38 protein-coding genes, 1 tRNA gene and 1 riboswitch are annotated in these 46398 nt (G+C 67.5%); of the genes, 25 read left to right on the top strand and 14 right to left on the bottom strand.

The window, feature by feature from the left end; genetic code table 11:
• The first annotated feature begins 49 nt into the window (after nucleotides 1-49).
• From HOV91_RS24870 to HOV91_RS24855, 4 genes are all read left to right on the top strand, one after another.
• The gene (locus HOV91_RS24870) at nucleotides 50-1261 is read left to right on the top strand and encodes a DNA polymerase III subunit delta' (RefSeq protein ID WP_174187820.1); all 1212 of its coding nucleotides are present in this window, start codon (nucleotides 50-52) and stop codon (nucleotides 1259-1261) included.
• Between the two features lie 56 nt (nucleotides 1262-1317).
• Nucleotides 1318-1393: transfer RNA gene (locus HOV91_RS24865), tRNA-Thr, on the top strand.
• Nucleotides 1394-1915: 522 nt separating this feature from the next.
• Nucleotides 1916-2077, top strand: coding sequence for a hypothetical protein (locus HOV91_RS24860; protein ID WP_174187819.1), 162 nt, complete (start codon nucleotides 1916-1918; stop codon nucleotides 2075-2077).
• Between the two features lie 160 nt (nucleotides 2078-2237).
• The gene (locus tag HOV91_RS24855) at nucleotides 2238-2486 is read left to right on the top strand and encodes a hypothetical protein (RefSeq protein WP_174187818.1); all 249 of its coding nucleotides are present in this window, start codon (nucleotides 2238-2240) and stop codon (nucleotides 2484-2486) included.
• Between the two features lie 191 nt (nucleotides 2487-2677).
• Here HOV91_RS24855 and HOV91_RS24850 read toward each other — a convergent pair whose 3' ends face one another.
• Together HOV91_RS24850 and HOV91_RS24845 are read right to left on the bottom strand one after the other, a co-directional pair.
• The gene (locus HOV91_RS24850) at nucleotides 2678-4393 is read right to left on the bottom strand and encodes an nSTAND1 domain-containing NTPase (protein ID WP_174187817.1); all 1716 of its coding nucleotides are present in this window, start codon (nucleotides 4391-4393) and stop codon (nucleotides 2678-2680) included.
• A 162-nt stretch (nucleotides 4394-4555) separates the two neighbouring features.
• The gene (locus tag HOV91_RS24845; protein WP_174187816.1) at nucleotides 4556-5878 is read right to left on the bottom strand and encodes a cytochrome P450; all 1323 of its coding nucleotides are present in this window, start codon (nucleotides 5876-5878) and stop codon (nucleotides 4556-4558) included.
• Nucleotides 5879-6634: 756 nt separating this feature from the next.
• On the opposite strand from HOV91_RS24845, the gene HOV91_RS24840 reads away from it, so the two are divergent.
• Nucleotides 6635-7636, top strand: a complete 1002-nt coding sequence (locus HOV91_RS24840; protein WP_174187815.1) for a ParB/RepB/Spo0J family partition protein — start codon at nucleotides 6635-6637, stop codon at nucleotides 7634-7636.
• Nucleotides 7633-8607, top strand: coding sequence for an NAD-dependent epimerase/dehydratase family protein (locus HOV91_RS24835; protein WP_312884756.1), 975 nt, complete (start codon nucleotides 7633-7635; stop codon nucleotides 8605-8607). Before HOV91_RS24840 ends, HOV91_RS24835 begins: the two co-directional genes overlap by 4 nt.
• 92 nt (nucleotides 8608-8699) lie before the next feature.
• Here the strand turns inward: HOV91_RS24835 and HOV91_RS24830 are convergent, their stop codons facing one another.
• Entirely contained in the window at nucleotides 8700-10235 is a 1536-nt protein-coding gene (locus HOV91_RS24830; protein WP_174187814.1) for a condensation domain-containing protein, read from the bottom strand.
• 121 nt (nucleotides 10236-10356) lie between these two features.
• Here HOV91_RS24830 and HOV91_RS24825 point away from each other — a divergent pair, with 121 nt between their 5' ends.
• The gene (locus HOV91_RS24825) at nucleotides 10357-12162 is read left to right on the top strand and encodes an ATP-binding cassette domain-containing protein (RefSeq protein WP_174187813.1); all 1806 of its coding nucleotides are present in this window, start codon (nucleotides 10357-10359) and stop codon (nucleotides 12160-12162) included.
• The gene (locus tag HOV91_RS24820; protein WP_174187812.1) at nucleotides 12159-13961 is read left to right on the top strand and encodes an ATP-binding cassette domain-containing protein; all 1803 of its coding nucleotides are present in this window, start codon (nucleotides 12159-12161) and stop codon (nucleotides 13959-13961) included. Before HOV91_RS24825 ends, HOV91_RS24820 begins: the two co-directional genes overlap by 4 nt.
• Before the next feature lie 21 nt (nucleotides 13962-13982).
• On the opposite strand, the gene HOV91_RS24815 is transcribed toward HOV91_RS24820, so the two are convergent.
• The 6 genes from HOV91_RS24815 to HOV91_RS24790 are packed head-to-tail and all read right to left on the bottom strand — an operon-like array spanning nucleotide 13983 to nucleotide 20668.
• Entirely contained in the window at nucleotides 13983-14975 is a 993-nt protein-coding gene (locus tag HOV91_RS24815; RefSeq protein WP_217441114.1) for a small ribosomal subunit Rsm22 family protein, read from the bottom strand.
• A 60-nt stretch (nucleotides 14976-15035) separates the two neighbouring features.
• Nucleotides 15036-15749 carry an aminoglycoside phosphotransferase/kinase family protein gene (locus tag HOV91_RS24810; protein ID WP_174187810.1) on the bottom strand — a complete coding sequence of 238 codons (714 nt, stop codon included), beginning with the start codon at nucleotides 15747-15749 and terminating at the stop codon, nucleotides 15036-15038.
• Entirely contained in the window at nucleotides 15746-16492 is a 747-nt protein-coding gene (locus HOV91_RS24805; RefSeq protein WP_174187809.1) for a phytanoyl-CoA dioxygenase family protein, read from the bottom strand. The genes HOV91_RS24810 and HOV91_RS24805 overlap by 4 nt, the downstream gene beginning before the upstream one ends.
• A 2-nt stretch (nucleotides 16493-16494) precedes the next feature.
• Nucleotides 16495-18123: a carbamoyltransferase C-terminal domain-containing protein gene (locus tag HOV91_RS24800; RefSeq protein ID WP_174187808.1), complete on the bottom strand. Its 1629-nt coding sequence runs from the start codon at nucleotides 18121-18123 to the stop codon at nucleotides 16495-16497.
• Nucleotides 18124-18161: 38 nt separating this feature from the next.
• Nucleotides 18162-19259, bottom strand: a complete 1098-nt coding sequence (locus tag HOV91_RS24795; protein ID WP_174187807.1) for a TauD/TfdA family dioxygenase — start codon at nucleotides 19257-19259, stop codon at nucleotides 18162-18164.
• Nucleotides 19256-20668: a glycosyltransferase family protein gene (locus tag HOV91_RS24790; RefSeq protein WP_174187806.1), complete on the bottom strand. Its 1413-nt coding sequence runs from the start codon at nucleotides 20666-20668 to the stop codon at nucleotides 19256-19258. The genes HOV91_RS24795 and HOV91_RS24790 overlap by 4 nt, the downstream gene beginning before the upstream one ends.
• Nucleotides 20669-21100: 432 nt before the next feature.
• Between HOV91_RS24790 and HOV91_RS24785 the strand changes: the two genes are divergently transcribed.
• The 13 genes from HOV91_RS24785 (at nucleotide 21101) to HOV91_RS24725 (ending at nucleotide 35355) form a co-directional block, all read left to right on the top strand.
• Nucleotides 21101-22558, top strand: a complete 1458-nt coding sequence (locus HOV91_RS24785) for a GMC oxidoreductase (protein ID WP_174187805.1) — start codon at nucleotides 21101-21103, stop codon at nucleotides 22556-22558.
• Nucleotides 22555-23784 (top strand): glycosyltransferase family protein, encoded by a 1230-nt coding sequence (locus tag HOV91_RS24780; RefSeq protein ID WP_174187804.1) that lies wholly within the window; start codon nucleotides 22555-22557, stop codon nucleotides 23782-23784. Before HOV91_RS24785 ends, HOV91_RS24780 begins: the two co-directional genes overlap by 4 nt.
• A gap of 1 nt (nucleotide 23785) precedes the next feature.
• Entirely contained in the window at nucleotides 23786-24937 is a 1152-nt protein-coding gene (locus tag HOV91_RS24775; RefSeq protein ID WP_174187803.1) for a DegT/DnrJ/EryC1/StrS family aminotransferase, read from the top strand.
• Nucleotides 24934-25518, top strand: a complete 585-nt coding sequence (locus HOV91_RS24770) for an HD domain-containing protein (RefSeq protein ID WP_174187802.1) — start codon at nucleotides 24934-24936, stop codon at nucleotides 25516-25518. Before HOV91_RS24775 ends, HOV91_RS24770 begins: the two co-directional genes overlap by 4 nt.
• Nucleotides 25515-26963 carry an AMP-binding protein gene (locus HOV91_RS24765; protein WP_174187801.1) on the top strand — a complete coding sequence of 483 codons (1449 nt, stop codon included), beginning with the start codon at nucleotides 25515-25517 and terminating at the stop codon, nucleotides 26961-26963. Before HOV91_RS24770 ends, HOV91_RS24765 begins: the two co-directional genes overlap by 4 nt.
• Nucleotides 26960-27508 carry a phosphopantetheine-binding protein gene (locus HOV91_RS24760; RefSeq protein WP_174187800.1) on the top strand — a complete coding sequence of 183 codons (549 nt, stop codon included), beginning with the start codon at nucleotides 26960-26962 and terminating at the stop codon, nucleotides 27506-27508. The genes HOV91_RS24765 and HOV91_RS24760 overlap by 4 nt, the downstream gene beginning before the upstream one ends.
• A 6-nt stretch (nucleotides 27509-27514) precedes the next feature.
• Complete coding sequence (locus HOV91_RS24755) at nucleotides 27515-28939, top strand: AMP-binding protein (RefSeq protein ID WP_174187799.1); 1425 nt, start codon at nucleotides 27515-27517, stop codon at nucleotides 28937-28939.
• Nucleotides 28936-29916 (top strand): TauD/TfdA family dioxygenase, encoded by a 981-nt coding sequence (locus tag HOV91_RS24750; protein ID WP_174187798.1) that lies wholly within the window; start codon nucleotides 28936-28938, stop codon nucleotides 29914-29916. Before HOV91_RS24755 ends, HOV91_RS24750 begins: the two co-directional genes overlap by 4 nt.
• Nucleotides 29916-30887: a glycosyltransferase family 2 protein gene (locus HOV91_RS24745; RefSeq protein WP_174187797.1), complete on the top strand. Its 972-nt coding sequence runs from the start codon at nucleotides 29916-29918 to the stop codon at nucleotides 30885-30887. Before HOV91_RS24750 ends, HOV91_RS24745 begins: the two co-directional genes overlap by 1 nt.
• An 8-nt stretch (nucleotides 30888-30895) precedes the next feature.
• A complete protein-coding gene (wecB, locus tag HOV91_RS24740; protein WP_174187796.1) occupies nucleotides 30896-32017 on the top strand; it encodes a non-hydrolyzing UDP-N-acetylglucosamine 2-epimerase in 1122 nt (373 codons plus the stop codon).
• A 37-nt stretch (nucleotides 32018-32054) separates the two neighbouring features.
• Nucleotides 32055-33416, top strand: a complete 1362-nt coding sequence (locus tag HOV91_RS24735; RefSeq protein WP_174187795.1) for a condensation domain-containing protein — start codon at nucleotides 32055-32057, stop codon at nucleotides 33414-33416.
• A gap of 111 nt (nucleotides 33417-33527) precedes the next feature.
• Nucleotides 33528-33764, top strand: coding sequence for a hypothetical protein (locus tag HOV91_RS24730; RefSeq protein WP_174187794.1), 237 nt, complete (start codon nucleotides 33528-33530; stop codon nucleotides 33762-33764).
• A 256-nt stretch (nucleotides 33765-34020) separates the two neighbouring features.
• Nucleotides 34021-35355 carry a UDP-glucose dehydrogenase family protein gene (locus HOV91_RS24725; RefSeq protein ID WP_174187793.1) on the top strand — a complete coding sequence of 445 codons (1335 nt, stop codon included), beginning with the start codon at nucleotides 34021-34023 and terminating at the stop codon, nucleotides 35353-35355.
• A gap of 27 nt (nucleotides 35356-35382) precedes the next feature.
• On the opposite strand, the gene HOV91_RS24720 is transcribed toward HOV91_RS24725, so the two are convergent.
• The 3 genes from HOV91_RS24720 to HOV91_RS24710 all read right to left on the bottom strand — a co-directional run bounded on the left by HOV91_RS24720 (nucleotide 35383) and on the right by HOV91_RS24710 (nucleotide 37852).
• Nucleotides 35383-35805 carry a PPOX class F420-dependent oxidoreductase gene (locus HOV91_RS24720; protein WP_174187792.1) on the bottom strand — a complete coding sequence of 141 codons (423 nt, stop codon included), beginning with the start codon at nucleotides 35803-35805 and terminating at the stop codon, nucleotides 35383-35385.
• Between the two features lie 139 nt (nucleotides 35806-35944).
• Nucleotides 35945-36346 carry a hypothetical protein gene (locus HOV91_RS24715; protein ID WP_174187791.1) on the bottom strand — a complete coding sequence of 134 codons (402 nt, stop codon included), beginning with the start codon at nucleotides 36344-36346 and terminating at the stop codon, nucleotides 35945-35947.
• 453 nt (nucleotides 36347-36799) lie between these two features.
• Nucleotides 36800-37852 (bottom strand): alpha/beta fold hydrolase, encoded by a 1053-nt coding sequence (locus HOV91_RS24710; RefSeq protein ID WP_174187790.1) that lies wholly within the window; start codon nucleotides 37850-37852, stop codon nucleotides 36800-36802.
• A gap of 191 nt (nucleotides 37853-38043) precedes the next feature.
• Between HOV91_RS24710 and HOV91_RS24705 the strand changes: the two genes are divergently transcribed.
• From HOV91_RS24705 to HOV91_RS24695, 3 genes are read left to right on the top strand one after another with little or no spacing between them, the layout of a single operon-like run.
• Complete coding sequence (locus tag HOV91_RS24705; protein ID WP_174187789.1) at nucleotides 38044-38415, top strand: glyoxalase superfamily protein; 372 nt, start codon at nucleotides 38044-38046, stop codon at nucleotides 38413-38415.
• Between the two features lie 49 nt (nucleotides 38416-38464).
• Nucleotides 38465-38923, top strand: a complete 459-nt coding sequence (locus HOV91_RS40025; protein ID WP_174187788.1) for a DUF2752 domain-containing protein — start codon at nucleotides 38465-38467, stop codon at nucleotides 38921-38923.
• 27 nt (nucleotides 38924-38950) lie between these two features.
• Nucleotides 38951-39136, top strand: coding sequence for a hypothetical protein (locus HOV91_RS24695; protein WP_174187787.1), 186 nt, complete (start codon nucleotides 38951-38953; stop codon nucleotides 39134-39136).
• Here the strand turns inward: HOV91_RS24695 and HOV91_RS24690 are convergent, their stop codons facing one another.
• Together HOV91_RS24690 and HOV91_RS24685 are read right to left on the bottom strand one after the other, a co-directional pair.
• A complete protein-coding gene (locus HOV91_RS24690) occupies nucleotides 39137-40483 on the bottom strand; it encodes a M1 family metallopeptidase (RefSeq protein ID WP_174187786.1) in 1347 nt (448 codons plus the stop codon). It abuts the gene before it with no gap.
• The gene (locus tag HOV91_RS24685) at nucleotides 40483-44394 is read right to left on the bottom strand and encodes a Pls/PosA family non-ribosomal peptide synthetase (protein ID WP_217441113.1); all 3912 of its coding nucleotides are present in this window, start codon (nucleotides 44392-44394) and stop codon (nucleotides 40483-40485) included. The genes HOV91_RS24690 and HOV91_RS24685 overlap by 1 nt, the downstream gene beginning before the upstream one ends.
• A 577-nt stretch (nucleotides 44395-44971) precedes the next feature.
• Nucleotides 44972-45085, top strand: a riboswitch (SAM riboswitch).
• A gap of 51 nt (nucleotides 45086-45136) precedes the next feature.
• On the opposite strand from HOV91_RS24685, the gene HOV91_RS24680 reads away from it, so the two are divergent.
• A partial coding sequence (locus HOV91_RS24680) for an aminotransferase class V-fold PLP-dependent enzyme (RefSeq protein ID WP_312884757.1) occupies nucleotides 45137-46398 on the top strand: 1262 nt, incomplete at its 3' end.

The raw sequence follows: 46398 nt of genomic DNA, 5'->3' as shown, positions 1-46398 counted from the left end.
GTCCGAGACCGGCCGGGGTCTGTCGGTGGGGGCGGCTAGGGTGTACGGCGTGGCGGGTGTCTTCGATCGGTTGGTCGGCCAGGAGGCGGTCGAGTCCGAGCTGATTGCCGCCGCCGTCGCGGCGCGCGGAGGCCGGGTCGACGGCGCGATGACGCATTCGTGGTTGTTCACGGGGCCGCCGGGGTCGGGCAGATCCGTTGCGGCGCTGTGCTTCGCGGCGGCGTTGCAGTGCACCGACTCCGAGACACCCGGGTGCGGCAGATGCCACGCCTGCACCACGACCATGGCGGGCACGCATGGCGACGTTCGCCGGGTGGTGCCCGAGGGGCTGAGCATCAGCACCAAGGAGATGCGCGAGATCGTCCAGGTGGCCTCGCGCAGGCCGAGTACGGGGCGCTGGCAGGTGGTGGTCATCGAGGATGCCGACCGGTTGACCGAGGCGGCAGGCAACGTGCTGCTCAAGGTGGTCGAGGAGCCGCCGGACCGGACGGTGTTCCTGCTCTGCGCGCCCTCGGTGGATCCGGAGGACATCTCGATCACGCTGCGCTCCCGCTGTCGGCATGTGCACCTGGTGACGCCTTCGGTACCCGCCATCGCGCGGGTCCTGCGAGAACGCGACAAACTCGACGAGAAGACCGCGAACTGGGCCGCCTCGATCAGCGGCGGGCACGTCGGCCGAGCCCGCAGGCTCGCCACCGACGAGGAGGCGCGAGCCCGCCGCCGGCGCGCACTGGCGTTGGTCACGGCGTCCGGAAAACCCGGCGCGGCCTACGCCGCCGCCGACGAGCTGGTCCGCGCGGCCGACGACGAGGCCAAGCAGATGAGCGCGGCCCGCGACGAACGTGAGCGCGAAGAACTGGCCACGGCGATGGGCGCGGGCGGCACCGGCAAGGGCGCGGCGAGCGCCACCCGCGGCTCGGCGGGCGTCCTCAAGGATCTGGAGCGACGGCAGAAATCACGCGCGACCCGCACCGGCCGCGACGCACTCGATCGCGCCCTGATCGACGTGGCAGGCGTCTACCGGGACGCGCTGGCCGTCCGCTTCGGCGCCACCCGCCTCGGCTCCGGCGTCGCGCTCACCCACCCGGACCTGTCCGACGAGATCCACGACTTGGCCGAGCGGGTGCGCCCCGAGGGCCTGCTGCAATCCATCGAGGCCGTCCTCGCCTGCCGCGAAGCCCTCGACCTGAACGTCAAACCCCGTTTCGCCCTCGCCGCCATGGCGGCCGCCCTCATCGCGGCCCGCGCCCAATCGCCGTGACCACCCGTTTTCGCGATCCGGCCGCGAGACGATAGACTCGCTTGGCCGAAAGGCACGCCGCCTTAGCTCAGTCGGTAGAGCGCTTCACTCGTAATGAAAAGGTCAGGAGTTCGATTCTCCTAGGCGGCTCCAACAAAGGCCCCTGACGTGGTTGTTCACGTCGGGGGCCTCTTCGTTTGAACCGCCAGTTCGGTGGGTGTGGTCACGATCCGCCGAACCGCTCTCGCCGCACTCGCTGTCGCATTGACCGGCTGTGCCCCGACCACGGACCCCACACCACGGCCGACAATGACACGGCCGCCCGTATCGGTAGCGGCTCAGGCGCCGCTCATAACGGCTGCGCCCGTCACCGTGCCCGGTATGCCGACCGGCACCGGCCGAGGCGTAGCGACGATCTCAGCCACTTTCACGGACTCCGCCGACACGCTGGCCGATACGTCCGCAGTCACGGCTTCTGGCGGTGTGGTGTATGTCGGGGCGAGCATCATGCAGGGACGTGCGAGGTATCGAGCGCTGACGTGTGACTCGGGTTCGGAGCGGTCGTCGTGACGGCGGCTGACGACCGAGGTCACGGCTTCTTACAGATTCGGCAGACGTCAGCGCTGGATCTCTTACGGTCCTTCCACCCGATCGAAGGGCCCCGGGATCGTGACCATGAAGGTCACCACCGCCGTAACGCTCACCACCCGCCAGATTGCCGAGGCGCTGGGCGCCGACCCGAAGACGCTGCGGCTGTTCCTCTGCGCGTCGGCCGCTACACAGCGGTCGGGTCCAGCAAGCGATACGAAGTCTCGGCGAAGGATGCCGACCCGATGAAGACCGGTTCACGAAGTGGACAAGGAGCGCGCAGCGGCCAAAGCGGAGGCGGCCACACCCCCGCCGAGTAATCCGCCCAATCTCCCGGCCCTGTCGGGTGTGCTAGCTATGCGGGACGATGGGGGACGTGCAACCTCCCGCGCCCGGACCCGTTTTCGATGTGATCGCCGTGCTGAACGGCGTGGTGGACCTGCGGTCCTATCCGCGCCGGAACCTGGTCCTGAGTTCGCCGCAGACCGGCGGTTTCATGTTCGGCTCGGCAGGCTACCAGCGCGCGATCTTCGAGCCGGTCGTTCACCTGGTCAATGGCATCGAGCTGCTCGAATCTCAGGGCTGGGAGCTGGTCAGCGTGGTCGAACGGAACATTCAAAATGTCTACTACACCTTGGCATTCATGCGTCGGGCCTGACGTAGGCCGGTTCGATGGCAGACTGCGCTGAATAGGGCTTTCCGGAGGTGAACACTTCTCCCGCCCGGCGGCAGCGCCCGACGGTCGGGTGCTCCCACCTGCTCGGTGGGCCCCGATCGGCATGGTTCGTGCTGTTGCCGCCGGGTGTGCGGGCGCTTGCCGCCGCAGCTGAGGAGCCGAGATCAGAGCGGTTACGCGGTCATGGACGAGTGCGTGTTGTGGAGCTCGAAGGTGGCGGCCGCTGCGGGGCCGTCGTTTCGGGCACTACTTCGGAGGTAGGCGACGATGGTCGCGGCGGGATCTCGTTCGAATCTGATTGATGCGTCTAGAAACTCGGTGGCGGAGGTGGCCAGGGTCGGTTCCGCGTGGCGCAGCGCGCTCACCAGCCGGGCGCCACGGTAGAGGAGTGCTGGATCACGGCCGGACAGTTCCCATTCGGCAGCGTCGAATTCCGTTCGCCTGCACCAAATCAGTGCGGTTCTCTCCTCGCGGATCCAGGCGCTGAGTCTGCGCCAGGTGAGTAGCAGGTTGTGCGCGAGGTGGGCGGATCGGTCATCGACGGTGATGATCCGGGATCGGGTCAAGCGCGTGACCAGCTGCGAGCCGGATGGCGTCCTGGCGGCGACACGGCTCAACTCTGTCAGTGGTAGGAAACGCCGCACGACGCTGCCGTCGGTGTGCACGGTGACCAGATGGAGCAGCACTTGCCGGGAGTCGGTTTTCTCCTGGTCGGAGAGCATGTCCCAGGCTGTTTCGGCCATGCGTTCCACGATGCCCGCGACGCCGCCGATCCGGGCGAGTCCTGCGACGGTCAACGCGTTCTTCTCGCGGGTCGACCAAAGCGCGCGCAATGTCATCGACAGCAGTGGAACTGCGCCGGGCTCGGCGAATCCGAGGTGCGGGTGGTGTGTCGAGAGCCGGTCGATCAGCGTGGACTGCAGCAGCTCGGTCACGCCCGGCTGGATGGCAACCCCGTATGCGCGCGCGGGTTCGGTGATCACGGAGACGATTTCCCGCGGGCACAGCGAAGTCAAGGTGAGGCTGTTGCGCTCGACCGCCTCGGCCAGATACGGATGATCGGTGCACGCCGGAACGGCATCGGCGCGTATCGCGAAGAGAATCTGCGCGAATTCCGCGAGCTTCTGCAAGGCGGCAAGGAAGCGAGATACCTGCTGTGGATCCGGGCGATCGGTGAACAGCTCCTCGAACTGATCGATGATGATCAGCAGACGGCCGTCCCGGTCCGGTTTCACTCGCTCGGGTAGTGCGTCGACACCGTGGTCGACATCCCCGAACCCGGATGCTTCCATCAGCGACCGAACAGGATCCGGCCCCGGGCTGAGCATCACCGTCTGCCGAGCCGGAGCCGTCGACTGCAGGGCGGGCAGCAGTCCGGCCCGCAGCAGCGACGTCTTGCCGACGCCGGAGGCACCGACAAGTGCGATGTACTTGCTAGGTCCGTAGACCAGCCGGGTCAGTTCGTCCACAGCACGCGCCCGCCCGGCGAGAGGCGTCGCCGCGGAAAGGTAAGGATCGATGCCCGGGTAGGGAACAGGCTCGTGCGCCCCGGATTGTCCGGTGACCGGCGATCGAGCCATCGACCACAGCGCTCGCCAACTCGGCATGCTCAGCATCTCGGTGGATACGCCCGCGCGGCGCCGTGCTCGCCTGCCGAGTTCGGCGAGGACAGGAGCCAGGGTCTCGAATCGCGCGGGCACATTGCGCCCGGCCTTCCAGTCGCTGATCCGCTGCGCCGAGACGGTCACCGGTCGCGCGGTGTCGCAGGCCTCCTGAGCCCGCCGCTGTGCTCGCATCGCGACGCTACGCAGTGACGGACTACCCGCTGCGTCGTACAGAGCCGCGAACTTGCGCGCGAATTCCTCGCGCGCAACGTGTGCGCCACTCATCCCATGAAAGTGAACTGCTGACCTCGCGCTCAACTCCGCCCCCGATTTCTTGCGTGGGCACCTGGTTCCACCCCCGTGCCCGACTTCTTTGTCTTAGACGCGGCAATGGCCTCGTCGGTTCCCTTGTTCCAGTTCTATCAACGAATCGGGAAACGTGCCGACCTACGGGCGAAGCGGGGGAGTCTCCGCGGGCCGTGGCCGTGGCCGCGGCCTGGATGGGGCAGGCATGTCGCCGGGCTGCAACAGCGTGGCGAACTGCGGTGTCACCTGTGTGAGCTGAGGTAGGTGAAGGTTTCCGGCGGCGGTGATGTGCCGTGCCGCGAGGACCATCTCGACGATGCCGAGGTGGGATCCCGGGCAGATGCGCGTGCCAGACCCGAACGGAATGTAGGCGTGCCTGCGGTGCGCGAGGGCTCCACCGGACCATCGACCGGGGTCGAAGTGCTCCGGCTCGGTCCAGTACCGATTGTCGCGGTGCAGCAGATAGGGGCACATGATGACCTCGTGGCCCGGTTTCACGCGGTAACCGGCCAGCTCCGTCGTGCGAACGGCGGTCCGGGAAAGGACCCACTGGGGAGGATGCAGGCGCAGCGATTCACGAATCACCGCGATCGTGTAGGTGGCCTCCGTGGGCAGGCCGGCGGCTGTCAACCGGCTGCGGCCGAGCTCGTCGGTGACCCGCGCTCGGATCTCCGGGTGGTCGGCCAGGTGAAGTAGCAGCCATGTCAAGGCGATTCCGGGGACGCCGGGCGCGGCGAACATCGACATCCGCAGCACCGCGAGGACCTGCTCCTTCGACCTCGGTTCGGCATCGTGGAGCAGGACGTCGAGCAGGTCGCGCGGCGCTGTGGGCGGGGGTGCGCCGACACGCAGCTCGATGCATTCGGCGAGCAACTCGACAAGTCTCCGGTTGGCCGCATCCGCCGCGGCCGCAGCGGGTCTGGGTAACCAGCGCACCCGGGCCTCGGCACGATCGATTGCGGAATAGGAGCTGGCGAACAAGTCCGCGGCCGCGGTATGTATGTCGTCGATCAGCTTCTGGGTTCTGGTATCGCCACCGAGGCAGAAGTCGGCGATTCCCCGCCCGCAGAGATCGCGGCACGCTTCGACCAGTCCGGTTCCGAGGCTGCTCGGATCCGCGGGCAGCCATCGCGGCGATCGCGCGATGTGCGCGTCGACGATGTCGGCCCGGAAGCCGCGCCACAGTTCGCGTCGGACCGTCATCCACGCCGGGAGCCGTGCGAGCCGTGCGGTACGGCCTCGAGCTCCGGCGATGCCACCCGAATCGATGATGAAGTTCGTATTGGTTTCCGTCAGGACGCGGTGCACAGTATCCGGCTCGAATACCGCGATGATGCCGCGGGCCAGCCGGGTCCCGTCCGCGCCGGTCTGTTGAGCCCGCTGCAGCCAAGTCAGCGGGTCGCGTCGATATTCCGCGAGATCTCCGACGAAGCCGCTGATTCCGATCAATGTACGGGCGGCCATTGATCGCACGTGTAGTACAGATATGCCCTGGCGACCCGAGCGCGGGTGAAGCGCCGGAACCAGGCAGCGGCGAAATCTCGCATATCGTGAACCGTCCATTCAATAGGTGGTCGAGCGGTACCCCGGCAGAATGGCACGAGCAGGATCATCATTCAATGATCCGCCGACGCGATCATCGGATCGGCGCAGGCCAGTCGGGTCGGAAACTCGTCCGGTCCGGACATGCCGAGCGCCGCGAGGGCCACCGGGTGCTCGCGCTCGGGGTCGACCCCACACGGAGTGGCGACGGTGGCGGGACCCGGCAGACGTGATCGACCTCGACGTGCAAATCATGTGGAAAGTCAATAACACTGCAGTACAAGTGATTTCGTCGTACGCCGCCGCGGGCTGGGTGCACTGGATCACCCGGTGGTTGTCCGGTCCGGACAGAACTTTCGGGCCACTGACCTGCGTCCGCTTCGCAGGTTCGAAGTACTCGCGTTGAAAAGCGTCGACGGCCGCCATACCGTTCGGTCCTGAAACTGCTTCTCGGGAATCACCCGTCGTGGATGCGACGTCGTGCGTTCGCCAAGTGGTCGAAGGGGGAAATGCTGTGCGGAGAAATTTATGTCCTGGCCCTGGCGGTGATCGGAATTGTCGCCGAAGAGGCTGCACAAGCGACGGATAGCACGCACGCATTTCCATCTGCCCGATATCTGTGACCAGGACACTTCTGTGCCCGGCTATCGGCGACTCGGTGATAGAAACGAGAATAATGTGATAACCCAACCCCTGATCGGCGGCCACCAGCCCGATCTCTGCGACGAGTCCGATACCGGTTCCGCGAGCGAAGCCGACGTCACCGTATCGTCGGACACCGCCTTGCTGGAGATCGACGACCTGGTGCTCACCGACAGCCTGCGTGCGGGCGGACTCGATGACGACCATGTGCAGCGGCTGGCCGAGGTCGTCGGACAGCTGCCGCCCATCTCGGTCCACTTCGGCACCAAGCGGGTGATCGATGGGATGCATCGGGTAGCCGCGGCCAAGCTCGGTGGGCTCCGCACGATACGTGCCCGTTTTCTCTTCGGGCATCTGGACGACGCCTTCCTGTGGGCGGTCCGGGCGAACGTCACCCACGGGCTGCCGCTGAGCTCGGCGGACCGCAGGGCAGCGGCCGCGCGGATCGTTCGGACACATCCCGAGCTGTCCGATCGGAAGATCGCGGGGTTGGCCGGGCTGGCGCCTGCGACGATCGGTTCGCTCCGCTCGGGCATGCGCGATCATGGGCACGCCACGCTGCGCGAAGGCAAGGACGGCAGGATACGCCCGCTGAACGCGGTCGACGGCCGGTTGGCGGCCAGCCGCATCATCGCCGTGCGCCCGGATGCCTCGCTGCGGGAGATCGCCAAAGAGGCCGGGATCTCGCTCGGTACGGCACGGGATGTCCGGCTTCGGCTCGCTGCGGGAGCGGATCCCGTACCCGCGAAACATCGCGGGCACTCGGGCGACGTACCGGACGATCCGGTTCCCGTGCCCGTGGACCCGGTCGTAGATCTCCGAGAACACCTCACGGCACTGCGCCGTGACCCTTCGCTGCGCTATACCGATGCGGGGCGTTCGTTCTTGCATTGGCTCAACAGCCGGATGATCACGGTGGAGGAGTGGCAGACAGCTGTTCCGGAGTTGCCCGCCCACTGCGGAGTTCGTATCGCCGCAATCGCCAGAGAATGCGCCCGCGTGTGGTCCAGACTCGCTGACGAAGCGGAGACGAAGTGAGAACATACGACCGCGGCGACAGGCGGATGCGGCGCGTAATGGTCGCTGGCGGGGCGGGATTCATCGGGAGCCATCTGTGCGCGCGCCTACTGGACGAGGGATACGCGGTCCTGTGCGTCGACAACCTCAGTACCGGTAGATTCGACAACATCGCCGACGTCGCTGAACTGGGCGGCTTCGAATTCCTGCACGCCGACGTCGCCGAGCCGTTCGACATCCGCGGTCGGATCGACGCTGTCGTCAACCTCGCGTCACCGGCCAGTCCGGCGGACTACCTGCGCGCGCCCGTCGAAACCTTGCGTGCCGGTTCGGCCGGCTCATTCGCGCTGCTGGAGTTGGCGAGAACGCATGACGCACGCTTCGTTTACGCCTCGACCAGCGAGATCTACGGCGACCCTCTGATCCATCCGCAGCCCGAGGGCTACTGGGGCAACGTCAATCCGGTCGGCCCGAGATCCGTCTACGACGAAAGCAAACGGTTCGGGGAGTCCGTCTGCGCCGCGTATCGGCGGGAGTTCGGGCTGGATTCGTGCATTGTGCGGATCTTCAACACCTACGGACCGAGGATGCGGCGCGACGACGGCAGGCTGGTCCCCAACCTGATTACCATGGCACTCGCAGGTGAGCCGCTCCCCATCTACGGCGACGGAACGCAGACTCGCTCGCTGTGTTATGTGGATGACACAGTCGACGCGTTCGTACGGATCATCGAGGCTTCGATAGCGGGCCCGGTGAACATCGGCAACCCGGTAGAGCATTCCGTACTGGAAATCGCGAGTCTCGTCCGTGAGCTGTCCGACACCACCGGACGGATGGACTTCGGTCCCGCGATGGTGGACGACCCGCGCCGCCGATGCCCCGATATCGGCACGGCGGAACGGGAACTCGGTTGGAAGCCCGAGGTCGACATACGCGAAGGGATTCGGAGAACCATCGCGTATTTCAGCGACACGCAGAGCATGTCCAGCTGATCCGGCGACCTTCCGGACGCCGGGCTTCGGCAGCCAGTTGCTGGACGTCCCTGCGCGGAGACCGCCCAGCTCGGTGATCCGCGCAGCGGCGCTCAATCGGGATGGTCGGCGAGAATTCGCTCGATGACTTCCCTACCCAGCGTATGCACATATCCGGGCGGGAAGCTGTCGGCAAGGTAGCCCAGGGTCAACACCATCTGCCGCCCGCTGTCGGTGAGTGTGCACTCGAGCCCGGGCATCGGTGTCTGCGGTGCGAAACGGAGGTCTTCGCTGTGTACGCCGGTCAGCTGGAAGCGGCCTGTCCAGGCCCGATTGGCGCTGAAGTAGAAGGAAGGGAGAAGATGCATCTCCGGCCCGGCGCCGGGCCATAGCATCTCGGCGATCGCCGTGTTCGGCACCAGCGCATGCGTCAGAGATTCGGCGGTGCTCTGCTGGGCGTATGCAGCCGATGCGGACAGGTCGCGATCGGCCGTCAAATCCACTGGGACGTAGATGTCATGGGCTAGCGGGCCGAACGTGTCCGCGGTTTCGCCCGTGCGGTTGGCCATCGTGGTGACGATGCAGAATTCGCGTTCCCGCACACGGTCGCGCAACGAGACGAGGAACGAGCCGAGCACCAACGAGTACACCGTCAGGTTGCGGCCCCGAGCCGCATCGCGCACGGCAGCGGTCTCCGAGGCTGCCAGCGTGATCGAGGTGCATTCCGGCTTTTCCTCCGCAGGATGGCGGTAGTCGGTGAACGGCGTGCTCGTGATGGTCGGATCGCTGCCGAGCCTGTCGCGCCAGTAGGACTCCACAGCGGCCGGGTCCGCGGCGCATCGGCGTTGGCTCGCCGCCCAAGCGGTGAACGGTGTGGTGACCGGAGGCAATTCGTTGCCCTCGTAGATCTCCGAGAAGTCGTGCAGCAATATGTCGAGAGAGAAGCCGTCGGCGATGATGTGATCGAGGACGAAGAGAAGTACGTGATCGTTCGGCGACAGGCTGAACAATTGGCAGCGGGCCATCGGCGCGGCATAGCGATCGAAAGCGCGGTCCGCTTCCGTCCTCATCCTTGCTCGCTGTGCGCCCTCTCCGAGATCGAACGTCTGCAATGCGAAGCGGTGGGTGGGCGCTATGTCGAGGAACGCCGAGTCGCCGGATCGGCGGAAGGTCGCTCGAAGCAGTTCGTGCCGATCCGCCATCCCGTCCAAGGTGCGCTGGATCTTCGTCGAATCCAACGGCCCGCGCAGGCGCAGCGCTTGCTGGACGAGGAATGGTTCGGCGTCTGCCTGACTGGCACGTTCCGTGAACATCAGGTTCCACTCCTGAGCCAGGGATGCCCGTCGCGGACCGTCCTGGAAGGTGTCCGGGTGAGTCGTCATCTGGTCGGCGGAACGGTCTGCGTGTGAGGTGCCCGATTCGCGAAGCGCATGCGCGGTGAGCGCGCCCAGTGTCGCGTCCAGGTAGAAGTCCTTGAGCCGAACAGCTACGCCGAGGCGGCGATTGACGGTCGTCACCACCGCCGCGGCCCCGATGGATTCACCCCCGAGAGCGAAGAAATTGTCGGTGACGTCGACATCGTCGACGGCGAGTTCGGCAAGCCAGATCTCGCGTACGATCTCGGCGACATCATCGGCTGGATCGCGCATTTGGATTCCCGTCAAAGTCGCAGGCGCAGGTCACTTTCCGCACCTTAGGGCAGGATCCCGGGAGTCCCTAGCCTGTTCGAACACGTTGACTCGCAGGGCCGCGGCACGATAGACCCGCACCATGCGTGCTCGAGTGGGGGAACAGCTGAGTCTGGTGCGTCACCTGCGTGACGCACGGTCCGTCACTCTTCTCCTGCACGTGGTCCTGCTCCTGGTGATCGCCGCGCTGCCTGCCGCCACCGCCCTCGCCACCGAGCAGGTCATCGCAGGCGGGGCCGCCGGGTCGCTGACGGCTCCGCTCGCGCTGTTCGGTGGCATCCTGGTGGTCGGACAGTCGGCGCAGAGGGCCGACGAAGTGGTGTTTCTGTTGCTGAAGGCGCAGATCAACGGTGCGCACCGCAGCCGGGTCGCCGCGCTGGTCGTCGCGGGTGAGTCCATCGAAGAGCTCGAGAAGCCTGAAGTGCGCGATCTGGTTCGCGCGGCCACCGCCGATCCCCGGGACTGGATCGAGAAGACGCCTGGTGACGGGGCACTTGCCCTACTGGACACCGTGATCCGCTGCCTGGGCTTGGCCTTCGCGCTCGCGGTGGTGGCCAGGTGGTCGATATGGCTGGTGCTGCCGTTGGGCGCGGCCGTGCTCGCGGTGCGTGCGATCACCGCACGCCATTGGCGCGGCCATTACCGGATCTGGTCGGGCAATCTGGTCGACAGTCGGCGGTACCTCTACTGGGGCGGGCTGACGATTTCGGCGGCCGAGGCGAAAGAGGCCAGGATCTTCGGCTTCGGTCCGTGGCTCATCGAACAGCACCAACACTTCATGCACCGACATCTCGATCCGGTGTGGGCCGACGACCGGCGGGCCGCGCAGGCGTGGCTGCTGCGGATCATCCTCACCGTCCTGCCGTTGGCGCTCGTCTACGGAATCGTCGCGAACGGCGTTGACGCTCACTCGGTCGCCGCGGCGGCGGCCGTGTTCACCGCGGCGTGGAGCGCCTTCACCGTGCTCGGGCGCAACGAGCCGGTCATCGGCATCCAAGGGGCGAAGCCCGTGGTGCGCGCGACGCAGGAGCTCACCCACCGCTTGGCCGGGCGCCCCGTGCCGGGCGGAGGCGGCGCCGATGCTCTCGAACTGCCGCACATCCGCTTCGAAGGCGTTGGTTTCCGTTACCCGGGCGCGGACACCGCCGTACTCGACGGATTCCACCTGGAGTTGCTACCCGGTGAGAAGATTGCGCTCGTCGGGCTCAACGGTGCGGGCAAATCCACGGTGACGAAACTGCTCACCGGGCTCTACCGGCCCGATTCCGGTCGGATCACCGCGGACGGCGTCGACATCGCCGACATCGCGGGTTGGCAGCGCCAACTGGCGGTAGTGTTCCAGGACTTCCTGCGGTATCCGTTCTCCTTGGCCGAGAACATCGCCATGGGCCGGCCGGCCGTGCAGCCGGATATGGCGAAAATCCGCGCGGCCGCGCAGGACGCGGGCCTCACCGATGTCATCGCGCGCCTACCTCAGGGACTGGAGACTCTCATCGACCCGACGCGGGCTGGGGGTGTCGACCTGTCCGGTGGGCAGTGGCAGCAGGTGGCGCTGGCCAGGGCGCTCTACGCGGCGCGCGCCGGTGCGGGAATCGTTGTGCTCGACGAACCTACTGCCCACCTCGACGTTCGCAGCGAACGGGATCTGTTCGACCGGCTGCGCGGGTCGACACGAGATCTCAGCAGCATCCTGATCACACACCGGCTCTGGACTGTGCGGCAAGTGGATCGAATTGTCCTCCTGGCGGATGGGCGGGTGGCCGAATCCGGCTCACACGACGAACTCATGAGAGCAGGCGGCCGGTACGCGGAAATGTACGGATTGCAGGCCGAACGCTTCCGCCGCGGATTCGACGACCGCGCCGAAGAGATCGAGGTCGTCCGATGAACCAACTTCGCCTGTGGTTCGAGGCGTTCGCGCTGTGCTGGCGGAAGGCCCCGATGGCCGCTACGGTCGTCCTCCTCTTGCAGGTATCGAACGCTGTGGCGCTCCCCGCTTCGGCCTTCGGCCTGAAGCTCTTGGTCGACGCTGCCTCGGAGGGCGACGGTGGGCACATCGCGCTGGCCGCCGCGGTGGCGGCCGCCGCGCTGGCCACCGGCTTCTATCTCGGCGAGATCACCGATGTCTTGACCATCCACCTGGTGGATCGCATCGGGCTGAGTGTTGTCGAGCCGGAGATCATGGGCATGTGCACGCGGATCGACGGCATCGACCACCTCGAACGGTCCGACTATCTGGACAAGGTGACCGCCGTCCATGGTCAGGGCTGGGCGATCGTGGAGTCCGCTTGGTCGACGCTCGGCTCGGCGCTCGTCGTCGTGCAGCTCGGTGTCCTGCTGCTACTGCTGGGCGGCACGAGCCCGTGGATGCTGCTCATGGTGATTTTCGCGGTGCTCCAACTGGCGATGGACAGACGAGGGAAGCGGCGGTTGGTCGTCGCCGAGACCGATGTCGCCGAAAACATGCGGCTACAGCGACGTCTGTTCGAAATCCTCACCGACCCCCAAGCCGGGAAGGAAGTGCGCGTCACCGGTGCCGGACCCGAACTGGTGCGCAGGCAGGCCGAAGCCTGGCAGCGGGTCGTGTCGGTCCAGACCCGCGCCCGCCGCATCGCCGCGGGTTACTCGGTCGCGGGGTGGGTGCTGTTCGCCGCGGGTTACACGTTCGTCCTCTGGGTGCTGCTGCGGCAGGGCGGCTCCGCGGGAGACGTCGTCCTGGTGATCACCGCCGCATCCCAGCTCCGGTCCGTCGTGGAATCGGGGCTCGGCCGATCTGCGCAGGCGCTCGAGGCGAGCCGGATAATTCGGCCTTTCCATTGGCTGCGTGACTATTTCGCCGCGCAGATTCGGCGCGGCAGCGGCCGAAAGGACGCGCCCGACAAGCTGCACTCCGGCATTCAATTGGACCGCCTCGGGTTCACCTATCCCGGCACTACGGCTCCAGCCCTCGAGGATGTCTCGGCCTTTCTGCCGGCCGGATCGGTGGTCGCAATTGTCGGCGAATATGGCTCGGGCAAAACCACTTTGGTAAAGCTATTGGCGAAGTTCTATGAGCCCACCGACGGAGCCATTCGAGTCGACGGCATCGACTTGACGGAGGTCTCGGCCGCATCTTGGTGGTCGCGGATGTCGGCTGCCTTCCAGGATTTCGGGCGCTACCGGACCGCCATCGATGATGCGGTACGGCTCGGGGACCTCGCGGCCGACGACGAATCCGTTGCCGAAGCACTGGCCGAGGCGGACGCGGCGGGCTTTGTCGGGCGACTGCCCGAAGGAGCGAAGACGCAACTCGGTAGCCAATTCGGCGGAGTCGAACTCTCCGAAGGACAGTGGCAGCGCCTCGCACTCGCCAGGGCGTGCCTGCGAGCGGGGGTGCTGCTGTTCGTCCTCGACGAGCCGACCGCCTCCCTGGACGCACCGAGCGAGCATGCGATCTTCCGCAAGTACATGGCCAGATCCCGAGCCTTCGCCGAACAGACCGGCGCGGTGACCATCGTTGTCTCGCATCGGTTCTCCACCGTCGCCGAGGCCGATCTGGTCCTCGTGATGGAGCGTGGGCGGCTCATCGAGCAGGGCTCGCACACCGACCTGATGGCACGACGAGGCACCTACGCGGAGTTCTACGACATCCAGGCGGCGGCCTACTCCGTGCCCGCTGCCGTTGTGCCCGACGTCGGTCTCGAGTGACCGGAACCTCGGCGGTGACGATCAATCCGCCGCCGGGTGAGACGGCGGCCAAGCGTCGCCCCACTCCACGCTCCTCGCCCCGCGGTATGCCTCGCCCTGCCGTTTCGAGACGAGCATCTGCTGCACGCCGTCGCCCTGCGTGCAGACCTGCAGGGTGACCAGACCCTTGCGTTTGAGCGGATGCCGCAGGATTCGACCCGGTGCGGGCTCGTACGCGGTTCGGGAGGCGCAGACGTAGGAGAACTTCTCGTCCTCGTGACCGAGTTCGCCGCCTTTCAATCGCCGATGCAGGGAGGTCCGATTGATCCGCGTACTGAAATGGCACCAGTCGGTCCCCACGGCAAGCGGGCAAACGTGCTGGTGCGGGCAGGGGGCAACGACAGTCATACCGGCATTGATCAAGACGTCGCGGGCGGTGAGGATTCTGCGGTGGCCGTCCGGGGTGCCCGGCTCGATGACTGTTACCACTCCCGCCCCCTCGGCCGATCGGGCAACCAGGGCGACTTGCTCCGCCTCGGACAGCTCGCTGAGCACATAGGAGATGGTGACGAGATCGGCCCCGCCGAATACCTCCTGCTCGGCGAACGAGGTCCGCCGCCACACCGCAGAACGCATCGCCGCGGCGGTGGCCCCAGCCGCCAGCCTGCTCCCGAGGCGCAGCGCCTCATCGACCTGGTCGAGGACGGTGGCCTCGGCCAAGGACGGGAACAGTTCGGTCGCCGCCCACAGCGCCGCGCCGGTACCTCCACCGACGTCGAGCAGTGTCTTCGGGCGGAAGCCCGGTGCCCGCTCGGCGAACCGTTCGAGTGCACTGCGCACGGCGGCCCAGGTCGCGGGCATGCGGTAGGCGGCGTAGGCGGTGACGTCGGCGGTCGAAGCGAGGATCGGCGTCGAGGCCGGGCGCGGATCCCGGTAGCGAGAGATCAGCCGGTCGACCGAGGCGGCGAGTTGCTTCTGCGGAACCCCCGCGCATGCCCGGTCGAGGGCCTCGACGAGTTCGACGGGCAGCTCCACCCGAGAAAGCTCCTTTGTCTGTGATGGCCGGCCCGTCATTCTGTCATGGCGGCGGAGGCGCTAAGCGCCACGCACGGCGGCGCGCTCGAGGATCGCGCGGTGCTCGATCATCCATGCCGCGGCGCGGGCGCGCCAGGCCAAGCCCCACAGCGGCGCGGGATCGGTCGAGGAAGGGGTGATGCGCGCGTCCTCCGCTTCGGCGGCGCACTCCCGGATGGCGAACTCGATCATCCGCGCGACCAAGTGCGCCCGCTGCCCCGCGGCGAGGCGGTATCCGTCCAGGAACAGTCCGAGTTGCGCGGCTCGGACCTCGACGGCGGGAAGCGGTGGTGCGTCCGGCCGGTCCGCCCTGAGCTGCGCGTGCCACCAGGCGCACGCGGCGACCTCGTCGAGCCGGTCCACCGGCCCGGCCACCTCCCAGTGCACCAGTGCCACCGGCCGGCCGTCGCGGACGACGGTGTTCCACGGCCCGGCGTCGCAATGTCCGATGACCGAGTTCGGGCCTTCGCGGCGTAGCCAGTAGGCGGGCCACCGCGTGCCCGGCGGCGGAACGAAATCGGCCGCGGCTTCGTGCAGTTCGCGCAGTAGTCGTCCGGTCGCCCAGATTCCCTCATCCGACCAAGCGTCGGGATAGGCGATCCGCCCTTCGATCCGGCTCAGGGTTTCGCGGCCCGCCGCATCGAATCCGCTGCCGACCACCCGAGGGCTGCCGGTGAATCCTGCCTCCGCCAGGTGATTCAGGAGCGCGTGGACGATAGGCGCGGTCTCGCTCATGCCGCCTCCACTGTCTCCGGGACTGCGAAGCAGGGGAAATCCAGCGCTTGACCGGGGACCGGCCGGTAGGGCGCGAGGAATTCGTGCTCGTACCCGTTGTAGCTGGCCTGAGCGGGCATGTACTGAATGCTGAAGGCCCGCCTGGGGCGGCTCGTCGTGTTCGGGTAGCCGCGGTGCACGGTCAGGCAGTTGTGGAAGGCGACGTCTCCTGGTCGCATCGTCACGACATCCACCGGTAATCGCGAGAGCGCCGACACCTGTGCCTCGAGGACATCGGGCTCATCGAGATGCGCCCGGGGAAGCGGGCCGAGCAGATGCGAACCTCGGTAATAGGCCAGCGCACCGTTTTCGGTGTCGACCTCGTCCAGCGCTATCCAGCAGTTCAGGCTGCGGTGGTCGTCGAAGGAGAGAAACGGCGCGTCTTGGTGCGGGATGGTCGGCGCTCCGCCAGCAGGCTTGACGATGATCTGGTCGAGGAAGACCCGGACCGAGGACAGACCGGAGATCGCCCTGGCCAACGCGGCAAGCCGTGCGTGCCTGGTCAGGGCGGCCAGCGGGCCGCCGCGCCGCCACGCCAGGTGATCTTGCTGCAGGATGACCTCATAGCTGTCTCCGGTGGAAATCCGTCGCCGTAGCCAGCTGTCCACGGCGCTCTGGAAATCGTGCGTCTCTTCCCGAGTGAGCGCGCCACGCACCACGACATAGCCGTCGCGGCGGTAGTTCTCGGCTAGTTCGTTCGTCATGGTCAGCGCCGTTTTCGAGACACCAGGTACCCGTCGAGATACATGGAGTCCAGGGGAGATCGGACAAAGGTGGCCACCGCTTGGGACGGCGTGTTGACGATCGGCTCGGACACGTTGAAGGACGTATTGATCAGCACCGGGGGAAGCCCCAGTTGCCCGGTCCGTTCCGCGATGAGCCCGAATGGTGCGTCGGCGTCGACCGTCTGAACCCGGGCCGTGCCGTCGATGTGCACCGCTGCCGGGATATCGCGTGCCGCCCGCTCGGTGCAGTCGACGATGAACATCATGTACGGACTGTCGGCGGTGTGAAAGTAGTCCTCGACATGGTCGCGCGTCGTGAACGGCGCGACGGGGCGGAACTCTTCCCGGAATTTGACCTCGGCGTTCAACCTCGTGCGATGCAGGTCGGAGTGGGCGGGGGAGATGATGCTGCGGCCGCCGAGCGCCCGCGGCCCGTGCTCCGCGCGGCCGTCCACCCACGCGACTGCCCGGCCCTCGGCCATCTCCCTGGCCGTGTGGTCAACGGCCTCCGCCGGCTCCACCTGCTCGAATTCGATGCCGGAAGCGGATTCGAGGGCTTGGCGTACCTCGCGGTCCTCGTACCACATACCGAGCCGGGCCCAGTCGAAGTCCTTCGCGGGCGAGTACTCGCCGCCGAGAACATGGTGAGCGGCGAAGAGAGCGCAGCCGACGGACAGTCCGCCGTCGTCCACCGCGGGCGGGACCCAGAGCCGTTCGAAAGGTCCGCGGTCGCGTATCGCGGTGTTGAGGTAGCCGTTGAGCGCGACGCCACCGGCGAGCGCGAGTGCCGATGTGCCGGTCAATTCGTGGACCACCCGGCTCAGCGAGAGTCCCGCGCTGGTCGTCAGGTTCTGGATGGCATGGGCGATATCCTTGGCCTGCTGGTCGCGCCATGTCAGGTCGCCGGGAACGAACGGGGGGTGTTCGTAGTCCGGCCAGCAGTCCTTGATGGTGGTCGCGCCGGCGAAGACCTCGTCCTGAGGGACACCGAAGCGTTCGGCGAACGCGGCGTCGAGTCGATCGGAGCCGTACCCGGCCAGGCCCATGAGCTTGCCCGCTTGCTGCGGATCGGCGAAAACGGCTCGGGAATAAGTGAACCAGAGGCTGCCGAAATCGGAGTTGGGAACCCGCTCGATCCACTCCAGCCGATTGCCCTTCCACAGGGACACACTTGTCGAGGTGTACGCGTCCTCGGTGTAGAAGTCGCCGCCGCCATCCCAGGTGATGACCGAGACCTCCGGTTCTCCGCTCGTATAGCGCGCATACGCGGCGTGCGCGAGGTGATGCGGAATCGAAACGCACGGAAGCATTCTGCCGAGCACTTCGACGACCTGATGCTCCCATTCGCTGATGAACCGGTACGTGCGGCCCGCGATCCGCCGGAAACCGGCTTCGGTGTTGCGATGCACCGGCTCGGAGGTCGCTACGAGGTCGATGTCCCGGATAGTCAGCCCCAGCCGGGCCAGTGTGGCCGGGAGGTACTCCATGACATTCCCTGGACTGTGCCTTATCCGGCTGAAGCGCTCCTTCTCGAACGCGCCGAGCACCTCCCCATCGCGCACCACGCACCAGTTGGCGTCGTGGCCGCCGGTGATTCCCAGAATCAGCATGCTGTTTCCTTTTCAGAGATCGGGTGGAGTACGGCGACTCAGCGCGGTAGCAAGACCCGGCTGTCGGCGCTCACCCGTCGCGCCCGAGTCCTGCGGAGATCCCGGATCACGGAGGCTTTCCGCAACCATCGGTCGGTGCCGTCGTAGCGTGGGCGGAACGACCGGCGGCCGTGCACGGTGCGGTGATTGTCCAGTAGCAGGACGTCCCCCGCGCCGAGTACCACGTCGACCGTGCCCGCGCGCAGTTGTTCGCAGAGTTCGTCGAAAGCCGTGGCGGCTCGCCGGTCCCCAGCGACCGGTGTGGTGAACGCCGGATCGACCCGCAATCGTGCGTCCACCGCTGCCTCGGTCAGCACGGCGCGCGGGCGGGGGGCGATGCGCTCGCCATCGGGCAGGCCCCGCAGATGCTCCGGATCAGGAGCGATGCGGAATCGGGGCTCTGCGAGGGTTTCCACGTCGAGGGTCTCCACGTCCAGGCATGCGGTCGAAGCGACGGTGGTCGGGACGGCGTCGGCATTGCGCAGGCAGGCCAGGGCGAATGCGTCGCAGCGGTCGTCGTCGAAGGCGTCCTCGACGTGGAATTGCAGCTCCGCTCGGCTGCCGTGGCCGGTCTGCGCCTGTTCGTGACCCGCCACCGGGAGGACATCGGCGATCAGGCGTCCGTTCTGCAGCGTTGACCAGCACACCAGGTCACCCAGCTGGGCGGCGAGCAGCAGCAACCACCGATCATGAAGGGCTGTGCGGGAGCGGTCGTATTCGCGCCAGTGTCGCGGCGTGGGTCCGGGATCGGCCGATACCGGACCGCCGGTGACGACCAGCCCGGCGAGCGATTCGCCGTAGCGCAATTCGAGCAGAGGGTCTCGCAGTGCTGGTGGGAGCAGGTGCCCCCAGCTGCCGATTCGCCGCGGCAGTTCCGGATCTTCGGCACCGCTGAACTCGGCGGCCAGCTCATCGAGTGTCCGAGCGACCTGGGTGCGTTCGGCAGCGGTTAGGTGTACCGCACCGATGGCACCCTTTCTCGCGAGCTGTTCGGGGCGGGAAACCCGTTGTGCGATGGTCGGATGCTGGTTTGCCTCTTCCTGCCCGGTGGATGCGTTCGGGGTGTGCTGCTCCGCCGCATCGAGGCTCCTTCTCATCGTGGTGTCTCCTGTTCCGACTCCGTGTCGCCGCGATGCGGTCCGGATGCGACAGCGCCAGCCATCCGATCGAGCAACTCGCGCCAGGGCGCGGCGGGAAAGCGGTCGAGTACCTGCGCCCGGTTCCGTCGCAGTGCGGCACAGACCTCTCCATCGCCGACTTGGCCGCCGATCATCAGGTCGACGAATTCCTCGGCGGCCCCGCGCAGTTCCCCGGACGGATCCACGGTGGCGAACGTGTGCGCCGCACCGTAGATGGCGTGCAGCGCGGTGAAGCTGGTCACCGCGCAGGGCACTCCGGCGATCGCGGCGAGAGCCGGCCCCAGCCCGACACTCTCCACATCCGGACAGTTCGGTGTGAAGAAGATGCCGCCGCCGGTAGCCGCGCAGATGATGAGCAGGTCGATCTCATCCAGCACCCAGCGGCCGTCGGCGGTGCGGTGGCTGCCGAGCGGGACTCCGTCGAGGAACCGGATGTCCTCGGTCAGGCCGCACCGGTGCGCGGTGTCCAGGACGGTGGCCGCATAGTCCGGCTCTTCATCGAGGCTGCCGAAGACGAACAGGTAGGGCGGCGCGAGCGCGCGGTCCCGGCAGACCCCGTGTACCGCGCGGAGCAGTTCGACGGAGATCTCGACGCCCTTGACGTGGAACAGCCGAACCGGAGCGAGGATCACGGGGCGTGCCGGATCGACGTTCAAACCGGCAAGATACGCGCGGTGCCGGTCGGCGAGTTCTGTCTCGGGCACGGACGGCAGTACGTTCGGGACGACCATGGGTGTCAGGGGAGAGGGGTAACCGACCGCTTCTTTCGCGAGGTCCTCGCTGACCACCGCCCAGAGATGGCACGGGTGGGCGCCGGGGACCGGCGTCAATTCGTGCGGTGCGTCCGGATAGACGCGCTCACCCCGCTCGCGGACGGCATAGCTGCCGAACAGATCGTGGTCCCAGAACAGCACTCCGCCCGGCCGATTCGTATGCCATCGAGCCGCGGCGGCGCGATGCAACCCGAGGGTGACGGGTACCGCGTCGGACAGAGTCATGTTGACCGCGCATACCCAGTCGATGTCCTCGGCGTCGAACCACTCCGTGAAGTAGGCCGCATAGCGTTCGGCGAGTGGCTCGATGCGGGACTGCAGCGCAGTGCGCCCTGCCGGCCCGAGCGAGTCGAGGTCCGCGACCGCCGCCCGTATTTCGAGGACCTCGGTGCCGAGCGTCGGGGAGTGTGCCGGGGCGTCGGAGCGGACAGCCAGGAACTCGGGATAGCCGGACGTTTCCGGTCCGTGCGGGAAGAACGCGGCCTTGTCGGGGCGCCAGGAGTAGCCCAGATCGGCGGTGATCGGGGTCTCGATGACACCTGATTCGACGGCGCGATGGACGACATTCCGGAATACCGTCAGTAAGCCGCTCACCGGTAAACCGTCACCACATATCAGAGCTATTCTCATTTACTGCCCGAATCTCCACTGATTTGCCATGCTAGGCCAGTGGTCTAGTGTTCTTACTGTTCTGTTTCGATCTTCTTACTGTTGTCGTCGATGAATTCCAGCCGCAGGTCTCGATGGAGCAGAGTCCGGCGTCGAACCCGTCGACGATGGCGGCGCACTCATCATGTGGCGCTGACAGATTCGCGCCCAGTATTGGCGTCGGTGTACCTGTTGTCCAGGGCGGTGAGCAGTGCTTTTGAACGCCCGGTACAGCGGTGTTCAACTGTTCGAAATAGTCATTTGAACGCCGCTATCTGCCGTCTAAGCTGCACCCGGCTGGCCATTCCGATGGCTGTTCAGAATCGCTGCTGCGCAGTATCGAAGTCATCGCTAGGAGGCGCTGGAGAAATGGGGCGGATGCGCACATCAGTCTTGCCGGATATCGCGGACATCGTCATCGTGGGAGGTGGCATGGCCGGGCTGCAGCTCGCGGTCGAACTGGCCGGCACACAGATCGGGGATGTCCTTGTGCTGGAAGCGGGGCCCGACTCCGGTGGCCACGTGAACGCGGCGCACGACCCGGATCTGGCACTTCGAATGTGGCTGGAGGTCGGGCTCGACCCGCATCACTGGCGGCCCTGGCATTCGGCTTCCGCTCCGCACTTCGAAACCATGGCCGGACTGCGCCGCCGGTTGGGCGGTCGCTCGCTGTACTGGCATGGCGTCGTGCTGCCGTTGGATTCGTGGGCACTCACCGAGCCGTGGTGGCCAGCGGCGATCATCGATGACCTCACCGTCTCGTGGGCGGGCGGCGACTCGCTGTACCAGCGGGTACTGGACGACCTCGACGAGTGGCGGGGTGGGGTTCAGGAGCGTGGACCAGAGCTCCGTGTGGGCGGTTACCGGTTGTCGACGGTGCCGCAAGCGGTCCGCAAGCTGCCGAACGGACGTTTCGCGGCATACTCGCCGCTCGACCGCTTGGCGGAGACCAGCGGCAGAGTGCGGCTGGTGACCGGGGCGGAGGTGCTCGACATCCAGACGGCGGGCGGCTCGGTGCGCGGCGTCCGAGTCGTGGTGGACGGCGAGGCAACCGCGCGCACCGTCCAGTGCGGAACCGTCGTCCTGGCCGGTGGAACGATCGAGAGCAGTCGACTGGCGATTCAGGCGCTGCATTCCGCGGGAGTGCTCGAGGAGGGCCGACTCGACGGGCTCTCCGACAAGATCGTCCATGGTTTCATCGCGCCGCTCGATGCCGCGACCGTGCCGCCCGAGGTGGTTCGCCTGGCTGACGAGGAGACTTTCCTCTACACGCAGGGCGATGAGACGCTGCGCTCGAATCTGTTCGTGCGGCTCGGTCGCAATGCCGCGGGCGCTGTGCTGGTGGATGTCTGGGCCATGGGCGAGCAACTGGCAGGTGAACACGGAACGGTCGAGTGCAAGCCGGGGGCAGGACTCCGGTGGGAGACAACCGTGCGTGCGGAGTGCTCCGCGACCGATCGCGAGTCGATCGCGCGTCAGCGCGACGAGCTCACCGCTGTCTGGTCCGCCTTCGCCAAGGAATCCGGTCTGGCCGGATCGGCGCTGAAATTCCCAGAGTTCGACCAGCCGGAACGCACCCTCGAGAACGTGCTGCCCCGGGTGGACGCCCTGTCCCCGGGGGAAGCGCCCGTCACCTGGTCGGGTCCGTTGGGATCCGAGTATCACGAATCCGGCACGCTGGCCTTCGGCCGAATGTTGAACGAACGCCATGAGGTGCGCGGCATGCGGAACCTCTACGTCGCGGGACCCGCCACCTATCCGCGTCCCGGCGCGGCGAATCCGAGCCTTACGAATCTCGCGCTCACGAAGCGTCTTTCGGCGGTGCTGGCCGGATGACAACTCATCTGACGAACCACCAGCCCGCGGCCGGGCCATACGATGCGCTGCAACTGAGCTACTACCACCCATGGGTCTACGCCGGATCCGAGCGATACCACCAACTCGCCATCGAAGAATTGCGGATGGGGCGTCGGCACGCGTATGTCTATGTCAGCGACGCAGGCGCCGGGTCAGTCATCGACGAAGCGGTGCGCGATGAGCTATATACCCACTTCGCCCTGTACGAGTACGCGAGCCCGGGGCACGTAGTGCCGAGATCGGCGTTCGCCGCGGCGCTGACCGGCCCGGATCCGGTCAGCCTGACCGAAGTCGTGGAAACGTTCGCTCCCGCATACGTCCGGGCGCCATTCCCGACGGAACACTTCGTCGAAGTGTTGGAGACGCCGGCCTTCCGTGCGATTCCCTTCATCTACGACGTCATCGATCTGTGGACCGAATTCCCCACCACACCCTGGGGTTCGGACGAAATAGAGAACTACTACGTCAAGCGCGCCGATGCGCTGGCCATGGTTTCGCAGGAACTCGTCGACCGGTTTCCCGCGCCGAGCACCCATCTTGTCCCCAACGCGGTCGACCGGCAGTTCCTCCAGCTGATCGCGCCGTCGCCCGAATTCGTGCACCGGGAGCCGGGTGCGCCGGTCCGCGTGCTCTACATGGGCAGCATGGGCGGCAAGTGGTTCGATTGGGAGCTGGTGCATCGGCTCGTCGCGGAGCTGCCGGAACACGAATTCACTTTTCTCGGTTCACAACTGCTGCCGCCGGAGGAGATGCGCGACGAGGCGAGCCGGAGGGTCGCCATGCATTACGCGCGCCTCGGCGAGCACTCGAATGTCGTGCTGGCGCCGGAGGTGCCGCACGACCAGATCGTGCCTTGGCTACAGCGCATGGATGTCGGGCTCATCCCATTTCGGCCGACTGCGCTGACCCGCTCGGTGTCGCCGCTGAAGGTATTCGAGTACCTCGGAGCCGGCGCTCCGGTCGTTCAAACCGGGATGCCCGACATCGAGCACTACCCGGGCGTCCTGACCGCGCGGGACCACGAGTCCTTCATCGAGCATGTGCGCCGCGCGGACCGCGCGACCCTCTCGCCTGCCGACGCCGCAAGGATCGCCGACTTCGCGGAGCGCAACACCTGGGCGCAGCGGGTCACCGACTTCGACCGCATCGTAGATCGGCTTCGCCGACCCTCCGGCCACGACGGCCACACGCAGAAAGGCCACTGAGATGTACGAGTTCGGTGACGCGGAGGTCGCGGCAGCGACCCGCGTACTCACCTCGCAGCGATTGTTTCGCTACATGGACGAGGCCGAGGAGACGAGTTCCTTCGAGGCCGAATTCGCGGCGACGATCGGGGCCGAGCACGGCCTGGCCACCTCCAGCGGTACGTCCGCGCTCATCTGCGGCCTGTCGGCCCTCGGCGTGGGCCCCGGCGACGAAGTGATCATCCCGGCGTACGGATTCGTAGCCGATGTGATCGCGGTGCTCGCGGTCGGTGCGGTGCCGGTGGTCTGCGAGATCGACGAGAGCCTGACCATGGACGTGGCGGACGCCGCGGCTCGGATCACGCCGCGCACCCGCGTGCTGATGCCGGTGCACATGAATGGGTTCGCCTCGGACATGGCCGGGATCAGCGAGCTCGCGGCCGCGCACGATCTGGCCGTGCTCGAGGACGCCTGCCAGGCGATCGGCGGCTCGTTCCGGGGCCGCAGGCTCGGAACCTTCGGCGCGGCAGGCGCATTCAGCTTCAACCAGGCGAAGATCATCACCGCAGGTGAGGGCGGCATGCTGGTCACCGATGACCGGGACCGCTACGAGCGCGCGTTCATCGAACACGACGCCTCCTGTGTCCACGATGGGCTCGCCTTCGGCCGTCCCGTATTCGGCGGGCTCGGCGGCTACCGGATGAACGAGGTGTCGGCTGCGATCCTGCGCGCGCAGCTGATACGCCTCGACAGCATCCTGGAGCGACTGCGTGCCCGCCGGGACCTGCTGGCCGGAGCACTCGCCGACTTGCCCGGCCTCACCCGCATTCCCGAGCACGACTCCGCTGGATCGTGTGGCACCCACGTGGGCTACCGCTTGGAGAACGCCGACGCGGTCGCCGCTGTGCGCGAGCTGCTGGCCGACGAGAAGGCATATGCGATGCCCACCAATGCTTTCGGGCATTCCTTCTTCGAGTGGACGATGCTGCACGAGCGGCGTGGTGCCGCTCATCCCGGACGAAACCCCCTCACCGATCAGCTCGTGCAAGGCGCCGACGCTCTCCCGGCCAGCCGCGACATCCTCGACCGCTCGGTCGTAGTCGGGTTCGGTCTCGACTTGGACGAGGCGGCCACCGAGGGGATTCATCGAGCGCTGGCCAAGGAGTTCGGATGAGCGCTGGGGTGCGGCCGGCCGCGTCGATCGAGGACATCGCAGTGCTGCTCGATCGATTCAGCGGCGTAGAGGAGCCGATGGCGGGCGACGTTCCCGCCGTGCTGGTGACCCACGGTGTGCAGTGTGCCGAGCTGCTGACCGCGCGGTACCCAGAAGACAGCGAACTCCAGCTCGCGGGGCTGCTGCACGACATCGGCCTGCTCCTCGTGCCGGGAGATGAGCTCGGCCATCCGAAGCACGCCGCGGATTACGTGCGAGACCTGTTCGGCGACCGGGTCGCGGACATCATCGCCCTGCACGTGGACGCGCAGCGATATCTGGAGGCGACGGCGGAGAACTATCTGGTCGCACCCCCGCCGACCGCGGCATTCGCCGAGCAGCCCGCCCGGATGTCGGACGCCGAGATCGAGGCGTTTCTGGCCGAACCGCTGGCCTCCGCCGCGCTGAGTCTCCGGGAGGCCGACGACGCCGCGGCCGACGAGACACGGCGGGAGCACGATTTCGGTACCTGGATCGACCTGATGGAAAGAGTCCGCAAGACGCACGGAACCTCGGCATCGGCCGGGCGGAGCTTGCCATGACCGTCGCCGCAAGCGCCGCGCCAACGCTGTCTCTCGACCAGCGGATGAGCGAGCTGGCCGAACGGTACCCCGAACGCACGGCGGTGGTCGCGGTCGACGCGCACACCGGTGACATCCAGCGATCCACTTGGGCCGCGCTGGATCGGCAGACTGCGCACGTTGCGGCGAGACTCGCCGCGGCCGAGGACGGCATTCCCGTCTGGCAGGCGGTCAGCAGCACCCTCCCGGACATCGTCCTGCTGCTCGGCGCCTTGCGTGCGGGACTGCTCGTCGCCCCGGTGAACGCGACGGTTCCCGCCGCGGAGCGGAGTCGCTACGTCGACGCCGTGCGCACCGCGTTCGGCGACGGCATAGCGCTGACGGATCTGCTGGATGCCTGCACCGAACCCGCCGTGCCGCCTGAACGGCTCCGGGGCGGCTGGGTCCTGTTGACCGGCGGCACCACCGGAGTGCCGAAACCGATCCTCGGCCCGGAGCCACCGCGATGGAACCCGGCACGCGGCGCGCCGCTGCCACTGCAGCGAGCCGGGTGGCACCCGGGACAAGTTCAGCTCGTCCTGGGCCCGCTGCATCATGCGGCTCCGTTCACCAGCTTCCTCGATGGGGTGCTGAGCGGGAACACGCTGATCGTCGCGAACGGGTACTACCCCGAGCTGCCCTTCGAATTGATCGGCCGGTTCGGCGTCGAATGGATCCAGCTCACCCCCGTGCACATGGCGATGGCCGAGCCATTGCTCGGCGAACATTCGGTGGATTCGCTGCGGGCGATCCTGCACACTTCGGCGCCGTGCCCGCACCGGACCAAGCTCGCCTGGATCGACGCGCTCGGACCGGATCGCGTCTTCGAAATGTACGGCGCGACAGAGGGAATCGGCACCACGCTGTGCGATGGATCGGAGTGGCTGGCGCGCCCGGGAACGGTCGGGCGCGGCTTTCTCACCCGAATTCGCATCGCGGACCCGAATGGCCGTGCACTACCGCCTGGTGAGGTGGGCGAGGTGTGGATGCGGACCGTCGGCAAGGTCGCAGGACCCGGTGCCACGGCCCGGGCCGGCGGATTCCGTTCGGTCGGCGATCACGGGTACCTCGATTCGGAGGGGTATCTCTTTCTGCAGGGGCGCGGCGACGACGTGGTGATCGTGGGTGGCGAGAACGTCTACCTGGGCGAAGTCGAGGCCGCGCTGCTGCGCCACGCCGCCGTCGCGGATGCGGTCGTCCGCGCGGTGGAGGACGAGGTCTACGGCGTTCGCCTGGCCGCGGATGTCGTGCTACGCGCCGGATGCCACATCGACACGGCAGCTCTCAAACGACACTGCCGCGAGCAACTGCCCGAGTACAAGCGCCCTCGGTCCTACCGCGTCGTCGCGGAACTGCCCCGCAATGCCGCAGGGAAATTGATTCGCACTGCGGCATCCGCCCGATCTTCTCTGGAGAGTCGCACATGACGGACATCCGACGCATCACCTCCGCGCTGGCAGCACATCCGGACGTCGACGAAGCGACCGCATTCCCGGTCCGCGTCGCCGACTCGGAGCGCATCCTCGCCGTCGCCGCCGTCAGCGGCTTCGTTACCCGTCCGATGTTGCGTCAGCACCTGTGGCGAGATCTGGACGACGCCGAGGCCGCGTCGGTCGGGGTGTTGACGCTCGACCGGATTCCGCGCCGCGAAGGCTCGGCGGACCTGGCCGAGATCACTCGTGCCGCGCTGGAGACGGGCGACTCCGTGTGGTTCCACACTCCCGCCGACGAGCTGGAGACGGAACTTGCCGCGCTGTGGTCGAAGGTGCTGGATGCGGCCCCGATCAGCGTATTCGACGACTTTCTCGACCTCGGCGGAGACTCGCTCGCGGCGATCCGCATCGTGTCCGAGATCGAGCAACGCTTCGGTCTGACGCTGCGCCTCGACGAACTGCTCGACGCGACCGTGCGCTCCGTGGCCGAGCGGATAACCCTCGACCGCGCGTCCCATGGCGCGGGGGCGGCGGAGTAACAAGCCGTGGACCCGATCATGCTGCGCGCCCGCGACACGCCCGCGGTGGTGACCGAGGACGGCGCTGTCGTGACGCATCGTGAGCTCCGCACGCTGGTAGACGCGTTCGCGAGCCGATTGGCCGGTGGGCAGCGTCGCCTCGTCGGAATGGTCGGTGACCGGGAACTCGGGACCGTGGTAGCCCACCTCGCGGCGCTGTACGACGGACATGCGGTCGCGTGGTTCGGCGCGGCTGGTGTTCCCGAGCGCATGCGCGAGCTGGTGCGGCGTTACGCACCGGAATTCCTGGTGGGGCCGATCGGCACGATGGCCGCGGTTGCCGAGCCCCTCGGCTATCGGTTGGAGTCGTTCACGGTGGCAGCGGATGTCGTCGTGGCACGTGCGCCCCAGCCGTCCACCTTGCCGATCGGCACCGATACCAGCCTGCTGCTGTTGACGTCGGGTTCGGTCAGTGGCGGGCGGGGAGTACGCCTTTCCGCCGGTGCCATAGCCGCCAACGCTCGGGGGATTCGAGAGACCTTGGAGTTCGATTCCACGTCCCGCGGCGCGACGTCGCTGCCGCTCTACTACTCGTACGGGCTGTCGATCCTGCACAGTCATCTGTCCGCCGGTGGGAGTGTCCTGCTCACCTCCGCACCGGCGACCGGCGGCGGCTTCTGGAATCGCTTCGACACTGCGGGATGCCACGTGTTCAACGGCGTGCCAACTCATTTCGAGTGGCTGGACCGGAAATCGGTGCCGTGGCAGCGCGTTCGATCGTTGCGAACCATAACCTGCGCCGGGGGGCCGATCGCACGGAGTCTCGCGGAACGCATGCATCAACGGTGTGCGCGCATCGGAGCGGGCTTCGTCAAGATGTACGGCCAGACCGAGGCAACGGCGCGAATCAGCATTCTGCGCGCCGAGGATTTTCTCGCGCACCCCGACTCGGTCGGTCGGGTGCTGCCCGGTTCGCGGGTGAGTTTCGACGCGGAGGGCCAACTGCTGTACCACGGGCCGAGCTCGATGCTCGGCTACTGCGACGGCCGCGCCGATCTCGCGGCCCCGGATCAGATGCGGGGCACCATCCACACCGGCGACGTCGGCCACGAGATGGACGGCTACATCCACCTGACCGGGCGCATGGCCCGGTTCATCAAGCCGAACGGCCGCCGAATCAGCCTCGATTCGGTCGAGGGAGCGTTCGCGGAACTCGTACCAGCGGCCGCGGTCGGCGATGCCGAGGAACAGGCGCATGTGTTCGTGACGGCCGAGTACGGTCCGGCGTTGGAGGCGGTGCGCCGGGAGTTGCTCGACCGTCTCGGTCTGCCGCCTGCCGCCATCTCGTTGCACTGCGCGACCGACCTGCCGCGGCGGAGCAACGGGAAGCTCGACTACCAGCGGCTGGTCGGGCGAGTAGCAGCCATGACGGCGGAAAGGCAGGGAAGATGACGAGCGAGGTGTCCGGCCGGAGCGGGACGGTGCTCGGCGAGGTGCGGCTCTCCACGGCGGAAGCGGACAGCGTCGCTCGTCTCGTGGACGAACTAGCTGTCGCATTCGGCCGGGTGGACGACCCTCGGTTGCTCCGCGCGGTGACCGGCTGGGGCCACCGGCTGCCCGCCGCCCTGCACGAGCAGCTTCTGAGCATGAGATATGAAGAGTCCGTCGGTGGATTCGTGGTGCGTGGCGCGCTATCCGGAGTCGACCCGGGTCCGACCCCGGCGCACTGGGGAGCGGGGCTGGATACCTTGCGACACGATCTGTGGCTGCTACTGGTGGCGGCGCAGCTCGGCGACCCGGTGGCGTGGTCGGTGTGGCAGGGCGGCGAGCTGGTCAACGACGTTCTGCCGATGGCGGGCGAGGTGACGGCGCAAACCGGTCTCGGTAGCGAGGCCGAGCTCGATCTGCACGTGGAGGAGGCGCTGTACGACGACCGCTGCGACGGTCTGGCGCTGGGCTGCCTGCGGAACCCGGATCGCGTGCCCACGATCGTTGCCGCCGCGGACGCCGTCGACTGGCGTTCGCTCGACGTGGAAGTGCTGTTCGAACCGCGCTATCTCATCGGAGACGAGGAATCCGGCCGAGTCCGGCCGGCACTGTTCGGCGCAGCGGATTCACCGTATCTCCGGGTGGACATGCCGTATATGCGGGCACGGCGGGGTGACGCGCGCGCCGCCGCCGCGTTCAGCGGACTCTGCGCACAGCTGCGAGCGAACGCGATCGATGTGGTTCTGGACGCCGGAGACGTGCTGGTGCTCGACAACTACCGGACGGTGCACGGACGGCGGCCCTTCCAGCCGAGGTTCGACGGCACCGATCGCTGGCTGCGCCGCTGCACCACGACCCGTGACCTGCGTGCCACCCGTGCACTCAGAGACGGCGTCACGAGCCGCGTCATCACTCCTGATCTGTCGAAAGAGGAGAGCTGATGCGGCCAGGGCCGACCGCCGTATTCGTCATCCCGGCCTACAACCGGGCGGCGACACTGCGCCGCTGTGTGATCTCCGCGTTGCGCCAGCAGGGGGTCACCATCCGGGTCGTGCTTGTCGACCACGGTTCCTCCGACGGCACCGCGGTACTGGCGGACGAACTGGCGCGGGCGCATCCCGAACTCGTCGTGGTCTCGTTGCGCCGCGGTCCAGCGGAGGTCGCGTCACCGTCGCGGCCGCTGAACGAGGGAATCGCCGAAGCGCTCCGGCTCGTCGAGAACCCGGAGCACACCTGGATCTTTCGCCTGGACGCGGACGATTTCCTGACCTCGGACACGATTGTCGCCGAGCAGTTGGCCGGCGGCGGCCTACGCGAGGTGATCATGGCGACGCTGACGTTCTTCGACCAAGAGGCGCGCACCGCCTACGAGTACGGCCCCAGACTCGATCACAGAACCTTGTCCGGCTTGCCGGGGCGCGACGTGTACGCCGTGGCCCATCACGCGACGGCGATGCGTGCGGATCTGCTCACGTCGATCTGGCCCCCCGAGGGCTTATACGATCCGGTGCTGGAGACCGGTGAGGATCTGGGCGTCACGTGCCGAATCGTGCGCGCCATGGCAGGGGACGAAACCAAATTCTCCTTCGTACCTGCGGCGTACTGCTACAAAGGACTCGCCAAGGAGACGATCACCGGATCGTTGCCGTTGCGCCGGGTGTGGAAGTCCCATCGCAAGCTGTTGCGTGACTGCCCCGAACTGGGCTGGTTCGCGGTCCTTCGCGGCCTGGCCGAACTCGGGCTCTCCCGGGTTGTCGGGGAGGGCGCGGCGCGGCCGCTGCTGCAGCACTGCGCGGGTCGTAATGGCCATTATCAGGCGGTCGACTACTCGAAGATCCGCGCCAGGATGGGTGAACTGTCCGACCCCGCCGAGCGGACGAGTGTCCCCGGCACACCGAACGGCCCGCTGTGAAAAAGCTGATGCTCGTCGTCGGTACGCGACCGGAACTGGTGAAGCTGGCTCCGCTCGCGGCCGAGGCCGAGGCCGGTGGGCTGAACCCGGTGATCGTGGCGACCGGGCAACAGCCCGAGATGGTGCGCGCCATGGCCGCCGACTTCGAACTCGATCTGCATCATGAACTGGGGATCGGGCCGCGCAGCCCGAGCCTGAGTGGGTTCGTCTCGCAAGTGCTCGCCGCACTTCCTCCGGTGATCGCAGGCGAACGGCCGGATGCGGTGGTCGTGCAGGGAGATACCGGCAGTGCGCTGGCCGGAGCCCTGGCCGGGTTCTACGAGCAGGTGCCGGTCGTCCATCTCGAGGCCGGCCTGCGCACCGTGGACCCCTCGTCCCCCTTTCCGGAAGAGGTCAACCGCCGGCTCATCAGCAAGCTGGCTCGATTGCATCTGGCGCCCACCCAGAAATGCGTGGACAACCTGGTCCACGAGGGCATACCGGGCGAGGACATCGACCTGATCGGAAATACCGTCATAGACGCCCTGTTCCAGATTCGCCGGACTCCGGTGGCCTACCGGAATCGGCGCATGGCGCAGTGGCTGGACGGTGCGGATCGCACGGTGCTCGTGACGATGCATCGCCGGGAATCCTGGGGTGCGGGCTCCCGTCGCGTGGCGCTCGCCATCCGCAATCTGGCCCGTCGACCCGAACGGTTACGTTTCATCGTTGTGCTGCATCCGAATCCGGCCGCCCGCGCGCCCTTCGAGGAAGAGCTCGGCGATCTACCCGGCGTGCTGCTGACCGAGCCGCTGACCTACCGGGAAATGGCTCATACCCTCGGCCGGGTCGATCTGGTGCTCACCGACAGCGGCGGCCTGCAGGAAGAGGCTCCCGGCTTGGGGACGCCCGTCCTGGTTCTTCGCGACCGAACCGAGCGCACCGAGGCGGTGGACGCCGGAGCCGCGATTCTCGTCGGCTGCGACCGGGAACGCATCGAGCGAGAAGTACGCCGGCTGCTGGTCGATGATCCCGTGCTCTATCGGGAGATGGCTCGGCCGAGACAGATTTTCGGTGATGGACTCGCGGCACTCCGGGCGGTTCGTGCCATAGAACGCCTGACGCGTGCCTCCGTCGAACCGGTGGGTTGATCGAGTCCGCCTTTCAGGCCGTTGCTCCCGAACGCTGGTGATCGGCTTTCTGCCGCACGCGTTGGTAGGGGAATTCGGTCAGCGCCTATTTGAACAGCTGGACGTGACACGACGGAACGGCGAAAATAGTCGTGTGAATCAGGCTCCACTGACGTTCAGCCAATGGTGTCACTGGAAACAGTTGACCGATCATCCGAATGTGCACGCTTCGCTCTCGGTTCAATACGAACTGGAGGGTGATTTGGATGTGGCGGCTTTCGTGGATGCATTGAGTAATGTGGTGAAGAATCATGATGCGCTCCGCATCGGACTCGTCACCGGCGACTACGACGGGCGTCCGGAGCAGTGGCGCCGCCCCGTCCCCACGGGGTCCGATCTGGTGGCCTGCCGCTCTGTTCGAGCCACCTCTAGAGCGCAGTTCGACAGGTATGTCAGATCGCTGGTGATAATAGAGTTCGGGAAACCGTGGAATCTGACGGATTCCTATCCTTTCCGGATGTTCCTGCTGAAATACTCGGAGTCGTTGTTCGTGTTCGTAGGCGTTTTCTCGCATCTCGCGATGGATGCGCGTGGTCGGGAGATATTTCATTCCGAGCTGTGGAAGCACTACGACTCCCGATCCGGAGCCGGACCGGAGCGGGGGTGTGCGGACCGATCTTTCCTGGCGTCGGCGCGTCGGCGCGCCGAGGCTTCCGCCGAAGGCGCTGCCGCGTTCTGGCGGTCCAAGGCGAAGTCCATCCCGCCACGGTTCCTCGCAGATCCCGGCGAGCAGGGAGACCATCGGAGCGACGAGAGCATTGTCATCAGCGGTGGTGCCCTGGCCGAGTTGCGCAGGATGGCTTTGCGGAGCCGCTCCACCGAATTCCAGTGGATACTCACCGCGTACGCGAAAGCGCTTTTCGGCCTAGCCCCGCAGGATGCGATCAAGGTCCATATGCCGGTGGATACGAGAGAGCCGGACGAACACGAGACGATCGGAATGTTTGCTACCGCGCTTCCGTTCGTCATCCGGCGCTCGCCGGATACACGGGAAATGGGCGCTCAGATCAGGCGCGAAATGGCGGATGTTCTCGCCCATCGATACGTCTCACCACTGGTCATAACGGAGGTCGCGAGGACGGCAGCGGAGCATCGGGGTGTCGATTGGCGAAACGATGTGGGAATCAATTACACCGTCGAAGAAGAACACGTAGAGGCGCGCGACTGCGATCGGGTCGCGGTCCGAAGCGATGTGTACGAGCCGAACCTCAGATTTGTCAATGAGGGCGTCAGTCTCGAGATATCGAGCAGCGCGGAGCAGCTGGTGATGAAACTGACCTATGCACCGGACTCGCCCGTGATCGGCGGTCCCGGCGGCTTGGGTGATTCGCTGAGATCACATTTGTCCATGGCTGGGTGATGCCCTCCTCGATCGTCCGTCACGTTCGAACTCCCGCGCCCTCGAGGCGCACTTGGTTCGCCGTGACGGCGGTAATTGCATTCGATACCAGGAAAGGGGGTGAATGTAGTAATGAGCGCAGTGATGGAGATCGTCTTCGAGGAGATCGATGCCGAGGTCATCGAGAAGCTGGCGGACAGCGTCGACGAGGCCATGGGTATCACCCTTGGCGTGGTCGAGAAGCTCCCGACCTCGAGCGTGGAGCAGAAGCTCCCGACCATGAGCGTTGGGCAGAAGGTCCCGGTCCCGACCTTCAGCGTCGGGCAGAAGCTCCCGACCTCGACCGTCGTGGAAAAGCTTCCGGCGTAATCGGTCGGAAGAGATAACGGGTGTCCGGCGAGAGCGCTCTCGCCGGGCATTCGAAACGCGCAATGACACCGGCTTGTGCGGTCGAACCGCTGGGCCGCCGATCGTCCCGATCCCGCCCAGCGATGACATCGGGGTCGAATGTGCTTCTGCAACAACCTACTACGTCGACTCCCTGGCGCTGTGTGGCAGCTGCCGCGGAAATGTCCCACGAACTGGAGGTGGCCGAGGTGGCCAGGGACCAACGATGGATGCCGTCATGCTGACCACGTCGAGGCGACTAGGGGTGATCGGCGCCGGATATGTCGGACTGACCACTGCGGTGTGCCTGGCGCATCTCGGCCACACTGTCGCGTGCGCCGATATCGATGCGGGCAAGGTCGCACGGTTGTCGCGCGGGATGGTCGACATCGCCGAGCCGCGACTGGCCGACTTGGTGGCCGAAGAGCTGGCGACGGGGCGGCTCAGATTCACCGCGGACCTCATCGACGCCGTATCCGATGGCGGCGGAGTGGAATTCCTCTTCCTGTGCCTACCCACCCCGGCCTGCCCCGACGGCGCCGCTGATCTCAGCGCCATCGAAACCGTCGCCGAACAGGTCAGGAACGTGCTGACCGCGGGCAGCACGGTGGTGGTGAAATCGACCGTCCCGGCCGGATCGGCGCGCCGGCTGGCGGGCATCCTCGGCGACGGCGTCGAGGTGGTGAGCAATCCCGAATTCCTGCGCGAAGGCAGTACGGTCGCCGATTTTTTCAATCCCCACCGCATCGTGATCGGCGCCGATGACGCGCACGCGGCTGGACGCGTCGCCGCGCTCTACGCCGACCTCGACGCGGCGATGGTGCTCACCGACGCCGCCAGCGCCGAACTGGCCAAACACGCCGCGAACTGCTTCCTCGCGATGAAACTTTCCTACGTGAACACCCTCGCCGAGCTGTGTGAACGCGTGGGGGCCGACATCGTCGATGTCACGACAGCGATGGGGCACGATCCGCGCATCGGCCCCGGTTTCATGTCACCCGGTCCGGGCTGGGGCGGACCCTGCTTGCCCAAGGACGCCGAAGCGCTGCACCATCTCGTGACGACTGTCGGCCTGCCCGCGCCGCTGATCGGCGCGACCATACAGACCAACCAGCAGCAAGCCGGTCGCATAGTGAGCAAGGTACGGTCGGCGGTCACCGGTGATTCCCACGGCTCCCTCCGCGGAGTCCGTCTCGGCGTGCTCGGGCTGACCTTCAAGGCCGGCACCGACGACCTGCGTTGCTCGCCATCGGTCGACATCGCCCGCCTGCTGCAGCGGGAGGGCGCCGAGGTGGTCGCGCACGATCCGGTGTTGCACCCACGCGCCGACTATCCGGAACTCGCCGGTATAGCGGTGACCGACGACCCGCACCGGGTGGCGGACAATGCCTCGGCTGTGCTGCTGCTGACCGACTGGCCGCAATACCGATCGCTGGACTGGCGCGGGATCGCCGCGGCGATGCGGCATCCGATCCTGATCGACACCCGTAATCTCCTCGATCGTGCGATGGCCACAGCGGCCGGACTGCGATGGACCGGCACCGGGCGGGAAGCCCTCACGCTGACGGTGTAGGCAGTTTCGCGCAGACGGTTCGCCAGCTCAGGAGGCCCAGGGGCCGATGCCGCCGACCTTCTCGATGCGGATGCGGGTGAGATACCCGGGCGGCGCGTCCGCTGGGGGGAACTGGGCATCTGGGCTGGCCAGAGTCTTGGCGAGTTCGCGGAGTAGTTCGGGTGCGCCGCCCTCCACAACGCGGGCGGTGCCGGTGACCGACAGGTACGGGCGCATCACCTCGCCTCGTTCCTGGGACAGGATGGTCACCGCGACGCGTGGGTCGCGGCGGACATTGCGGATCTTCTGGTAGACGCCCAGGTGGGCGGTGACGAGCTCATCGCCGTCCGGCGTCGATTGCAAAGCCACCCAGACGACCGATACCTGTGGGCTGCCGTCCGGGTTGATGGTCACTAGGGTCGCGTCCGCGCCGGAACCGATGAGTGCGCGTGCGGCGTCGTCGAGTCTCATGTGCTGTTCGACTGTCTGGTGGGCGCTTTCATTCCCGCGCGGGGACGTCGCAGTCCCGCCGGTGGTCCTGCGGGCTGCTCGAAGATCGACTAGGCAGCGGCGAGGTAGCGGACCGGGCAGAACATTCCGCTACACCGGACTACGTGACGACGAAGACTCCCTTCCCGGGAACGTGCGGGAAGTTGGTCGCGATCAGGACTTCCACCCGGCCGAGACCGGAGGGTATGCGAACCGGCACCCAGACATCCGCGACATGTTCCTCGGCCGGTGTTCGGTCATCGAGCCACATCGCGGGCAGAGTGCCCAGCTCGCCGGTGTCGGAGTTCCGCCACGACACCGTGACCTCCGCGCCGCAGGAACCGCCCGGCCGGTCGGGGGTGAAGACGAACTCCGGACGGAGCCAGAGCGTCGCGTTGTCGGCGTAGTTGCGGTCGGGGTCGTATTGGGCGGCGATCATGCCGATACCCGCACCGCCGCCGCCGCACAGGGTTCGCGCCGGGGGGACGCCGAGGGGTAGCGCGGAGGCGGACGGGGTGGTCACGGCAAGTGCGCCTATGGCCAGAGCCAGGACCGCCACACCACGACAGACATTCACCGCTGCTCCCTTCGCCGGAACCAGAACTTGTCTGTCTGAGTGTCGACTTTAGTTCGCTGTGTGTTAACGGTTCCGGTGAAATGTGGAGCTGAGCGGCGGGAAACCGAGCTATCACCGCTGGATACGACTGGTCGGCGTGCTGATTTCCTTGATGGGCGTCCAAAGGAGTATTTGACGGGCAAACGGGTCGAATGCGAAGTAGGCGGTCCCGCGACACGACTGCGGGCACGTCAGGGAAGGGCGGAGCCACGCGGCGCGCGAGGTGTTTGGTCGTAGTCGACCTGTGCGTCGGTCATGGGCCGACCACGGGCGTCGCGCCGTCGAGCCCGGCGATGTCGCGGGAGACGGTTGCTCCTGGACCGAGCACCGTTGACCGGCCCAGGAGAACGTCCTCCGGGGTCAGCCGGCGACTGCGGAGCGCAGATGGGCGCGCTCGGCGATAGCGGCCAATTCCGCGTTGAAGCGGTCGGCGGCTTCGATATTGCCCAGGTGGCCGGTGGGCCATACGTGGTAGGCGGCCAAGTGGCCGGTCTCGGCGAGGGCGTCGGCGATGCGGCGCGACATGCGCTCGGGCAGCAAGCGGTCGTGCGCGCCCGCGATCACCGTGGTGGGCACGGTGAGGGACGCGGCGGCTTCGGCGAGATCCATGTCGGCCAGCGCCGCGGCGTGCCTGCCACGGGTGAGCGGCCGGCACGATCGCACGATGCCGAGCGCGAACTCCACCTGGTCGGCGGTCGCGTGCGGGGTCATCACGCGCGCCTTGAGCAATGCGCTGACCGGCCAGCCGCCCGGCAGCGGGACGGGGGCGGTGAGCAGGGTCTCCGCGACGATCATCGGCATGCGCACGGTGGCGCCGAGCACGGTGATCGGACGGTCCGCCAGGGTCAGCGGCTTGTTCAGCAGCGGAAGCAGATCTGTGTCGTAGCGGATGTTGCCCGAGGAACTGTTCAACAGCACGGCAGCGGCGGCCTGCTTGCGGACCTGCTCCGGATAGCGCGCGGCCCACGCCTGCACCGTGATGCCGCCCATGCTGTGGCCGACCAGTACGGCGCGCTGTCCGGGACGCAGTGTCGCGTTCAGGACCACCGACAGATCGTCGGCCAGCGATTCCTTGCTGGGCAGCGACTTGCCGCATTCGCTGGCGCCGTGGCCGCGCTGGTCGTAACAGACCACGCGGTACCGGTCGGCGAACGCGTTGATCTGCGGATTCCAGTATTCGATGCTGCAGCTCCAGCCGTGGATCAGCACGATGACATCGCCCTCGGCTGGACCGTACGCGTGTACTCGCAGGCGGGCGCCGTCCTTGGTGGTGACGGGGATGACCGCGTGGCGGGCGGTGGGGGCGTTCAATGACGCGGTCTTGAAGGTGCGGGACCGCAGTCCGGCACGGTATTCGGCGGTCAGCGCGCCATCGTACGCGTCGGCCAGCGTCCTCATCGACTTCACCAGCATCGAGCACTCCTTTGTGTCCACCGTCACCGTACAGTGCAAGCAGGGTGCTTGCTAGTGCTAGCGCCATACGACGGTATTCCTGGTCTATATCGGGGAGTACCCCCGGAATCGCTACCGCAAAAGATCATTTCGGACTGAACGTTCGGACGCGCTGACTCGGGCTTGTCGGAGTTCGATGCCAGGATCGCGGCATGACCGCCATCCGCTTCGCCCCGCCGGTCCCCGTGCTGCGCATGTTCGACGTCGCGCGGGCCTACGAGTTCTACCGGGATTACCTGGGCTTCACCGTCGATTGGGAACATCGGTTCGGCCCGGAGTTCCCGCTCTACGCGCAGTTCTCCAGGGCCGAGGCGACGCTGCATCTCAGCGAGCACCATGGCGACGGCACGCCGGGCAGCGTCGTGTGGATCGCGGTCGGCGACGTGTTCGCCTGGCATGCCGAGCTGACCGCCAAGAGCTACCGCTATGCCGACCCCGGCCGCCCCGAGGACGGTCCGGGCGGGCCGGGTTTCGAGCTGGTGGACCCGTCCGGAAACGTGCTCCGGTTCGCGCAGCCGACGTAGCGCTGCGCTGCGGTGGCGTCCGCGATCGCGGCACGGTTACGGTTGACTCGTGGATATAGCGCACACTGCTCCCGGCCCCGTGACGGACCCGGGTTCCGAGCCGAGGGCGGGTCGCCGCGGCGTCGCGCTGCCCCTGCTCGTGGCGGGAGCCGGAATAGGTGTCGGCGTGCTGCTGCACCTGCGTGATCCGCACATCGAAGGTTCCTACGGCACCTGCCCGGTCTACGCGCTGACCGGCTGGTACTGCCCCGGCTGCGGCGGCATGCGGGCCGTGCACAACCTCACCGACGGGCAGATCATCGATGCCCTGCACAGCAACTTGCTCGCGCTTCCGCTGGTCCTGGCGTTCGCGGTGTGGGTGACGGACTGGACCGTGCGGGCATGGCGTGGTCAGAAGATGCGGCTGCCGTCGATAAGCCGCACCACGATGTGGACTTTCTTCGCCTTGCTGGCGATCTACACGGTGCTGCGCAATACGCCGTGGGGAACTTTGTTCACACCGGTGTAACAATCCGGGATGAGGGCATCCGAAAGTATGAACGATTCGCTGAAGACCAGGGTGCGGCAGAAGTTGCTGCGCCAGCTCGTCGAAGATCCGCGGGACACCGAACCCGACGACCCCCGGCAGATCGCCGTGGAAACCGATCTGGACGCGCTGGCCAACGTCCCGGAGGACGATCCGCTCGTCGAGGAACTGGCGGCGCGCTATCTCGTGTTCTGATCAGGCGGTCGAGGCGCCGCCGTAGGGCGGCAGCTGCGGTAGTCGTTCGGCGCGCAGCCAGCTGTCCCACAGGGATCGCAGCGGCACCAGGCTGTAGTGCCCCGCCAGGTCGGTGAATTCCTCGGTGGTCACCGACGAGTGGCGGTAGCGGATGGTCCACTCGCGGAGCAGATCGAAGAACGGCGAGTCGCCGAGTTCCAGGCGCAGGGCATGCAGGGTAAGGGCACCGCGTTTGTAGACGCGGTCGTCGAACATGCGCAGCGGTCCCGGATCGCCGATGACGATGTCCTGGGGTTCGCGGGAGAGGTTGTGCCGCGCGGCGCGGGCCAGCTGATCGGTGGTGGGTCCGCCCGCCGCCTCCGACCAGATCCACTCGGCGTAACAGGCGAAACCTTCGTGCAGCCAGATGTCACGCCACTGCCGGATGGTGAGGCTGTTGCCGAACCATTGGTGCGCCAGTTCGTGGGCGACCAGCCGCTCGGCGCCCCGGCGGCCGTCGCAGTGGTTGGCTCCGAATATGGAGATGCCCTGCGCCTCGATCGGGATCTCCAGTTCGTCGTCGGTGACGACCACGGTGTAGTCCTCGAACGGGTACGGGCCGAACTTCTCGGTGAAGACCTCCAGCATCCTCGGCTGACGAGCGAAGTCGTAGTCGAAACTGGCCCGCAGTCGCGATGGCAGGACGGCGTGCATCGGCACCAGGGAGTGCGAAGCGCCGACCCGGTGCTTGGAATAGTGGCCGATCTGGATGGTCGCCAGGTAGCTCGACATCGGTTCGGGCTGCTCGTACACCCACGTGGTCTGACTGGCCTTGGTCTGCTTGCGCAGCAAGGTCCCGTTGGCCACCGCGTAGTACGGCGAATCGGTGGTGATCGAGATCCGGTAGCTCGCCTTGGAACTCGGGTGGTCGTCACAGGGGAACCAGGACGCCGCGCCATTGGGCTGGCTGGCCACGAGCGCCCCTTCGGTGAGTTCCTCCCAGCCCACTTCGCCCCAGGGCCCGCGCACCGGCTTCGGGGCGCCGCCGTACTGCACCACGAGTGCGAGCACGCCGCCCGCCGGAATCCGCTGGTTCGGCGTGATCACCAGCTTGCCGTGCTGGTGGGTGAACTTCGCGGCCTTAGCACCGTTCACCGACACCTTCGACACGCTCAACGCCTGCGAGAGGTCGAGCGCGAACCGCGGCCGCACCTCGGTGGTCACCGCGGTGATCACGGCGCGGCCGGCGAGCCGGTTGGCGGCCACCCGGTAGGACAGCTCGAGCTCGTACCGGGAAACGCGGTACCCCCGGTTGCCGTTCTGCGGGAGGTAGTCGTCGATGGGGGCTTCGTAGAACTTGCCCGCCATCAGCGCGTCCCGGGATCGCCCGTGAACCAGGGCGCGATCGGGTTGCCCCACCAGCGCGTCGAGGCGGGCACCGTGTCCCCGCGCATGACCAGCGAGGCCGGGCCGATGGTCGCGCCGTCGCCGAGTGCGGAGGCGGGCAACGCCACGCAGTGCGGGCCGAGGGTGGCGCCCGCGCCGATGGTGACGGTGTCCATGGCCATGATCCGATCGTGGAACAGGTGGGTCTGCACCACACAGCCGCGTTCCACGGTCGCGCCGTCGCCGAGAGTCACCAGGTCCGCCTCCGGTAGCCAGTAGGACTCGCACCATACCCCGCGGCCGATGTGGGCGCCGAGACCGCGAAGCCACAGATTCAGGACGGGCGTCCCGGTCGCCGCGCGCGCGAACCACGGAGCGGCAACCGTTTCCACGAAGGTGTCGGAGACCTCGTTGCGCCAGACGAACGAACTCCACAGCGGGTGCTCCCCGACGCGGATGCGCCCTACCAGCAACCATTTGGCGGCCACCGCGCTGGCTCCCGCGACGGCGCCCGCCGCGAGCAGCACCAGCCCGCTGAGCACCCCGGCGGCCAGGTGGCCGAAGGTCCGCGCGAGCCAGGCCAGGGTGAACAGCACCCCGAGGCCGATCGCGAAGGTCACCAGGACCGGGAGCAAGCGGCAGGTTTCGACGACGCCGCGGGCGACGCGCAGGCGTGCGGGCGGGTCGAAGGTGCGCGCGGTGTCGGCGCTCTCCGCGGCGCGGCGCAGCCGGACCGGCGGGCTGCCCAGCCAGGACGAGCCGGCCTTCGCCTTCGACGGCGCCGCCGACAGCACCGCGACCAGCCCGTTCTTCGGGACCCGGCGACCGGGCGCGGTCATCCCGGAGTTGCCGAGGAAAGCGCGTTTGCCGACCTTGGCCTCGCCGATGCGCAGCCAGCCGCCGCCGAGTTCGTAACCGGCGATCATGGTGTCGTCGGCCAGGAACGCCCCGTCGGCGACGGTGGTGAACTTCGGCAGCAGCAGCACCGTGGACGCCTCGACGCTCTTGCCCACCTTCGCGCCGAGCAAGCGCAGCCACAGCGGGGTGAGCAGGCTGGCGTACAGCGGGAACAGGAAGGTGCGCGCGGAGTCCATCAGCCGCTCGGTCGCCCAGGCCTGCCAGCCGACGCGGCTGCGCACCGGGTGGTAGCCCTCGGTCAGTCCGATGCTCAGCAACCGGACCGCGACGATGGTCGCCGCGGCGTAGACGCCCAGGCTGAGCAATGTCGCGAGGGGAAGGACGGCGAACGCGCGCACCGCGCCGTCGGCGAGCGTGCGAGTGTCGCGAATGAACCAGGCGAGGAACGCGCCACCGGCGCCGATTCCGAGAATCGGCATGGCGGCCAGCGCCATCGACGTGATCCCGAAGATGCCGACCCAGTGCCGGGCGCGCCGTGGCGTGTGCGCAGGCCAGCGGTGCTGGGCCTTGCCGACCTTCACCGCGGGCGAACCGGCCCACTCCTGTTCGGCCTTCACCTTGCCCGCTACCGCCGAACCCGGCGCGACCTCGGCGTTCTTGCCGATCTTCGTGCCGGGCAGCAAGATCGAGCGCGAGCCGACCACCGCGCCGGGGCCGACGGTGATCGGGCCGAGGTGCACCACGTCGCCGTCGATCCAGTAACCGGACAGGTCGACCTCCGGCTCTACGCTGCACCCGTCGCCGAGTTCGAGCATGCCGGTCACCGGGGGGAGGCTGTGCAGATCGACGCCCTCGCCGATCTTCGCGCCCAGCGCGCGGGCGAACGGCACCATCCACGGCGCTCCGGAGAGGTTCTCGGCGCCGCTGGCCTCGGAGAGGCGGACGGCGGCCCACAGGCGTAGATGCACCGAGCCGCCGCGCGGGTAGCGGCCGGGCCCGATGCCGCGCAGCAGCAGCCGCGCCCCGCCCACGCAGATCGCCATGCGGCCCGGCGGGGAGATGAACAGCAGGAACGCGGTGAGCGTCCACCACCACGACAGCTGCGGTAGCCAGGGCAGCGAACCGGACCAGGCGGCGATGTTGCCGACGATCGCCAGCCAGGTGAGCCACTGCAGTCCGGTGAGGGTGGTGAGCGGGATGGTGGCGAGCACCTGCGCCACCTGCGCGAGCCGTGGTGTCGGGCGCACCGTCCGCTCGGCGACGGCCACGGCGGGCGTGGTCCGCTCCAGCAGGTCGGCCAGCGCGCCGAGGCGGGGGTGGTCGTAGACATCGGCGACGGCGATCTGCGGATAGCGTTCGCGCAGCGCCGTGACCAACTGCGCCGCCGCGAGCGAGCCGCCGCCGAGGTCGAAGAAGTCCGCGTCGAGATCGCCGACCTCCGCGCCGAGAATGGCGTCCCAGAGTCCGGCGACCCATTGCGCGGTGCCGGTCAGGTCGTTGTCGTCGTCGTCCTCGGCGGCATTGGGCAGCGGCCAGGGCAGCGCGTCGCGGTCGACCTTGCCGGACGTGCGGGTGGGTAGCTCCCCGACGACGGCGAGTCTGGGCACCAGCGGAGCCGGAAGTCGTTCGGTGAGGATGGCGCGCGCGGCCTTGGCGTCGAAGTCCGGCCCCGGGCCGGTCAGATAGCCGACCAGGAGCTTGTTGCCCGCCTTGGTGGTCCGGATGGCCGCCGCGGCGCCGGTGACACCGGGAAGATGCTGGAGGGCGTTATCGATCTCGCCGAGCTCGATACGCCGCCCGCCCAATTTGATCTGATCGTCGGCGCGGCCGAGGAAGACCAGTCCGGCGCTGTCGTTGCGGACCAGGTCGCCGCTGCGGTACGCGCGCTCCCAGCCGACGGAGGCCAGCGGCGCGTACTTCTCGGCGTCCTTGACCGGGTCGAGATAGCGGGCCAAACCGACGCCGCCGATCACCAATTCGCCGGATTCCCCCTCGGCCACCGGGTTGCCCGCCTGATCCACCACGACCAGATCCCAGCCGTTGAGCGGCAGTCCGATGCGGATCGGCCACTGGCCGTCCAAGCGCGCGGCGCACGCGACGACCGTGGCTTCGGTGGGGCCGTAGGTGTTCCACACCTCGCGAGCCGAATCGCCGTTGCCTACTACCCGTTCGGCGAGTTCCGGCGGGACGGCCTCGCCACCGAAGATGAGCAGGCGCACCGCCTCCAGCGCCTCCACCGGCCAGGTCGCCGCCAGCGTCGGTACGGTCGAGACCACGCTGATCTCCCGCCGCACCAGCCAGGGACCGAGATCGGCGCCGGTGCGCACCAGCTCCCGCGGGGCGGGCACCAGGCAGGCGCCGTTGCGCCAGGCCAGCCACATCTCCTCGCAGGACGCGTCGAAGGCGACCGACAGACCAGCGAGCACCCGGTCGCCGGGGCCGATCGGGGCGTCGCGCAGGAACAGGTCGGCTTCGGCGTCGACGAACGCGGCGGCGTTGCGGTGGGTGACGGCAACGCCTTTCGGGGTGCCGGTGGAACCGGAGGTGAAGATGATCCAGGCGTCGTCACCGGGGCCGGGCAGCGTCGACCAGGTTCGCTCGCGCTGCTGCTCCGCGGCGCGGATGCCCGCGGCGGTGGTCTCGATGCCATCGGCGGTCACGATCGCGGTGACCTGCGCCTCCCCGAACACCAGCTGGGCGCGCTCGTCCGGGTCGTCGGCGTCCACCGGCACGTAAGCGGCGCCGGAGTACAGGACGGCGAGGATGGTCACGTAGAGCCCGCGGGTGCCCGACGGCATGCGCACGCCCACCCGGTCGCCCGGCCGCACGCCCGCGGTGGCGAGCCGGGCCATGGTCTTCTCGACCTCGACGACCAATTCCAGGTAGGACAGCACCAGCTGGCCGTCATCGATGGCGGGGGCGTCGGGATGGGCGAGCGCCGTGGCGGTCAGGATGTCCACGAGGGTCCTGGCCTCGGGCGCGCGGTCACCGCGCGACAACGGGCGCGCCGGTGCGTCGACGTCTGTCTCGAGCATGGTGCTCTGCGCACCTCCCATCGGCCTGCCTCACACTTTCCTGTTGTTGTGCCATAGCTGGGTTACCAGAGGGCAAACACCGCTATGGCCAGCTGTCCACGGTACCCGGGGATATCGTCGCTTGTTGTTCACCGGACTGCCTGCCCGATCGGTCGGCGCCGTGCGCGTTGTTGCAGGTGGAATCGATATTCGCCGCTTCGGGAGGGTAAGACGCTGGTCGCTGGGCTGTCCGCGGCGTTCGCCGGGTGATCGCTGGCGCAGAGATGTGATTCGGCTCATCGAAGTGGTCCGCACCCTCGACGCGATGGTGCCGACGCCGGGAACGTCACGGCGCGCGGCGCTGCCTGTTCCGGCTCGGCCGAGGCCCGTGGGATCGGCTCGTCCGAGAGCTCGAATCGCGGAGGAGGGCGGGGCAGCTGCTGAGGGCCTACGAAAGCCCCAGGTAGGCGCGGCTCGCGTGTTGTCGTGGGGGTGCTTGTAATGGCTCCCGTGTGGTGGTTAGGTCCACGCGGTGCTCGTGGCGGCTCGAGTCCGACGTGGTTGACAGTGCCGGGGCGCTTCTGCCACTCTCGGGTCAGGTCATGAGTGCCAGCGTCAAGCCCCGGCTTGCTGGCCGGCAACCCTCCTCCGCGGTGGGGTGCTCCGGGTGACGACCCGGCCGCCGCCCGACCGGGCGCGGCAAGCGCGGACTCGATGAATCATGCGATCACGGGTCCTCGAGCCGACGGGATTTCACGTGACGATTACTGCTGTCGACAATTTCTGTGCCGCACTCGCCCGGGTCTCGGGTGACGAACTGCGCGTGCCGCTGGTGCAGGGCGGAACGGCGACCTACGCCAACTTCGACTACGCGGCTAGCGCGCCTGCGTTGACGCAGGTGACCGACCGCGTGCAGCAGTTGCTGCCGTACTACGCGAGCGTGCACCGCGGCGCGGGCTATGCCTCGCGGATCTCCACCGAGTGCTACGAGGCCGCCCGCGGGTCGGTCTCCCGGTTCCTCGACGCCGCCGACGACCAGGTGGTGGTCTTCACCCGCAACACCACCGACTCGCTGAACTTGCTCGCGGCCTGCGTTCCCGGCGACACCGTGGTGCTCGACATCGAACACCATGCGAACTTCCTGCCGTGGAATAGGCGGGGCCGCCGGGTCGTCGCTGCCGCCGACACGGTCGAGGAGACCGTCGGCAGGCTGGTCGCCGAACTGTGCAGCAGGCCCGCCGCATTGCTCGCGGTGACCGGCGCGTCGAACGTGACGGGGGAGGTGCTTCCGCTGGAGCGGCTGGCCACCATCGCCCACCAGTGCGGCGCCCGCATCCTGGTGGACGCGGCCCAGTTGGCGCCGCATCGGCGGATCAGCTTGCGGGACAGCGGGATCGACTATCTCGCGTTCTCCGGGCACAAGCTGTACGCGCCGTTCGGCGCGGGTGTGCTGGTGGGCAGGCGGGATTGGCTCGACGCGGCGCAGCCCTATCTGGCGGGCGGCGGGGCAGTGCGCGAGGTGCGTACCGACGGGGCCGAGTGGGCGCCCGCCCCGCAGCGGCACGAAGCCGGGTCGCCGAACGTGCTCGGCGCCGCCGCGCTGGCCGCAGCCTGTGACGCGCTCTGTGCGATCGACGCGGAAACCCTTGCCACGCACGAACACCGGCTCGCCGACCGCCTGCGCGACGGCTTGGCCGCGCTTCCCGGCGTCGAACTGCTGCGCATCTGGACCGACAGCCCCGATTCCGTCGGCATCGTCGCCTTCACGCTCGACGATTACGCCCCCGGCCACGTCGCGGCCTATCTGTCCGCCGAACACGGCATCGGCGTGCGGGACGGACGCTTCTGCGCCCACCCGCTGCTCACCCGCCTCGGTTTGGCCGGGGCGCTACGCGCCAGCATCGGCCTCGGCACCACCTTCGCCGACGTGGACCGCCTGATCGATGCGATCGCCACCCTGGTAGGAAGCGGCCCCGCCTGGAACTACACCGCTACCGACGGCCTCTGGAACCCCACCCCGGAAAC

It is taken from the genome of Nocardia barduliensis (assembly GCF_013315795.1).
GTDB lineage: Bacteria > Actinomycetota > Actinomycetes > Mycobacteriales > Mycobacteriaceae > Nocardia > Nocardia barduliensis.
This window is presented reverse-complemented; position numbering and strand designations above follow the sequence as displayed.

Excerpts from the sequence above, each read along its gene's own strand:
- HOV91_RS24785 (WP_174187805.1), top strand. The coding sequence starts at position 21,101 with ATGCGCACATCAGTCTTGCCGGATATCGCGGACATCGTCATCGTGGGA.
- wecB (WP_174187796.1), top strand. The coding sequence starts at position 30,896 with ATGCTCGTCGTCGGTACGCGACCGGAACTGGTGAAGCTGGCTCCGCTC.
- HOV91_RS24820 (WP_174187812.1), top strand. The coding sequence starts at position 12,159 with ATGAACCAACTTCGCCTGTGGTTCGAGGCGTTCGCGCTGTGCTGGCGG.
- HOV91_RS24705 (WP_174187789.1), top strand. The coding sequence starts at position 38,044 with ATGACCGCCATCCGCTTCGCCCCGCCGGTCCCCGTGCTGCGCATGTTC.
- HOV91_RS24745 (WP_174187797.1), top strand. The coding sequence starts at position 29,916 with ATGCGGCCAGGGCCGACCGCCGTATTCGTCATCCCGGCCTACAACCGG.
- HOV91_RS24795 (WP_174187807.1), bottom strand. The coding sequence starts at position 19,259 with ATGAGAAGGAGCCTCGATGCGGCGGAGCAGCACACCCCGAACGCATCC.
- HOV91_RS24780 (WP_174187804.1), top strand. The coding sequence starts at position 22,555 with ATGACAACTCATCTGACGAACCACCAGCCCGCGGCCGGGCCATACGAT.
- HOV91_RS24720 (WP_174187792.1), bottom strand. The coding sequence starts at position 35,805 with ATGAGACTCGACGACGCCGCACGCGCACTCATCGGTTCCGGCGCGGAC.
- HOV91_RS24860 (WP_174187819.1), top strand. The coding sequence starts at position 1,916 with ATGAAGGTCACCACCGCCGTAACGCTCACCACCCGCCAGATTGCCGAG.
- HOV91_RS24695 (WP_174187787.1), top strand. The coding sequence starts at position 38,951 with ATGAACGATTCGCTGAAGACCAGGGTGCGGCAGAAGTTGCTGCGCCAG.
- HOV91_RS24775 (WP_174187803.1), top strand. The coding sequence starts at position 23,786 with ATGTACGAGTTCGGTGACGCGGAGGTCGCGGCAGCGACCCGCGTACTC.
- HOV91_RS24760 (WP_174187800.1), top strand. The coding sequence starts at position 26,960 with ATGACGGACATCCGACGCATCACCTCCGCGCTGGCAGCACATCCGGAC.
- HOV91_RS24850 (WP_174187817.1), bottom strand. The coding sequence starts at position 4,393 with ATGAGTGGCGCACACGTTGCGCGCGAGGAATTCGCGCGCAAGTTCGCG.
- HOV91_RS24725 (WP_174187793.1), top strand. The coding sequence starts at position 34,021 with ATGCTGACCACGTCGAGGCGACTAGGGGTGATCGGCGCCGGATATGTC.
- HOV91_RS24770 (WP_174187802.1), top strand. The coding sequence starts at position 24,934 with ATGAGCGCTGGGGTGCGGCCGGCCGCGTCGATCGAGGACATCGCAGTG.
- HOV91_RS24710 (WP_174187790.1), bottom strand. The coding sequence starts at position 37,852 with ATGCTGGTGAAGTCGATGAGGACGCTGGCCGACGCGTACGATGGCGCG.
- HOV91_RS24810 (WP_174187810.1), bottom strand. The coding sequence starts at position 15,749 with ATGAGCGAGACCGCGCCTATCGTCCACGCGCTCCTGAATCACCTGGCG.
- HOV91_RS24800 (WP_174187808.1), bottom strand. The coding sequence starts at position 18,123 with ATGCTGATTCTGGGAATCACCGGCGGCCACGACGCCAACTGGTGCGTG.
- HOV91_RS24685 (WP_217441113.1), bottom strand. The coding sequence starts at position 44,394 with ATGCTCGAGACAGACGTCGACGCACCGGCGCGCCCGTTGTCGCGCGGT.
- HOV91_RS24765 (WP_174187801.1), top strand. The coding sequence starts at position 25,515 with ATGACCGTCGCCGCAAGCGCCGCGCCAACGCTGTCTCTCGACCAGCGG.
- HOV91_RS24690 (WP_174187786.1), bottom strand. The coding sequence starts at position 40,483 with ATGGCGGGCAAGTTCTACGAAGCCCCCATCGACGACTACCTCCCGCAG.
- HOV91_RS24730 (WP_174187794.1), top strand. The coding sequence starts at position 33,528 with ATGAGCGCAGTGATGGAGATCGTCTTCGAGGAGATCGATGCCGAGGTC.
- HOV91_RS24750 (WP_174187798.1), top strand. The coding sequence starts at position 28,936 with ATGACGAGCGAGGTGTCCGGCCGGAGCGGGACGGTGCTCGGCGAGGTG.
- HOV91_RS24830 (WP_174187814.1), bottom strand. The coding sequence starts at position 10,235 with ATGCGCGATCCAGCCGATGATGTCGCCGAGATCGTACGCGAGATCTGG.
- HOV91_RS24845 (WP_174187816.1), bottom strand. The coding sequence starts at position 5,878 with ATGGCCGCCCGTACATTGATCGGAATCAGCGGCTTCGTCGGAGATCTC.
- HOV91_RS24805 (WP_174187809.1), bottom strand. The coding sequence starts at position 16,492 with ATGACGAACGAACTAGCCGAGAACTACCGCCGCGACGGCTATGTCGTG.
- HOV91_RS24825 (WP_174187813.1), top strand. The coding sequence starts at position 10,357 with ATGCGTGCTCGAGTGGGGGAACAGCTGAGTCTGGTGCGTCACCTGCGT.